The sequence below is a fragment of the Marivirga sp. genome, from assembly GCF_051117495.1.
Classification (GTDB): Bacteria; Bacteroidota; Bacteroidia; order Cytophagales; family Cyclobacteriaceae; genus Marivirga.
In genome coordinates this window covers 1-45,318 of record NZ_JBNPEF010000036.1, presented here as the reverse complement: position 1 = coordinate 45,318, position 45,318 = coordinate 1, and the positions used below count along the sequence as shown (strand labels likewise).

At 34.0% G+C, this 45,318-nt stretch carries 36 protein-coding genes; 25 read left to right on the top strand and 11 right to left on the bottom strand.

The genetic code is table 11. The features are described from left to right. Positions 1 to 164: 164 nt before the first annotated feature. The 7 genes from ACFE0M_RS17665 (at position 165) to ACFE0M_RS17635 (ending at position 12,588) form a co-directional block, all read left to right on the top strand. Complete coding sequence (locus ACFE0M_RS17665; protein ID WP_434547118.1) at positions 165 to 6,854, top strand: PKD-like domain-containing protein; 6,690 nt, start codon at positions 165 to 167, stop codon at positions 6,852 to 6,854. Positions 6,855 to 7,045: 191 nt separating this feature from the next. Beyond that, positions 7,046 to 8,332, top strand: coding sequence for a citrate synthase (locus ACFE0M_RS17660; protein ID WP_434547117.1), 1,287 nt, complete (start codon positions 7,046 to 7,048; stop codon positions 8,330 to 8,332). Between the two features lie 86 nt (positions 8,333 to 8,418). Beyond that, on the top strand, positions 8,419 to 8,679 hold the full coding sequence (locus ACFE0M_RS17655; RefSeq protein ID WP_434547116.1) for an acyl-CoA-binding protein: 261 nt from the start codon (positions 8,419 to 8,421) through the stop codon (positions 8,677 to 8,679). Positions 8,680 to 8,689: 10 nt separating this feature from the next. After that, entirely contained in the window at positions 8,690 to 9,883 is a 1,194-nt protein-coding gene (locus ACFE0M_RS17650; RefSeq protein WP_434547115.1) for an aspartate aminotransferase family protein, read from the top strand. Positions 9,884 to 9,923: 40 nt separating this feature from the next. Next, positions 9,924 to 10,595 (top strand): hypothetical protein, encoded by a 672-nt coding sequence (locus ACFE0M_RS17645; protein ID WP_434547114.1) that lies wholly within the window; start codon positions 9,924 to 9,926, stop codon positions 10,593 to 10,595. Beyond that, positions 10,588 to 11,160: a redoxin family protein gene (locus tag ACFE0M_RS17640; protein WP_434547113.1), complete on the top strand. Its 573-nt coding sequence runs from the start codon at positions 10,588 to 10,590 to the stop codon at positions 11,158 to 11,160. The genes ACFE0M_RS17645 and ACFE0M_RS17640 overlap by 8 nt, the downstream gene beginning before the upstream one ends. A 339-nt stretch (positions 11,161 to 11,499) precedes the next feature. Further along, positions 11,500 to 12,588, top strand: a complete 1,089-nt coding sequence (locus tag ACFE0M_RS17635) for an alkane 1-monooxygenase (protein WP_434547112.1) — start codon at positions 11,500 to 11,502, stop codon at positions 12,586 to 12,588. Between the two features lie 8 nt (positions 12,589 to 12,596). Here ACFE0M_RS17635 and ACFE0M_RS17630 read toward each other — a convergent pair whose 3' ends face one another. Then, positions 12,597 to 13,751 carry an MFS transporter gene (locus ACFE0M_RS17630; RefSeq protein ID WP_434547111.1) on the bottom strand — a complete coding sequence of 385 codons (1,155 nt, stop codon included), beginning with the start codon at positions 13,749 to 13,751 and terminating at the stop codon, positions 12,597 to 12,599. Positions 13,752 to 13,800: 49 nt separating this feature from the next. Further along, positions 13,801 to 14,016, bottom strand: a complete 216-nt coding sequence (locus ACFE0M_RS17625; RefSeq protein ID WP_303269655.1) for a PspC domain-containing protein — start codon at positions 14,014 to 14,016, stop codon at positions 13,801 to 13,803. Between the two features lie 154 nt (positions 14,017 to 14,170). Here ACFE0M_RS17625 and ACFE0M_RS17620 point away from each other — a divergent pair, with 154 nt between their 5' ends. The 5 genes from ACFE0M_RS17620 (at position 14,171) to ACFE0M_RS17600 (ending at position 19,504) form a co-directional block, all read left to right on the top strand. Next, positions 14,171 to 15,967 carry a hypothetical protein gene (locus ACFE0M_RS17620; RefSeq protein WP_434547110.1) on the top strand — a complete coding sequence of 599 codons (1,797 nt, stop codon included), beginning with the start codon at positions 14,171 to 14,173 and terminating at the stop codon, positions 15,965 to 15,967. A gap of 179 nt (positions 15,968 to 16,146) precedes the next feature. Beyond that, complete coding sequence (locus ACFE0M_RS17615) at positions 16,147 to 17,127, top strand: pyruvate dehydrogenase complex E1 component subunit beta (RefSeq protein WP_434547109.1); 981 nt, start codon at positions 16,147 to 16,149, stop codon at positions 17,125 to 17,127. A gap of 144 nt (positions 17,128 to 17,271) precedes the next feature. Continuing rightward, positions 17,272 to 17,847 carry an RNA polymerase sigma factor gene (locus tag ACFE0M_RS17610; RefSeq protein WP_434547108.1) on the top strand — a complete coding sequence of 192 codons (576 nt, stop codon included), beginning with the start codon at positions 17,272 to 17,274 and terminating at the stop codon, positions 17,845 to 17,847. 60 nt (positions 17,848 to 17,907) lie between these two features. Beyond that, positions 17,908 to 18,459 (top strand): hypothetical protein, encoded by a 552-nt coding sequence (locus ACFE0M_RS17605; RefSeq protein ID WP_434547107.1) that lies wholly within the window; start codon positions 17,908 to 17,910, stop codon positions 18,457 to 18,459. Positions 18,460 to 18,481: 22 nt separating this feature from the next. Then, on the top strand, positions 18,482 to 19,504 hold the full coding sequence (locus ACFE0M_RS17600; RefSeq protein ID WP_434547106.1) for a hypothetical protein: 1,023 nt from the start codon (positions 18,482 to 18,484) through the stop codon (positions 19,502 to 19,504). 55 nt (positions 19,505 to 19,559) lie between these two features. On the opposite strand, the gene ACFE0M_RS17595 is transcribed toward ACFE0M_RS17600, so the two are convergent. From ACFE0M_RS17595 to ACFE0M_RS17585, 3 genes are all read right to left on the bottom strand, one after another. Then, positions 19,560 to 19,958 carry a DUF1573 domain-containing protein gene (locus ACFE0M_RS17595; RefSeq protein ID WP_434547105.1) on the bottom strand — a complete coding sequence of 133 codons (399 nt, stop codon included), beginning with the start codon at positions 19,956 to 19,958 and terminating at the stop codon, positions 19,560 to 19,562. A 113-nt stretch (positions 19,959 to 20,071) separates the two neighbouring features. After that, complete coding sequence (locus ACFE0M_RS17590; protein ID WP_434547104.1) at positions 20,072 to 21,475, bottom strand: ATP-dependent DNA helicase; 1,404 nt, start codon at positions 21,473 to 21,475, stop codon at positions 20,072 to 20,074. After that, entirely contained in the window at positions 21,468 to 21,929 is a 462-nt protein-coding gene (locus ACFE0M_RS17585) for a PaaI family thioesterase (protein ID WP_434547103.1), read from the bottom strand. Before ACFE0M_RS17585 ends, ACFE0M_RS17590 begins: the two co-directional genes overlap by 8 nt. 40 nt (positions 21,930 to 21,969) lie before the next feature. On the opposite strand from ACFE0M_RS17585, the gene ACFE0M_RS17580 reads away from it, so the two are divergent. The 5 genes from ACFE0M_RS17580 (at position 21,970) to ACFE0M_RS17560 (ending at position 24,802) form a co-directional block, all read left to right on the top strand. Then, positions 21,970 to 22,476 (top strand): NUDIX domain-containing protein, encoded by a 507-nt coding sequence (locus ACFE0M_RS17580; RefSeq protein WP_434547102.1) that lies wholly within the window; start codon positions 21,970 to 21,972, stop codon positions 22,474 to 22,476. Positions 22,477 to 22,516: 40 nt separating this feature from the next. Continuing rightward, on the top strand, positions 22,517 to 23,089 hold the full coding sequence (locus ACFE0M_RS17575; RefSeq protein WP_434547101.1) for a hypothetical protein: 573 nt from the start codon (positions 22,517 to 22,519) through the stop codon (positions 23,087 to 23,089). A gap of 4 nt (positions 23,090 to 23,093) precedes the next feature. Further along, positions 23,094 to 23,981 (top strand): DUF3822 family protein, encoded by an 888-nt coding sequence (locus ACFE0M_RS17570; RefSeq protein WP_434547100.1) that lies wholly within the window; start codon positions 23,094 to 23,096, stop codon positions 23,979 to 23,981. Positions 23,982 to 23,984: 3 nt separating this feature from the next. Further along, the gene (coaD, locus tag ACFE0M_RS17565) at positions 23,985 to 24,446 is read left to right on the top strand and encodes a pantetheine-phosphate adenylyltransferase (RefSeq protein WP_434547099.1); all 462 of its coding nucleotides are present in this window, start codon (positions 23,985 to 23,987) and stop codon (positions 24,444 to 24,446) included. Positions 24,447 to 24,565: 119 nt separating this feature from the next. Further along, positions 24,566 to 24,802, top strand: a complete 237-nt coding sequence (locus ACFE0M_RS17560) for a hypothetical protein (protein ID WP_434547098.1) — start codon at positions 24,566 to 24,568, stop codon at positions 24,800 to 24,802. A gap of 81 nt (positions 24,803 to 24,883) precedes the next feature. Here the strand turns inward: ACFE0M_RS17560 and ACFE0M_RS17555 are convergent, their stop codons facing one another. Further along, positions 24,884 to 25,756, bottom strand: a complete 873-nt coding sequence (locus ACFE0M_RS17555) for a hydroxymethylglutaryl-CoA lyase (RefSeq protein ID WP_434547097.1) — start codon at positions 25,754 to 25,756, stop codon at positions 24,884 to 24,886. A gap of 140 nt (positions 25,757 to 25,896) precedes the next feature. Here ACFE0M_RS17555 and ACFE0M_RS17550 point away from each other — a divergent pair, with 140 nt between their 5' ends. Next, on the top strand, positions 25,897 to 27,381 hold the full coding sequence (locus tag ACFE0M_RS17550; protein ID WP_434547096.1) for a hypothetical protein: 1,485 nt from the start codon (positions 25,897 to 25,899) through the stop codon (positions 27,379 to 27,381). On the opposite strand, the gene ACFE0M_RS17545 is transcribed toward ACFE0M_RS17550, so the two are convergent. Both ACFE0M_RS17545 and ACFE0M_RS17540 read right to left on the bottom strand, forming a co-directional pair. Then, positions 27,371 to 28,456, bottom strand: a complete 1,086-nt coding sequence (locus ACFE0M_RS17545) for a DegT/DnrJ/EryC1/StrS family aminotransferase (RefSeq protein ID WP_434547095.1) — start codon at positions 28,454 to 28,456, stop codon at positions 27,371 to 27,373. The genes ACFE0M_RS17550 and ACFE0M_RS17545 overlap by 11 nt on opposite strands. 40 nt (positions 28,457 to 28,496) lie before the next feature. After that, positions 28,497 to 29,558 (bottom strand): alpha/beta hydrolase, encoded by a 1,062-nt coding sequence (locus ACFE0M_RS17540; protein ID WP_434547094.1) that lies wholly within the window; start codon positions 29,556 to 29,558, stop codon positions 28,497 to 28,499. Between the two features lie 173 nt (positions 29,559 to 29,731). Here ACFE0M_RS17540 and pfkA point away from each other — a divergent pair, with 173 nt between their 5' ends. From pfkA to ACFE0M_RS17510, 6 genes are all read left to right on the top strand, one after another. Next, positions 29,732 to 30,703, top strand: coding sequence for a 6-phosphofructokinase (gene pfkA, locus ACFE0M_RS17535; protein ID WP_434547093.1), 972 nt, complete (start codon positions 29,732 to 29,734; stop codon positions 30,701 to 30,703). 120 nt (positions 30,704 to 30,823) lie between these two features. Next, on the top strand, positions 30,824 to 31,813 hold the full coding sequence (locus ACFE0M_RS17530; RefSeq protein ID WP_434547092.1) for a GSCFA domain-containing protein: 990 nt from the start codon (positions 30,824 to 30,826) through the stop codon (positions 31,811 to 31,813). Continuing rightward, complete coding sequence (locus ACFE0M_RS17525; RefSeq protein ID WP_434547091.1) at positions 31,797 to 33,824, top strand: thioredoxin domain-containing protein; 2,028 nt, start codon at positions 31,797 to 31,799, stop codon at positions 33,822 to 33,824. The genes ACFE0M_RS17530 and ACFE0M_RS17525 overlap by 17 nt, the downstream gene beginning before the upstream one ends. After that, positions 33,821 to 36,343 (top strand): replication restart helicase PriA, encoded by a 2,523-nt coding sequence (gene priA / locus ACFE0M_RS17520; protein WP_434547090.1) that lies wholly within the window; start codon positions 33,821 to 33,823, stop codon positions 36,341 to 36,343. The genes ACFE0M_RS17525 and priA overlap by 4 nt, the downstream gene beginning before the upstream one ends. 307 nt (positions 36,344 to 36,650) lie before the next feature. After that, positions 36,651 to 37,973, top strand: a complete 1,323-nt coding sequence (locus ACFE0M_RS17515) for a sensor histidine kinase (protein WP_434547089.1) — start codon at positions 36,651 to 36,653, stop codon at positions 37,971 to 37,973. A gap of 88 nt (positions 37,974 to 38,061) precedes the next feature. Further along, complete coding sequence (locus tag ACFE0M_RS17510; protein ID WP_434547088.1) at positions 38,062 to 38,637, top strand: DUF3109 family protein; 576 nt, start codon at positions 38,062 to 38,064, stop codon at positions 38,635 to 38,637. Here ACFE0M_RS17510 and ACFE0M_RS17505 read toward each other — a convergent pair. From ACFE0M_RS17505 to ACFE0M_RS17495, 3 genes are all read right to left on the bottom strand, one after another. Further along, positions 38,634 to 40,877, bottom strand: a complete 2,244-nt coding sequence (locus tag ACFE0M_RS17505; protein WP_434547087.1) for a PAS domain-containing sensor histidine kinase — start codon at positions 40,875 to 40,877, stop codon at positions 38,634 to 38,636. The genes ACFE0M_RS17510 and ACFE0M_RS17505 overlap by 4 nt on opposite strands. 237 nt (positions 40,878 to 41,114) lie before the next feature. Next, positions 41,115 to 41,918 carry an exonuclease domain-containing protein gene (locus ACFE0M_RS17500; protein WP_434547086.1) on the bottom strand — a complete coding sequence of 268 codons (804 nt, stop codon included), beginning with the start codon at positions 41,916 to 41,918 and terminating at the stop codon, positions 41,115 to 41,117. 1 nt (position 41,919) lies between these two features. After that, complete coding sequence (locus tag ACFE0M_RS17495; protein WP_434547085.1) at positions 41,920 to 43,293, bottom strand: UDP-N-acetylmuramate--L-alanine ligase; 1,374 nt, start codon at positions 43,291 to 43,293, stop codon at positions 41,920 to 41,922. Between the two features lie 185 nt (positions 43,294 to 43,478). Between ACFE0M_RS17495 and dnaB the strand changes: the two genes are divergently transcribed. Next, the gene (dnaB, locus tag ACFE0M_RS17490; protein ID WP_434547084.1) at positions 43,479 to 45,041 is read left to right on the top strand and encodes a replicative DNA helicase; all 1,563 of its coding nucleotides are present in this window, start codon (positions 43,479 to 43,481) and stop codon (positions 45,039 to 45,041) included. The last annotated feature ends 277 nt before the right edge of the window (positions 45,042 to 45,318 follow it).

Below are 45,318 nucleotides of genomic sequence, written 5' to 3'. Positions count from 1 at the left end.
CTGTCGCTGCAGATGCCGGAAATACCGTCACCCTTACCCTTACTGTTACTGGTAATGGATCTTGTGCTACGGTAAACGATACTAAAGCCATCACCATCACGCCTGAACCAATTGCTGAGGCTGGAGCAGCTACTGCTGAAACTTGTGTCAATTCTGCTTTCCAGGTGACAGATGCGAGTACTACTAATGAAAATACTTTCTCCTGGGCTCATGATGGAAACGGTAGTTTAGATGATGTCAATATCATCAATCCTACTTATACGCCTGTCGCTGCAGATGCCGGAAATACCGTCACCCTTACCCTTACTGTTACTGGTAATGGATCTTGTGCTACGGTAAACGATACTAAAGCCATCACCATCACGCCTGAACCAATTGCTGAGGCTGGAGCTGATGGTGAGACTTGTTCTAACAATACTTATGACTTAGCTGGTTCTGCACCTACTGTATCAGAAAATAATAGTATCCAATGGACATCTACAGGGGATGGGGTTTTCTCTGACGCTTCTATTCTTGAACCGATCTATTCACCTGGTACTAATGATATTACAAATGGTACTGTGACATTAACTTTAACTGCGACCGGTAATAATTCATGTTCCAATGACTCGGATCAAATGATATTAAGCATTACTCCAGCACCAATAGCTGATGCTGGAACAGATGGAGAAATTTGTGAAAATACTTCTTTTACAGTTACTGATGCCATTGTAAGTAATGGTACTACAATAACATGGACACATGATGGTAGTGGAACACTTGCTGATGCTAACACAACGAGCCCTACTTATACTCCAGATCCAGCAGATGCTGGAACAAATGTAACCCTTACTCTTACTTTAGCCGGAGATGGTAGCTGCGCAGATGCAGTGGATACAATGATTTTATCGATATACGAATTACCAATAGCAAATATCACCACAACAGCAACAGAAGTTTGTGAAGCTGATCCATTTGTATTATCAGGAACAATAAGCGGTGGAGCCTCATCTGGTTTATGGCGAATTAAGGCTGGACAAGGTTTTACTGGATCAGAACCAGGTACACTAAGTTCTACTACTAATAATTCAGGAAATTGGGAAGCCACCTTCACTCCTGATGGTTCTGGAAACGTAATCTTTGAGTTTGTTGCAGAGGGTGATATAAACTGTACGAATGATATAAAAGAACATACCTTAAACATCAGAAGTATACCTTCAGCTTCTAATCAAGCATATACTCTGTGTGAGGATTCCCCAACAAGTGGAACTGCTAATGTAAACCTTACTGATTATAATACAGATGTAACCAGCGAATCTCAGTCAAATGTTGAAATTAATTGGTTTACCAATAGCACTTTGACCACCGCAGTCACAGATGAAACCTCTGAAAACGTTTCAAATGGCTCTATATACTATGCTCAGATTACTTTTACTTCTACCACTTGTTCTAATGTTGCAGAAGTAAATTTCACCGTAAACCCACTTCCTGTAGCAAATGCACTGGCTAAGGATTATTGCGAAGATAATGTAGGTGCTGGGGTTGCTACGGTTGATCTAACTGCTATTCATCCTGAAATTAATAGCCAAACAGGCAACTATTCTTTTGAATGGTTTACTTCATCGGATCTTAGTACAGGTAGTCAAATAAATAGCGGTGATTTATCCAGTTATACAGTCGGTGATGGCAATACATTGTATGTTAATGTCATTAATGATGATACTGGATGTGAAAATAACACCACTGTAGATTTCCAAATTCTACCTGAGCCCGATCTTGATACCCCAAATGACATCATTGTGTGTTCATTTGATAACATAAGTACAAATTTCCAAAGCAGTATTTCTGGAAGTTCATTCAGTTGGACAAATGATAATACTGCTACAGGAATACCTGCATCTGGATCTGGAAACATAAATGTAACTGCTATTGAAAACGAAACTGGTGCTGAATTGGTAAGTAATATTACTGTGACAGCGATTAGTAATGGATGTGTGAGTCAAGCAGAAAGTTTCATAGTAACAGTAAAACCAAAACCTGTAATAAATGATATAGTGAATATTGATATTTGTCCAGGGGATGAAATAGCTTCAATTGAATTAACTGATGACTCAGGTGGAAACAGCACAATTAGCTGGACTGCAACTAATGCTTCGGCAATAGGCTTACCTTCAGGATCTGGAACAGGCAATATTCCTGCATTTACTGCTAATACTAACAACACAACATCTACTATTTCATCTAACATAACTATAACAAGTAATTGGAATGGATGTATTAGTGATCAGGAGAATTTCCAGATTCGCTTAAAGCCTACACCTATAATGAATTCTGTGGCTAACACAGCATTATGTGCTGGGGATAATTACACTGTTGCATTTACCAACAGTCTTTCTTCAGGGACAACTTATATGTGGGTTAATGATAATACAGATATAGGATTACCATCATCAGGGTCAGGTAATATTAGCTTTACAGCACCATCAAATACAACTGGGAGTAGCATTATTGCTAATATTTCGGTAACACCTATAAATAATTCATGTCAAGGTCCAACAGAGGAGTTTACATTAACCTTAAATCCAACCCCAGTTTTCTCTACCTTAGCTGATGTAGAATTTTGTTCGGAAGAATCGACCTTCATTCCTTTAAGCACAGATTTGACTGCTGTTAATTATAGCTTAAATATTTCTGATAATTCATTATTTTCTAATGGGCCTGTTTTAAATGGTGACAATATAGAGTTTACAACAGAAATAAATACTAGTGGCGTTGATTTAACCAGCACTATTACAGTTACTGCCGAAAAGAATGGCTGTACAAGCAGTGAATCCTTTTTAGTCACATTGAAAAATAGACCGGTGGTTTCTGCTGAAGCTAATGAACCTTTGCTTTGCGCAGGAGAAATAGTTGGAAGCAGAACCTTCACTCATGATTCAGGCACAGGAAGTTTTAGTTGGGAAGTAACAAATCCAGTCTTGATCGGGGATGGTACAGCTTCTACAGGAAGTGGAAATTTCCCAGGCTTTGCATTAGCAGAAAATCTTACTGGACAAGAGATCGTTGGATATGTAAGATATTTCAGTGAAAGTAATAGTTGCTTAAGTGTAGCTGACTCATTCAAAATTACCTTAAAACCATCTCCTGTAATATTAAATACCGACACTGCTTTCTGTGAAGGTGATTTTGTAAATATTGAATTCTTAAGTAATGTAGATGATACTCAGGTATATGAGTGGAGTATTGATAACTTGACTATTGGTATCAATAATAGTTCTGGCACAACAGATCAATTTATAACGCCTGCAGGTTTTACTGCTGTTAATTCTTCAGACACTGAAGATAATGTGGCTAACATCACTGTTTTCTCTACAGTTAATGGTTGTTCAGGACCTATTCAAACTATAGAAGTAAGAGTCCTTCCTAATCCTTCTTTATCAAATACTGTTTTAGAGTTAAGTACTTGCTCAAATGAACCATTTTCATTTGTTCCGGAATCTAACATTTCATCCACAGATTTCGAGTGGAACCTTATATCTGGAGATACTTCTGTAGTTAAAGGTGCTGACTTAGCAGGAACCGGTGAAATAAATCTTGACTTAGTAAATACCTCAGGAATTGATCAAGACCTAATTTATGAAATAACACCTCTAAATGACAATTGTATTGGAACAACTGAGGAATTAACTATAACGGTAAGACCGGAAATCAAATTTGAGGATATTGAAAATGAATATTTTGTTTGTAGTGGACAAGATTTTGAATTACCTATTACATTAGCCAATGATTTACATTTAAATGATATTGAGTATGAATGGATGGTATCTGAAAATGAATCCGGAGCCAACGATAGTACAGCAACAATAGTTGGTGGTAACTTGACTAATTCAGTATCAGGTCAAAGAGATACAGTGATATATACTATTACTCCTAAGTTATTAGATGGCACTTGTTCCGGAAATACGGAAGTGATTTCTGTAATTATCAATCCAAATGCTATAGTTGAAATATTAGCTGTAGATGATATTTGTGAAGGAGATAATCTTACATTAGAAGCACAATTATTAAATGGTGCAGGAAGTGGTCAGTGGACTGGTGGGGATGGTATTTTTACCTCAAATACATCCCCTATCACGACTTATATTCCAGATGAAAGCGAATATGGTGAAAATGTCACACTAAGATTTACTGCAAATGATCCTGATGGCAGTGGTCCATGTACTAATTCATTTGATGAAGTTACCTTTACTATCAATCTTCTACCTAATGTGGCTATTACTGGAAATCCGTTTCCAAATGATTTATATTGTATTAGAAATGGGGTTCAAGAATTAAATGGAAGCCCGGCTGGAGGAATTTTCACAGGTAGAGGAGTTTTTGAAGAGAATGGAAAATATTTTTTCAACCCTGAAGTAGCTACGGTTGGCGGACCATATACTATTACCTATGAATTTACCAATAGTAACGGCTGTTCAAATTCTGCAGAAACTACTGTTCAAGTCACCAATGGACCAAATTCAAATTTTGATATAGATACAGATGATAGTGATGGTTTCTTTTGCTCTAACGCATTCTTAGAACTTGACCCTGATGTTGATGGTGGTAGCTTTAGTGGTGGTGGAATAGTAATTACAGGCGGTATAACTTATTTTGATGCAGCTTCGCCAGAAGTAGCTGGTTTGGATTCTGTAGAAATTACTTATACAATTTTTGAAGATGAAACAAGTTGTACAGCATTTACCACTAAAACAATTAAAAGGATACCAGCCCCTGAAATTGAAATAACTTATCAAAATGTATGCAATATAGATAATGCCGTTCAGATTTTAATTGATCCAGGATATGAACATCCCGAAGATTCATTAATTTCTTTCCAACTGGAATATGAAAACGCTCCAAATAGAATTTATCAAGTAGGGCAAGTCGAACAATTCAGCTCACCAGGAATAAAAACAATTACAGTCATTGGAACTACTGCATTAGGCTGTGTTTTTGAAACTACAACGGATATAAATGTAGGAAACATCCAAAAAGTAGATTTCTCAGTTAGTAATTTAAAAACAAGTAGCATTGGACAGGATCCTACCCAATTTACCAACGAAAGTATATTGGACGTAATAAATGGAGATCCAAGTTTAAATTCAATAATATCATTCAATTGGGACTTTGGAGTTAATGGTATAGATACCGACACTTCGACTTTGGAAAACCCGTCATTTAATTATGAAAATGCTGGATCTTATGATGTAAGACTAATTATTGAGTCTTCTTTAGGATGTTCTGACACAATCGTTAAAAAGATTGATATAGTCCCAGCTATTGACTCATACCCATATTTAGAAACATTTAATGAAGGCTCAGGTGGTTGGTATACTGAATCAGCTGATACTATACCTAGTTCATGGATTCATGATTTCCCTAACGGAGCCTTTGAAGGTAAAAACGACAACCCAGATCCAGGTGAAATTTGGAAAACTGCTGCTGATGGGGTCTCAGGCTATAAAAAGAACGAAAATTCATTCCTATACAGTCCAACATTTGACTTAACTGTTTTGGAAAAACCAATGTTATCATTTGAAATGTGGCTAGATATTGAATTTGAAAGTTTTGAGGGAGCAATTATAGAATATTCGACTGATGGTGAAAATTGGTTGGTATTTGGTGCGACTAATGATGAATTAAATTGGTATAATGCCAATACGACAGTTCGAATTGGAACCGAAGAATCCAACAGGTTAAATTATGCGTGGAACTATTCAGGTGAAGGTAGAAATTGGATTAGAGTTGCTCATGAAATCAATAATGAAATAATAAGTGACTTATCAAGTGTCTCCTTTAGAATTAATTTTAAGGGGGATAGGTTTGTTGGGGAACCAAGTGGAATGGCCATTGACAACTTCTATGTTGGTGAAAGACAAAAACTTGTATTATTGGAAAGCTTTACAAATTTAAATTCTTCTAATTACAGCAATAGTAGAACTAATGTTGAAAGTTTAATAAATTCAGAAGTAGGAAATGATTTACTACCGATTAATTTCCATATATCCATACCAAGCCCGGATTCAATCAACTTAAGGAATTCTGTTGAAATGGATGCGAGAGCTAGTATTTACGATATTGAGTCAAGCCCTCAATTAATTATTGATGGTGAGTTGTATAAAGGTAATATATTCGAATCACCTGACAATCTTAATAGTGAATTTCAACAAATAATTACCCGTAGATCACTACTTGAACCAAGTAATTTAATTGAAGTTTCAATTGATAATAATGCTGATACCAATACTATAAGATTCGATGCCACCATGATTCCTAATACTGATTCTAGCAAGAATTTGATTGCTTATTACTTTATTGTTGAAAAATCAACTAATAATCCTGAATTGAAAAATATTGTAAGAAAAATACTACCCAATATCAACGGAATAGACTTAAATGAAATATCCGAAACAACGACCAATACTTTTGAGTGGGAAGTAAATTCAATTTATTCAAATAACGATCTTGCAATTGTATCGATAGTTCAGGATAGGTTCTCAAGCAGAATTTTCGAAATTGATATAAATGAAATTGAGGAATTTAAAAAGCCTGAAACTATATTAAACATCGAGGAAGGTTTTGAATCAATTGGCATGGATTTATATCCAAACCCAAGCAGAGGAAATCTTAATATTAGGTTTAATAAAGCTATAAACTCGGAATTAGATATTTTCATTCTAGATTCAAATGGTAAAATCATAAAGACTACTAAAATCCCAAGTAACACAATTGAAACTGAACTGGATTTAAATGGATTAGCCTCCGGGGTATATCACATCATATCTAAAAATTCTAAAGGAGACCTAAATAGACAAAAAATAGTAATTCTTGATTAATACAATATAGTTGCTATTTTTAATCCTAAAATTTTCAAAACTATATTTATCGACTGGCGTTATTTCAAATGTGAGTGTATTTTATATCAAAATTTAATGATAATGTACACTCAGTTTTATTAAAGTATTTTTTTACTTAATTTCGTGAATTCTTAAACCATTGTTTCAACATTTAATATAATTAAATATACATGTCAGACCACGCAAAATTATCATACGCAGGAAAAGATTACGACTTACCGGTTATTCAAGGTACAGAAAAAGAGATAGCTGTTGATATTAGCAAACTAAGGGCAAGTAGTGGACTCATTACAATCGATCCAGGATTCAAAAATACGGGTTCCACAAAAAGTGCTATAACTTTTTTAAATGGTGAGGAAGGAATTTTAAGGTATAGAGGATATTCAATTGAAGAACTTGCTGAAAAATCATCATTTCTGGAGGTATCCTACTTACTGATTTACGGTGATTTACCTTCTAAAGCTCAATTAGAAAAATTTCAGAATCAAATTACTACCCACACTTTGGTTCATGAGGATATTAAAAAAATATTGGACGGATTTCCTTCAAATGCACATCCTATGGGTGTTTTATCTTCTCTAGTTTGTTCATTAACAGCTTTTTATCCTGAATCATTAGACCCAAACAGATCTGCAAAAGAAGTGGATTTGAGTATTATTAGAATATTATCTAAAATGCCAACATTTGCAGCTTGGGCATTTAAAAATCAAATTGGGCATCCGGTAAATTACCCTGATAATGAGTTAGATTATCAGTCAAATTTCCTTAAAATGATGTTTGCCCTACCAGCAGAAAAATATAAAGTAAATCCAGTAGTGGCTAAGGCACTGAACACTTTATTAATTCTACACGCTGATCACGAGCAAAACTGTTCTACTTCAACTGTTAGAGTTGTAGGTAGTTCGCAAGCAAGTTTGTATGCATCAATATCAGCTGGTATCAATGCACTTTGGGGTCCATTGCACGGTGGTGCTAATCAAGCAGTTTTAGAAATGCTAGAACAAATTGAAAAAGCAGGTGGAGATACTGCTAAATTTATTGCGAAGGCAAAAGATAAAAATGATCCTTTCCGTTTAATGGGATTTGGTCATAGGGTTTACAAAAACTTTGATCCAAGGGCTAAAATCATCAAAAAAGCAGCTGATGATGTTTTAGGGCAATTAGGTGTTGATGATCCATTATTAACTATTGCAAAAGAATTAGAACAAATTGCATTAAAAGATGAGTATTTTGTAGAGAAAAAACTTTATCCTAATGTTGATTTCTATTCTGGTATTATCTACAGAGCAATGGGAATCCCTACTGAAATGTTTACAGTAATGTTTGCATTAGGTCGTTTACCAGGTTGGATTGCTCAGTGGAAAGAAATGAGAGAAAATAATGAGCCAATCGGAAGACCAAGACAAGTTTACACTGGTGAAAACTTGAGATCTTATGTTGACTTGAATAAAAGATAAATATAAATCAAATTCAATAAATTTAAAGTCAATCTATGATTATAGGTTGACTTTTTTAATTTTACAGAAGTTTTAAAAACAAAAATATGAGTTTACAAGAAGATTTTAAAAATGCCGCTGAAAGGTCTAAAACAGACATCAAAGACAGACCTTCTAATGAGGATTTATTAAAGTTATATGCTTTATTTAAGCAAGGAGAAGAGGGAGATGTTAAAGGGGAAAGACCTGGAGGATTCGATTTTAAAGCCATCGCAAAATACAATGCCTGGGAAGAACTCAAAGGAAAGCCTTCTGAAGAGGCCATGAAAGAATATATTGACCTAGTAAACAAACTCGCAGACGCATAAATTTATAGAATTGCAACAAACTGAAAAAAATATATTCCTTAATAATATTGCACAAACTTCTCCTTTTCCGTTTCTGCTGGAAATAGATCGGGCTGAAGGTATTTATCTGCATGCTAAGGATGGAAAAAAATATATGGATTTAATTTCAGGTGTTGCGGTTAGTAATTTAGGACATCAACATCCTAAAGTTGTGAATGCGGTCAAAGTGCAATTGGAAAAGCACATGCACATCATGGTTTATGGTGAGTATGTTCAATCATCTGTTAATAAATTAGCCCAAATACTTACTGATAATCTACCTTCACATCTCAACTCTGTATATTTATGTAATAGCGGAGCGGAATCAATTGAGGGGGCATTAAAATTAGCTAAACGTATAACTGGAAGAACTGAAATGCTTGCATTTAAAGGGGCGTATCATGGAAGTACGCATGGAGCCTTAAGTATTTCTTCAAATGAAAAGAAAAAATATAGGTTTAGACCCCTCCTACCAGATGTTGGTTTTTTAAGATTAAACGTAATTGAAGATTTAGAATTAATATCTAATAAAACCGCTTGTGTTGTAATTGAAACTATTCAAGGTGATGCAGGTGTGCGAATTCCAAATAAGCAGTTTCTAGAAAAATTACGAGAAAAATGCAATGAGACAGGCACTATGCTCATAATGGATGAAATTCAATCCGGAATAGGTAGAACGGGTAAATTATTTGCATTTGAACATTTCAATGTTGAACCAGATATTTTATGTACGGCAAAAGCACTTGGAGGCGGATTACCTTTGGGGGCATTTATTGCGGACAAAAAACACATGGATTTGTTTACCAAACAGCCTATGTTAGGTCACATTAATACGTTTGGTGGAAACCCTATGAGTTGCGCTGCCGCAGTGGCCACCCTAGAAGTGATTTTAGAAGAAGAATTCTTAAATGAAGTAGAAAGAAAGGGTGAAAAATTTGAAAAATTAATCAATCATGCTGCCATAGTCGAAATCAGGAGAAAAGGAATGATGTTCGCCTTTGAATTTGAGACAGAGGAAATCGTAGGGAAAATTGTTGAAAATTGCTTAGAAAATGGTGTGATTTGTTTTTGGTTTCTATCATGTCCCAATAGTTTTAGAATTGCCCCTCCCCTGACTATAAATGATCAGGAAATTGAAATCGCATGCAAGGTCATTAATGAAGCCATTGAAAAAGCAGTCAATTAATCAAATAGCAAATTTGCTCTATTACCCATACTTATAAAAAATGGCAGACCATCATATCTTGAAAAGGATTAATATTGATCATTTATCTCAATTAATTGATGCCCTTCGAAATAAATATCCAAATTCAGCATATAATGCTTCAAAACATATAATTGAATTTTCAGGTGAAAAAATACTTACTTTACGTCTGCCACTTTGTATTTATTTTGATGAGCAAAAAATAATTCCCTGCAATTTTCTTGTCATCTTGATTCATTCTGGTGAAGCTGCCTTGGCCTTTTCTGAGGAAGATCAAATTACAGAGCATAAAATGGTGAAAGCCTATATGGTAAGGCAAAAGCAAGGAAAAAGTCAAATCAAACATCTAAAAACAAAAGGTAAATCCAAAGCTGGTTCCAGAGTTAGACTAGCAGGAACCGACCATTTTTTTGAGGAAATAAATGCAAAAATATCAGAATGGGATGAGTATTATTCCATAGATAAAATTGCCATTAGTTGCAATAAAACCCTCCAGCCGTATTTTTTCAATAGATCAGATGCCTCAATAAAAAAGGATGATATTAGGATAGTCAAAATACCAAAACATATACAGGAAGCGAACTTTGAAAATTTAACCCATATACACAACTATCTTATATCAACCGAGTTAAATTTTGATGATACAGAAAAGGATGCAATACAAGATTTAATTTTTAATATCACAAATGAGTAAAAAAATAAACTGGAAAAAAGAAGCCATTAGCTGGGCAATTATGATTGCCATTTTTGGGACGCTTTACTTTACAGGTTTGCATGCTCCTGTAATGGGAAAAATACAATCTTGGCTATTGGCAACACATCTTATCACACCTTCATTAGAAGATGTAGAAATAGAATCATTTGATTTTGATGGTGAATTAATTACGCCTAATGGTAAAAGAATTCAATATAGCAATCTTAAGAACAAGACCATATTTATTAATTATTGGGCTACATGGTGTCCTCCTTGTTTAGGCGAAATGCCCCATATAGAAAAGCTTTATCTTCAATTAAAGGATAATCCTGATATCGTCTTTTTAATGGTATCAAAAGACAACGACTTTAATAAAGCCATCAAATTCAAAGATAAAAAGGAATATGAATTACCCATTTATCGAGAATTGAAAAGCCCAGTTCAATTACAATCACAAACATTGCCTACAACATTCGTGATTAAGAATGGCAAAATTGCTTTTCGAAAAGAGGGCATGAGTAATTTTAATACCGAGGATTTTAAGAACTTCTTGATAGGGAATTAGATTGCAAGTATTATTCCTTGTTTTTAGAAAGAAAATCAAGAAAAAGCCTATACAATTCGTAATCATAAAATAGTTTAAGCCTAAACTTAATTAGCTCTCACTCCCCCTTTTGGGTGTTTTCACCCCAACTTAAGCATTGAACCTCCCATGAAATTTCACAGAATCTTGAAGGTGAAAACACCTTCAAGGTGGTGGTACAAGAAATGATGAGGATTAAATTATATATTTAGCTTAGTAGTTACTTTAAAAGTTCAGAATTAATTCAACTCCAAATTGGTTTATAGGGGTAAACACCTTATTTTAGGAAGATTATTTTATCAATCCGTAAATTTATTAATGATGAGTTGGCTAAAGAAAATCGGTTATTTTAGTGCATTTATAATTCCAGCTTTAACAATTCTTGGATTCTATCTGGGCGGTATAGCCAATATATCCACCTTAATTTTTGTTTATGCATTGATACCCGCTATTGATGTTGCAGTAGGTAGAGATTATAATAATATTCCTAAGCAAGCAGTAAAAGCTGTAGCCAATGATTATTATTATAGATTTATCACTTATTGCTGGACTTATTTTCAGTTAGCATTTCTGATCTGGGCAGTTTGGGTGGTATCTACAAGTCAACTAACAATCTTTGAATGGGTTACATTTACCATTGCGGTTTCATTATCTACAGGCGGAATAGGTATAACTGTTGCGCATGAGTTAGGCCATAAAAAATCAAAGATAGAGCAGTTTTACAGTAAAGTACTTTTAATGACTGTAAGCTATATGCACTTTTTTATTGAACACAATAAAGGACATCACGTCCGAGTATCAACGCCTGAAGATCCGGCAACAAGCAGGGAAAACGAAAGCTTTTATGCATTTTGGTGGCGTTCTGTAACGCAAGGCTATCTAAGTGCTTGGGAAATAGAAAACAAGAGATTAGAAAGAAAGAAAAAATCGAAATTTTCCATTCATAATCAAATGATTTGGTTTACGCTTCTGCCTTTTTTATTTGGATTTACTTTGACATTTAGTGTCAGTGTCATGATTGGAGAATTCACATGGATACCCTTAGCTTTCTATTTTGCTCAAAGCTTTTTGGCATTTTCCTTATTAGAAGCCGTTAATTACGTAGAACATTATGGATTAAGAAGAAAGAAACTGGATGATCAAAGATATGAAAGAGTAGCTCCGCATCATTCGTGGAATGCCAACCAAATGGTAAGTAACTTCTTTCTTTTCCAACTTCAAAGACATTCAGATCATCATTTTAACGCCATTAAAAGATACCAAGTATTAGATAACTACGAAACCGCCCCGCAACTGCCTGCAGGATATCCAACTATGATTTTACTAGCCCATTTTCCTCCATTATGGTTTAGAGTGATGAAACCAAAACTACAAAAATGGAATGATTTGAAATCGGCAAGATCCGCGTAAAAAAATAGTTAACTAGGATTACTTTTTATTTGAGTGGATAATATGATCACACATAAAGCCATTAAAGCAATAAACATAAATGAGGCTTGTAAATTCAACCAATCTGCCAAATATCCAATTAAAGGAGGCCCCATTAAAAAACCAAAAAAACCCATAGTAGAAACTGCTGCTAATGCTACACTTGAGCTCATAGATTTAGATTTTCCCGCAAGACTAAACACTAAAGGGATCACAGAGGAAACTCCTGCTCCAACTATGAAAAAGGCGATCAAAGAAACTATCTTTCCAGGAAAGAAAATCAAAATCAATAAACCTGTGAAATTTAACAAGCCACTAGAAAAAACGACTTTTTTTACCCCGAATTTACCAGTGAAGTAATCAGCCACAAACCTAACCCCTGCCATACTTATCATGAAAAACGTATAGGCTAACCCTAATATATCTTTTGGGGCATTTACCACTTTTTTGTAATAAACCCCGCTCCAATCAAACATAGTGCCTTCGCACATCATGGAACAAAAGGCAATTACCCCTAATAGCAATAATGATCTATCAGGAATAGCAAAAATCGGTTTGTCTTCACTTTCGTCTAAATCTGATTTAATTAAAAATTTAAAACTAATAATGGAAGCAACTATACTAGTACTAAAGATTATAGAATAGTGATATTGCAAAATAATCTCACTTCCTATCATAAATGCTCCGATAATAGCACCAAAAAATCCTGCTAAACTCCACATACCATGGAAACTAGCCATTATGTTTTTCTTATATTCTTTTTCCAAACTGACTGCTTGTGTATTAATGGCGATATTCACCATGTTCCCCATTAAACCGAAAAGAAATAATACCAATCCTAATAAATAGATATTTTCTGATATTGATATAGCGACCAAGGATAACAAATAAAGGACGATCGCTAATCTAGTGACTAAATAACTATTCCACTTTGCCACTAAAACACCCGCCAATGGTAGTGAAATAAAAGAGCCTATTGGTAGCATCAATAATAACGTACCCAATTCAGCTTCAGAAAGGGAAAATTTTTCTTGGATACTGGGGATTCTGGATGCCCAACTGGCAAACGCTAGACCATAACAAAAAAATATAGTGCTAATTGCCCATCTTGATTTTACCAATGGGCTTTGAATAATATGAGTCATTCAGGAAATGATTAACTTATAGAATACAGATTATTAGTAAATTTTTTTACTAATAATACCATTTTGACCTGCCTCTTCTCAACATTTTTCTCACATCACGTATAAATGCTAAGGCTAAATATATTAATATTGGGGAGCCAAATGTTAAAAAAGAGGAATAAATAAAAAATATTCGAATATGAGAAGTAGGAAGATCCATCATTTCACCCAGTCGGGTGCAAACGCCAAATGCCTGATTTTCGATGAATTGTTGAACTTTTTTCATAATATCCCTTAAATTTAAACAATTAAGACAAAAGCCTTGTTGATTATTCGATAAAATTAGAAATCTTTTCTTAAATTTACTAAATACATTGGAATAGTTCCAATATAAATATAATTTCGCATTAACTTCCAAACATAATCAAATAATGAATCAAATGAGACAATTATTTTACGCAGCTGTTCTTTTAGGAACAATGACTTTTTCAGGTTGTGCATTAAACAAGATGATGCAAGCCGCAGAAGAGCAAGCTATCGATGTAACTCCAAACCCTCTTGAGCTTCATGGCGAAGAGGTAGCATTTACGGTAGATTTTCAACTACCATCTAAAATGCTGAAAGATGGAATCACTTATACAGTTAATCCATACTATGTCTATGGCGATAAAGAAATTGCATTGGATGCAGTAGATTTTGTAAAAGCTGATTTCCCTAACAGTGATACAGAGCCTGTTAGATCTAGCCAAGAATTTACATTCAATTATGAAGAAGATATGAATGTAAAAGGTGAATTGGTAATGCAAGGAACTGCTACCATTGAAAAAAATGGTAAATCAGCTTCTACTGATAGAAAAACCTATGCAACAGGTATCATTACCACTTCTCAAATGGTTATGCCTTCATACCATGCTGCTTACGCTGATCATGGTTATAACAACAAAGAAGAGTTGGTACCTACTAATGTTAACTTCTATTTTGATCAAGGTAGATCAGTATTGAAAACTTCTGAGTTAAGAAGCGATAGAGGTAAAAAATTTAATGCTTTTATAGCTGATAAAAACGTGACAAGAACTGTTACTATCACAGGTACTCACTCACCAGAAGGTCCTGAGAGAATTAACAGCAATTTATCACAAGATAGAGCTGAAGCAATTGAAAATTACTATAAAAGACAAATGAATCGTTATGACTATAAAGGTATGGCGGATTCAATTGAATTCATTTTAAAGCCGGTAGTTGAAGATTGGTCTGATTTCAAAAAAGCTTTGGCTGAATATGACGGTATAACAGATGCTCAAAAAAGTGAATACACTGATATTGTAAACGGATCTGGAAGCTTCGAAGAAAAAGAAGATAGATTACAAAAATTATCTACTTATAAAAAAGTATTTAAAGATATCTATCCAGATTTAAGAGCAGCCAAAACTGAAGTGCTAACAGTAAAAGAGAAAAAATCTGATGCAGAAATTTCTGTTTTATCTAAGCAAGTAGCTGCTGAAACCGCTTCTGCCGACACATTATCTCTTGAAGAATTAATGTATGCAGCAAGTATGACTCCATCTTTAGAGGAAAAAGCAGCTATTTTAAAAGCTGCTACTAAGAAAAATGATGATAGCCCAGTTGCTCACAATAACTATGGTGCAGTACATTTAGAATTAGCGATGGATGCTGAAGGAAATGAAATGACTACTTTAGTTGAACAAGCTATTACTCAATTTGAAATTTCTAACAAAAAGTCAGAAAATGCTGAGGCATATGCTAACTTAGGTACAGCTTATGCAATGCAAGGTAATTACGAAAAAGCTTATGACGCAGTATCTAAGGCTAACGAAATGACCTTGGACAGCGAAAACGAAAGAGGTTTGATGGGAGTTAAAGGTGCTCTAGAAATCATGATGGGCGAGTATAGTGATGCATCTACTTCTTTGAAAAATACTGATGACTCTGAAGTTAACATGTTTAACAAAGGCTTAGCTTTAGTATTGCAAGGAAATTATGAAAATGCAGTAAGTACATTAGAAGAAGTTGCAGGAAAAACTTCGGGAAAAGGAGTTCATGCTAATGCTCACTACTTGGCTGCAGTTGCAAGTGCTAGATTAGGAAAAGAAGGAGATGTAATCAGTCATTTAAAAGATGCTGTTGCTGCTGATGCTGATTTAAAATCAAAAGCATTAAGCGATCTTGAATTTTCTAATTACGCGGCAAACGATACCTTTAGAAATGCTTTAAAATAAGATTTAAACTCATATATTGAAAAGCATCCGCAAACTAGCGGATGCTTTTTTTTTGCCATTTTTGAAACATTCAATCACCTTATTTTTTATAATCTAAAGAAAAGTTAATGAACTCTTAAGATTGAGTTGGTAATTGACAGTTGAATAACTATTTTTACCCTGTAAAATTTACAAGATAGATGAGAGAAATTCAGTTTAGAGAAGCACTTAATGAAGCTATGTCCGAGGAAATGAGACGTGATGAAGATGTTTTCATCATGGGCGAGGAGGTAGCTGAGTACAATGGTGCATATAAAGTAACACAAGGGATGTTGGACGAGTTTGGTCCTAAAAGAGTAATTGACACCCCTATTACTGAGTTGGGATTTTCCGGAATTGGGGTCGGGGCTGCAATGAACGGCACAAGACCCATAATAGAATTCATGACCTTCAATTTTTCATTAGTGGCAATTGATCAGGTCATTAACTCAGCAGCCAAAATGATGAACATGTCAGGTGGGCAATTCAATGTCCCAATAGTTTTTAGAGGGGCAACAGGAAATGCAGGTCAATTAGCATCTCAGCATTCACAGAACTTTGAAAATTGGTATGCGAACACTCCTGGTTTGAAAGTAGTTGTTCCTTCAAACCCTTATGATGCCAAAGGTTTATTAAAATCTGCAATACGTGACGATGACCCAGTAATTTTCATGGAATCGGAATTAATGTATGGTGACAAGGGTGAAGTTCCTGAATCCGAATATCTAGAGCCAATTGGTAAAGCAAAAATCACGAAAGAAGGAAGTGATGCTACATTGATTTCTTTTGGTAAAATGATGAAAGTAGCTCATGCTGCGGCCGAAGAAATGGAAAAAGAAGGTCACTCAATTGAAGTAATTGATTTAAGAACTGTAAGGCCTATAGATTATGCTACCATTTTCGAATCTGTAAAGAAAACAAATAGATGTGTAGTGGTGGAAGAAGCTTGGCCATTAGCATCCATCTCAGGAGATTTAGCTTTTAATATTCAAAAAACCGTGTTTGACTTTTTAGATGCACCTATTTTAAGAGTTAACAGTTTGGATGTTCCTGTTTCTTATGCCCCTACCCTTTTAGAAGCTGTTTTACCTAATAAAGAAAGAACAGTAAAAGCATTAAGAAAAGTGATGTATTTAGACTGATTATCATTAATTCATTATTTCAAAAGGCTAACCTTCAACAAGGTTAGCCTTTTTTGTTTTAAAGAAAATCAAAATAAAATATTTAACTTATTTTCAATATTCATGCAACTACTCTAAAAAAGCAGAGTCTTTGGTATAGATTAAATGAAATTGGAAACGAACAGTATATACATTCATCAAGATTTAATAATCAGCTGTAAAAACGGTGACCAAAAAGCATTCAAAGAATTATATATGCTTTATGCTAAGTCAATGTTTAATATAGCTTTCAGAATTTTAAAAAATCATGATGAAGCCGAAGACATTTTACAGGAAGCGTTTATAAAAGCTTACTATAAAATTGACCAATATGACTTCCAAGCCACCTTTGGCGCTTGGCTAAAGAAAATAGTGGTCAATCAAGCATTGGATTATTTGAGAAAAGAATCTAAATGGAATATAGATGAGTTAGCTGATAATGATATGACTGACGATTCTGAAATAGATTGGGAAGGAATTGAAATGAAAGTAGATATTGTAAAAAAAGCAATACTTAACCTTCCAACAGGATTTAGGACAGTGGCAAGTTTGTACCTAATAGAGGGATATGAACACAAAGAAATTGCATCAATACTGTCAATTTCAGAAAATACTTCTAAATCCCAGTTTCATAGAGCCAAGAAAAAAATAAAAGAATACATAAAAAAATCTGAAGCGGTCAATGACCAGACTATTATTTGAGTTGATAAATCTCAATAAAAAAATCGAGCAAAAATATAATTCGCAGCAAAATAAAAAATAATGAAAAAGAGAACAGACAAGCTGGAGCAATTTATTAAGGATCACAAAGAAGAATTTGATTCGGAATTCCAGCCTGAAAAGAGCTGGGACAAAATAGAGATTAAAATATCTAATAGTAATAGAAACAATTTTTCTATTTGGATGGTCGCAGCCTCTATCATGCTTTTGCTCAGTTTGGGATGGCTCGTTTATGACCGAATACAATTAACTGATAAAATCAATGCATTGGAAAATCTATCGGTAAATGATAAACCTTATGCGGAAATAGAATCTTACTACAAACAAAATATAACGGAAAAAACCGCATTGGTAAGCCAATTATCAAAAGAAAAAAACATCAATATTAATACAGACTTAAAATCACTGAATAAAAAATATGAGGATTTAAAAATGCAGATAAAAAAAAAAGGGGCTCACCCACAATTGGTGAACGCCATGATTCAAAATTTGCAAACTCAAATTAAAATCCTTGAACAACAACTGAACATCTTGCAAGATTTACAGGAATATAGTCAAAACGATAAACAAAAAAACAATGAAATATCTATTTAAAAGTTTAATAATAGTTCTAATAATGAACGCTACTATTTCATTTGCTCAAGATGCGAAATATGAAATAATGAATAAGTCTTTTACTCCTAATAGTAAGCAGACTGCCTTAGAAATTTCAAATAATTTTGGAAATTTAAATCTAGCAGTATGGGATAAAAACGAAATTGCTATTAAAATAACCTTAGAAGTGGAGGGGGACGATGAAAAAGAATCCAAGAATATATTGGACAAGATTGAACTTAAAACTAACCAAACTTCAAGTTTGATATCAATTAATACTAAATTAAAATCACATAGCAACGCCTCATTTAAGAAAAAGAGTTTTAAGATTAATTACGAAATCAATTTGCCGGATGGTCATCCATTATCATTAAATAATGAATTTGGTAATATTTTTATGACTGATTATTCAGGTAAAACAATGATCAATTTGGAATATGGGAATTTAACTGCTGGTAGTTTGGGCGAACTTAGGTTAACTCATGAATTTGGTAAAGGTGAAATTGAAAGTATAAAAAAAGGGGTATTTGAAATGGATTATGTGGATGCCTTTATATTATCAGAAGCTGATGAATTAGAACTAAATGCAGAATTTTCTCAAATTGAAATTGATAATATTAAAAAAATCAATTTTGATGTAGAATATGGTAAATTATTGATCGGGACTGTTTCAAATTACAATGGAAGTGCCGAATTCTCTAAAATTAGCATAGACAAGCTCTATGATAGTTTTAATTTGGATGCTGAATATGCAAGTGGTACAATTGAATTAAAGGAAGTAAGCAAAGACATTAAGTCTTTTCAGCTTAATACCGAATTTTCTAAATCAGAAATAAATATTGAAAAAGGAGCTAATTTACGATTTGATACCAAACACTCCTTTGGAAAGCTAAAAACTGAAGGCAATAGTATAAATTTCAGTAAGAAAATAAAAGATATGTCAGATGAAGAATATGAGGGTACTATTGGAAGTAATGTTAATCAAAATTCTACCTTACTTAAAGTCAAAACATCCTATGGCGGTTGCACCATAATAGCGGAATGAAAAAAGGCTGTTTCATTTGAATTGAAACAGCCTTTTTAAAATATTTTTAATTATTTCATGAGTCCTTTGGCAAAACATTAGTGGTTATTCGAACGCTTCTTTCTTCCCCAATATTAGAAACAATTCTTACCACTTTATTTTGTCTTCCCATTTTACCCCTACTATTAAATTTTACGGTAATCTCTCCTTTTGCACCTGGTGCTATGGCTTCTCCTTTTGGGAAGCTTGGTACTGTACAACCGCAAGTGGTCTTCACATTTGATATGATTAAGGGTTGCTTACCTGTATTTTCAAATTTAAAAATATGCTCTACCACATCTCCTTGAGTGATATCACCAAAATCATGATTGCTTTCTTCAAATGTGATTTCAGGTCCATTGGTGCTTTCTGTTGACTGAGCTACTGCTGAGCCCAGAACGAAGATTGTTGCGAAAAATAATATTGCCTTTTTCATAATTGAAATTTTTAATTTTTAATACGATTTATAAAGTTACGAAATTTCAATAAAAATGATACCAAAAAACAATATTAAGAATTTCTACTCCAATCAAATTCAGATTTGAAGACTTAGAAAAATTTTGAGTGGAAATTAACCAAATATAACTCATCAGTTGACCTGGTAATAGCTGTATAAAGCCATCGAATATATTCTTTATTCACCATTTCATCAGTTAAATAACCTTGATCTACAAAAACAGCGTTCCATTGCCCCCCTTGTGATTTATGACATGTAAGCGCATAAGCAAATTTTATTTGGAGCGCATTAAGATAAGGATCCTTTTTAATAGCCGCTTTCCTTTCCGCTTTAGAGTCTAAATCCATATAATCCTCTGCTACTTGCCTGTATAATTCTCTGTATTCATCATTATTTAAGGAAGGACCATTTGAATGGAGAGTATCTAAAATCACTTTTACTTGGAGGTTAGGGTGATTTTCATAATCCGTAAGTCTTATTTCCAAATCTGCAAATCGCAAACCATACAACTCTTCAAAATTAATGACTTTTACCACTTCCATAAAATCACCATTGGCTAAGAACCCCCCTGGCGTGTCTTCAGTTTGATAAACATAATTATTTTTCACAATCATCAAGAAATCACCGGCTTCCAGCTCGCCTTCCATAAAATGGATTTGTCTCCTGATATATTCATTGTATTGAACAGCCATTTTATTAGAACGGCATATAATGGCAGTATTTTCAATTCCATACTTATCATAGGCATATCGCAATCCATCTTCCAATCGCTCCCCTGTCATTCTGAAAATATCTTTATAGGAATTAGTGTTAAAATGAATATTAAAATCTTTTTTGGACAATTCACTTCTCAATACAGTCGCATTAAACAAGATGCCGGAATCTTGCGCTTGTCTCATTACCTCAGTTAAAACGGTTTCTATCACTTCCGCACGATAATTACTTTTTAAATATTGAGCATCCAGGCCGGCACTATTTAATTTTCCGACAGGTGGCAATTGGGCATCATCCCCTATAAACAATATTTTATTGCCTTCATTTTGAAAAACATAATTAATGATATCATCTAACAAACTACTATTTCCAAAACCTTTTTCATCTGAAAGCATACTGGCTTCATCAATAATAAAAAGTGTTTTTTCATGATAGTTTTTCTGTAGAGAAAAGTTAGGCTCTCCGCTACCGACCTCAGAAGTTTGACGATAAATTTTCTTATGGATTGTAAGCGCCAGCCTTTTGGAATAATTACTCATTACTTTGGCCGCCCTACCAGTTGGCGCCATCAAAACATATTTATAATTAAATAAGGGCAGGAATTTCACCAATGCACTGACAATAGTCGTTTTACCAGTTCCTGCATATCCCTTAAGTAATAAAATAGGCCTATCTCCATCCTTCAGATCAAAAAATGGATCTAAAGAGCTGAAGAATTGAGTCTGTCCAGGGGTAGGCTCAAATGGAAACTTTGACCTTATGATAGATGATGCCCTAGGCATTCATTTTGTGGTTGATGTCTTGTGGAGTAATAACTGCCATGGTAGTAGTAGCTTTTGCAATCAAGTTTCGCTTTTCCCCCTCAACAGCCCAAATTTCGGCTTCACAAAAATTTAATTTCCTTCCTCTCTTTACTACATAACCGATAGCATGTAATTTCTCACCCATGCCAGCTTTAAAATAAGAAACCTTGATTTCTGCTGTAACTACATGGCAATCCATAGGAACCGTAGTGTAGGCGGCAAATCCTGCAACTATGTCTGCTATTGTGGCGGTAACCCCACCATGAACCAAACCCTTTTGTTGTTTATGTATATTTTGAATATCAAGCCAACCTTCAGTTTTTCCTTCTTCAATTATTGACAAATCAAAGCCAATATGTTTCATGAATTCCTGACGCTCTAAAAATTTCTCTACTCTTAACTTAAAATCTTTTTTTACTGTATTTTCCTGCATTTTATGTAATTTCAAATAATTTACAAATATAAGCATATTGATGACTGCAAAAGCAAGGGAAAGTGTCAATCAAAAATTTGGAGGCAAAGTAAGAGTAAGAGTTGGAGGGATTTTAATAGAAGAAAATAAAATTTTACTCTTGAAACATGAGGGAGTTGGAAAAAAAGAATATTTGTGGTCACCTCCCGGAGGAGGATTAGATTTTGGAGATGATGCGAAAAAAAATTTGCAGAGAGAATTTTTGGAAGAAACGGGATTAAAAATTAGGGTAGGTGAATTATTATTTGTGAATGAATTTATAACAAAAAAAATTCATGCAATTGAATTATTTTTCGAGGTAGAAAAAACCGGAGGAATTCTTAAATTGGGAAATGATCCGGAAATGGGTAATCAACAAATTTTAACTGATTTAGCATTTTTTGATGAAAATAAATTAATAAACACAGAAAAGGACTACTTGCACAACATGTTTATTGGAATAAATAAACTCCAAGAAGTTTTAAATCTTAAAGGATATTTTAAATTTGTGAATAATTCCATAAAATAGCATTTTAAAACAATTTCTAAATAGAGAAAAAAATAGAAAGATGAGCAAAACAAAGATTTTATCAATAGTTTTCTTCGTGGCTGCGATAGTAATAGGCTACTTTTTTGTAGATAGCATTGCCTATGATATTCAACAAGAAAAAAAGATTAAACGAGAAGAAGCTCGGGTAATCAATAAATTAAAACAAATTCGATCAGGCATGATTGCTTATCAAAGGGTGAATGGTCAATATACCAGCGATTGGGATAAATTGATTAATTTTATTGATACGGGTGATTTTTATTTAACAGAAAGATCTGAAAGAATTATTCAACGAGACTACGGTGGAGATAGTGTTGTAATCAACATCGATACTTTAGGAACAATCCCTGTTTACGATTCCCTTTATGCGGATATCCCAAATTTCGATTTGCAAAAGTTGCCTTACAAACCAGGCTCAAAAACCAAATTTGAAATTTTTGCGGATAAAATTATCAAAGGATCTGTAAAAGTTGACGTTTTCGAAGTAAAAGATCCTGATCCAATTAATCCTAAGAGAAGGGAAGATGACAATGAAAAAGCATTGAGAGTGGGGTCTAAATCAGAAGTTACAACTGCAGGAAACTGGGAATAATATTTTGGATATCACAAAAGAAAAAGTTTTTAAAACCATTCGGAAGGTTAAAGATGATAAATTTTCCATTGAAAAAATTGAGCAGTATTGCTTGATTTTAGAAATTGGAGATAGAGACCTTCAAGTGTCTATAATAGATATTAAATCTAACAGGGTTTTAATACTTGAAGATTATAGTCTTAGTAAAACCGATGATGAACATCAAAAAGTGCAAGTTCTTAAAGCACTTTTTGATGAGCATCATTTACTAATGGTGGGTTTTTGGAAAGAAGTTATTCTTTGCTTTAAAACACCAAAATATTGCTTGGCGCCCCTCTCCTATTTTTCAAAGGATAATGCAAGAGCAATACTTAAAATGAATTGCGAAGTAGAACCGTCAGATTCCGTTGGCTATTACAAAGTAAATAGCAATGACTCGGTTAATATATTCACTTATCAGAAGGAAGTATTAAAGTTCATTCGATCAATTTATGTAAACAGTAAAATTAAAGTCACTCACCAAAGTGGCATGTTAGTAAATGCGGTATTATTTAACCCACCATTTGCTAATGAAAATGAATTATCTTTATACATTGATAGATTTTACCTGCATGCAGCCGTTTCCAATAATGGCAAATTGCTATATTTTAATTCTTTCAAAATTCAAAAATTTGATGAATATATAAGGTATATCAATCTTATATGTAATGAATTCAAAATCTTAAAAAAAGAAGGCAAAATCAACCTTTGGGGATATATAAAAAAGGATTCCTCTCATTTTCAAGAGTTAAAAAAGAATTTCCCGGCCCTTGCCATAGGGAATAGAACCAAAAAATTAAATTTCGGATTCAAATTTGATGAAATAGCTGAGCATCAATATTTTGATGTATTTGGAAACTATTTTAATCTATAATTTATGCCAAAAAGAATCGCAATCTTTCCAGGGTCATTTGACCCCTTTACCAAAGGTCATTTTGATATTGTTAATAGGGGATTGAAAATCTTTGATGAAATTATTATTGCAATTGGTTATAATTCAAAAAAACAAAATCGCTACTTCGATATTGATTTGATAGTAAACAAATTAGAAGAAACCTTTCATAAAGAACCAAGGGTTTCAGTGATTGTTTATAACAAATTAACTTCAAATTTAGCAAAAGATTTGGGTGCTGGATTTTTATTAAGAGGATTAAGAAACACTACCGACTTCGAGTATGAAAACAGTATTGCACAAGTCAATAAATATTTAAATGAAGGTTTGGAGTCCGTTTTCTTAATTACAGCTCCAGAATATGCAGCCATTAGTTCAACAATAATCAGAGAGGTGCATAAATTCCGCGGAAATGTGGATGAATTTTTACCTTATAAAATTGATTAAATCAGCTAAAATTGTCCTATCATAAAATATTTATTAATCTTTAAAATTTATTAACATTTATTTTATACAACTTATTTAAAAATACGTTAGATTTCGCCAGATAAAATAGAATTAAAAAAATGGCACTCAACGAAGCATCAGATTTCGCGGCATTTGACGAATATGATGACAAAGATTACGATGAACTCGAAGATGATTTTTTTGATGACGACTCAGACGACATCAAACTAAATGATGGTGACGAGGAAGAAGACACTTGGCGATTTAAAATCGATGACAACTTAGACGAAGAAGAGAATGATTTGGATGTTGATTTTGACGATGACGATCTAAGGAAAGATTTGGATGATTATTAACAAAGATGGGTGGTATTCGTTTACCACCCTTTTTTATTCTCTGGATTCCACGTTTTAGGAGTATGTTAATCTAAGGTTGTATCAACGAGTTGGAAACACTTCCAAAGCTATCCTTTGAGCTTCAGCAAATGCTTCTTGATCGATTCCCAATTCAATATTATTATTATTGAAATATGCCACCATATCTTCTGTCACCATATTTCCAACCAAGTCATCCTCCGCCATTGGGCAACCGCCAAAACCCTTTATAGCCCCATCAAATCTTCTACAGCCGGCTGAATATGCTGCTTCTACCTTTTCCCAAATGCTAGAAGGATGACTATGCAAATGAGCCCCAAACTCTATTTGAGGATATTGGGGAATTAATTGTTCAAAAATCCAAGTAATATTTTCAGGATTGGAAACGCCAATTGTATCGGATAGAGATATTATCTTAACATCAATTTTATTCAACTTCTCCACAAAATCCTGGACAAAAGAAGCATCATAAGGATCACCATAAGGATTACCAAAGCCCATGGATAAATACACTACCAATGTTTTACCATGCGCAACTGAAACAGCTTGGATTTCACTTAAGTCTTCCAAAGCAGTTGCAATTGAACGCTTTGTATTTCGTTGCTGAAAGGTCTCAGATAAAGAAAGTGGATATCCTAAATAAGAAATATGATCAAATTTAACCGCATCTGAAGCTCCCCGCAGATTTGCGATAATTGCTAACAGCTTAGAGGAAGAACTCTGCCAATCAATATTATCAAATACTTCGGCACTATCCCTCATTTGGGGTATAGCTTTAGGAGAAACAAAACTACCAGCATCAATAGTATCAAATCCAACTTTTAATAGTTGATTCAAATATTTGATTTTTTGCTCCGTAGGAATAAAATCATGCAGACCTTGCATGGCATCTCTTGGGCACTCTATCAGCTTTATATTTCGATCTTTCATTTCCATAAACCAAAACTAATCATAAAGACTTTCAGCTAAAAGAAATTTTTATGCTCATTGGATTTCCAATAAAGAGAAATCATAAGTATAATAGCGAATTATTAATTTCATCTTATTAAATTTCAGTTTCGTACTAAAAATTAAACGTGGGAGTAGTCATCAAACAAAGTGCTTATGCCTCTATTATCAACTACTTAGGAGTTACAATTGGTGCTGTCAATATGATATTTTTATTCCCTGAATTTTTAACGCAAGAAGAATTAGGTTTATTCAAGGCTATTTTTTCTATGGCAATCATTTTATCTCCCTTCGCACAAGTTGGTCTTGCCAGAAGTACCCTGAGATATTTCCCGCGCTTTAATAAAGGCCCTAAATCTTCCGGGAGGTTTTTTACATTCGTGATGATAATGGCCTTTTTCACCATTTCAATTTTTATAGGTTTATTTCAGTTGGTTGATCAATGGGTATTTGGATTTTTTGAAAAAAATGCCCCAGAACTTATACATCAATATAGGCTTATCATCATTTTAGCGGCCATTATGGTGTATATTTCCATTTTTGAAGCTTATTATAAAGCGCAACTTAATGTTGTGATCCCAACTTTTATGCGTGAGTTTTTTCTTAGGGTCACTAGTAGTGTACTGGCATTTTTTTACTTTTTGGATTACATTTCTTTTGAATGGTTTCTGCGGTTTTCAATTGCCACATACGCACTCAGTCTTTTACTATTATTCTGCATCATAATTCTCAAGGGTCAACTAAGATTCAATTTTTCAATTTTTCAATTGAAAAAATCTTTTGTAAAGGATATGACCAAATATATGATTTTCATTATGGCAAGTGCGGTAGGCTCAGTTATTGTTTTGCAAATTGACCAACTAATGGTTACAGGATATTTAGGACTGAAAGAAAATGGAATTTATGTAATAGCTTTTTTTATGGGAACCGTAATTGAAATTCCAAGAAGAAGCATTTCTCAAATGTCAGACGCATTAATTGCAAATGCATTTGAAAATGAGAGACTGGATGAAATCAAAAAAATTTACAAGCAAAGCAGTATCAATCAGCTTATTTTAGGAAGTTTTGTCTTTATTTTAGTGGTAATCAACTTAGATAACATTTATGCCATTATGCCAAAAGGTGATGATTATTCCAGCGGAAAATGGATAGTAGTTTTAATCGGTTTGAGCAAATTGATTAATATGGGCTTTGGTGTTAATTCCGAAATCATTGTATCTTCAAAATTTTACAAAACCAATATTTATTTTGTAATCATATTGGCAGTGTTAACAATAGCATTAAATGCTTATTTAATTCCTATTTATGGTTTAACAGGCGCTGCTATCGCTACGCTATCTTCAATATTCTTGTTCAATCTAATTAAATTGACTTACATCTATATGAAATTAGAGTTTCAGCCATTTTCAATTCATACGCTGAGTACTCTCTTACTATCAGGTTTTTGTCTTTTTATTGTGAGTATTGTTCCTCAATTTTCAAACCCGGTTTTAAACGGAGCTTACTTAACCCTAATTACTTGCATAATTTTTGGTTTGTTAATGCTATTTTTCAAGCCCTCCCAAGAAATTACTAAAATCATTCAACCCATAAGAGACAGGTTTAATCTTTAAAAAATAACTTTACGCTCTTGGTTACATAATTAATTTCTTCCTCTGTATGCATAGGATGAATAGGGAGTGATAATACTGTCTTTGAAGCCTTAAGTGCGTTTGAACATAGACTAGAATTATTAAATACCGCCATGTCGGAAAGTGCTTCTGGATAATGAATATCCGTTTCAATTTCTTTTTGCAATAAATATTTTCGGAGCTCATCCCTCCTATCCGTTCTGATAACAAACTGATGAAAAACATGACCTTTACTGTTCATTGGTAAAACCAAATCCAATGAATTTAATCCATTATAATACAACATCGCTAATTTTTTCCTTTTTGTATTATTCATATCCAAAAATGGCAATTGAGATGAAAGAACTGCAGCCTGTAATTCATCCATCCTACTATTTCTTCCCATTTGAACATGATTATTTCTGCCAGATTGACCATGATTTGCCCAGAGATTACATTTTTCTGCTATTTTTTGATTACTTGTAACAATAGCGCCAGCATCACCCAAGGCCCCTAAATTTTTGGTTGGATAAAAACTAAAAGCAGCAACATCACCAAAAGTACCCACTAATTTTCCATTTAAAGATGCGCCATGTGCTTGAGCACAATCTTCAATCAAGTGGATATTATTTTTCTTGCAAATAGAAGCAATCTTTTCTATTTCAGGATGAACCAATCCAAATAAATGAGGCAAAATAAGTGCTTTGGTTTTTGTAGAGATTCTTTCTTCCAGCTCTGAAATTTGTATGCCAAAATGATTTAAATCTATATCACAAAAAGCAATCTCTGCACCTAACAATTGAATAACAGAAGCATCCGAAAACCAACTGAATGCAGTAGTAATCACTTCATCACCTTTTTTGATTTCAAGGCTTCTCAAAATAATTTCCAAAGAATCGGTGCAATTTGCAGTAGGGATCACATAATCTTGCTTTAGATAAGTTGAAAAAGAATCTTTAAATCTATTCAAATATTTTCCATTCATGAAAACACCTTCTTCCAGAACCTCCTCAATGACGGATTTTACTTCATCGCGAAGAGGAGTTAAATTTAAAAATGAAACAGAATTAACGGGCATAAAATATCTTTAATGTTTCTATGGTTTACAGTTACGTGTACTATTCTTCGAATTTCAAGTAAGTATTAAAAAACGGTAACATATCCTTCATGACTCTCCCATCGTCCGTGAAAAGCTTATTAGAGTGATTTCCAATATATTCCTCGGCAAAGTGATTGATTCCAAGATTTTCAAGCTTTTTACTAAAAAGTAAACATGTAGTTGGAATATGGTCAAAACCATCGTTTCGACCCCAATCAAGTTTAATTGCATTAAGCTTTCTAAGATCTTCAATATGATGATCTACCATTCCCATTGCAGACTTTTTTTTCCATAATTCTAATACTTCATAATTGACGATTAAGCTATCATTCACATATTCATAAGGGAAATCTGCATAAAAAGGAGGTTTGTTTAAATTTGGAGAAAATGCCCTACCCATAGCCACTATTGCATTTGGGAGGAACTCATTCCAGTCAGTTATTAATTCTTCTCGAGTGGAAATCTCATTGATTCTTTTATAGGCTTCTCCCTGAATACCAAATTCCGAATTGGTAGGGTCTAAAGTTGCAGGTGATAAAGCATATACTGTTGAAAAAATATCAGAGAAAAGCATCGCTATTTTAATTGCTCCTTGACCTCCCATAGAATGACCTGCAATACCTCTAGAATCCCTATTTGATATTGTTCGATAATTATGATCTACAAAATTTACAAGATCCTCTCCAGTAAAATCAGCCCAGTTTCCAGTTAACTTTGAGTTTGTGTACCAACTACCTCTAAACAAAGTAAAATGATTCGGCATAACAACAATCACCGGTTCAATTATATCCTTTGCAATTGCTTTATCTAATAACTTATCAAACTGACTTTCAGCTATCATCAAACTATCACTCCATGTGAATCCATGTAAAAAATAAAGGACAGGATATCTCTGTTTACTTTCTGAATATTCCGGAGGTAGGTAGATAGTCACCCTTCTGTTTGGATTTTCACCAAATTCATTTTCTAAAACCTCTGAATATAAATATTCGGTTTTAACATTTCCCTCTGGATATTGTGCTTTGCTTATAGTAAGGGATAAGAAAAAACTAATGAAAAATAATAAATCGAGTTTTCTCATTTTATTCGTATTAATACCTTATTATAAATTTAAGCATTATAATTTGCAATAACAGCCTTGCTTTTCCAACTTTAAGCTTGGTATTGGAGTAAATGAGTCATAAAAATCATTAAATTGAAATTATATAATTTATACTTCAAAGATTGAAGTTTTAAAATAAAAATACGCCATAAATGAAAAAAGTAGCAATAATGACTTCCGGTGGTGATGCGCCTGGCATGAATGCCTGTGTACGTGCAGCTGTAAGAGGTGCAGTTTACCATGGAATTGATATATATGGGATTTATAGAGGTTATGATGGAATGATTGAAGGTGATATTGTAAAACTGAAATCTCATTCTGTTAGTAATATTATTCAAAAAGGCGGTACTATTCTGAAATCCGCCAGAAGTGAGGAATTTAAAACGAAAGAAGGTAGAAAAAAGGCCTTTGAGCATTTACAAAAACTTGGAATTGAAGGATTAATCACGATTGGTGGAGATGGAACCTTTACGGGTGCTAAAATATTCTATGAAGAATATGGAATCCCAACAGTTGGCGCTCCCGGAACTATAGATAATGACTTATATGGTACTGATTACACCATTGGATTTGATACTGCTGTCAATACCGCTCTAGGTGCAATAGATAAAATTAGAGATACTGCCGATTCCCACAATCGTCTATTTTTCATTGAAGTAATGGGGCGAGATTCTGGCTATATTGCCATTCGTTCAGGTATTGGTGGGGGAGCGGAACTTGTAATGGTACCCGAAACTTCTACTAGCATAAAAGAAGTGATCAGTACTTTACAAGAAGGTTGGGCACGCCATAAAACTTCTTCTATTGTGGTGGTGGCAGAAGGTGATGAAGAAGGAAATGCTATGGAAATTGCCGCAAAAGTTAAAAAGGCTATTAGCCAAAAGGACATTAAAGTTTCAATTCTGGGGCATATTCAGCGAGGTGGTTCACCTAGTGCCCAAGACAGGATTCTAGCCAGTCGATTAGGCCTAGGTGCCCTAGAAGGCTTAATGAAGGGCGAAAAGAATGTGATGGCTGGCATTATCAATGATAAATTGGTTTATACATCTTTTGAAGACAGCATCACTAAAAACAAGCCGCTCAATCAGGAATTAATTCACATGGTAAAAGTGTTGAGCGTTTAAAATAAAGCCTATTAGTCAATTAAATGAGAGATACTTATATCTATTTGATATTTAGTGCCACATAATAAATTTTTAAAAACCAATTATTAGATTTCGGAGAATAAATCTCAAATAGGGAAAATGGAATTAAAAACCACTTTAGAAATAAAACCAGTTGAAGAAAAAATCCATCCACACGATCGGATTACTTCCATTGGTAGTTGCTTTGCAGATCATATCGGCAGTCGATTTGAAGAAATGAAAATGGATATTTTGAGTAATCCTTATGGGATTATTTATAATCCGATTTCTCAAATGCGTCTTATCAAGTCTGCTTTGAAAGGAGAAGACCTAAACGAAGAGCATATCATTGAAAATCGAGATATCTATAACCATTTGGATGCACACTCCATTTTTGGCAAGAAAAATTTAATCGAATTAAAGGATGGAATAAGGGAAGCTTCTGGCAAATTGAAGGACTATTTAGAAACTTCAAAGGTTTTAATCCTTACATTCGGCACTGCTTGGGTTTATCGATATGAGAAGACCCAAGAAATAATAGCGAATTGCCATAAACTTCCATCCCAAAATTTTCAAAAAGAATTATTAGAACTTGAGGATATAATTGAGGAAGTGAGTGCTACTTTAAAAATTCTAAGAGAAATCAATCCCAACATCCGTATTATATTAACCGTGAGCCCTGTTCGCCATACTAAAGATGGAATACCAGAAAATATGTTGAGTAAATCAATTCTAAGGCTTGCAGTGCATAAAATCAAGAAATCCATTGAAAAGACTTATTATTTCCCTGCTTTTGAATTGATGATGGATGATTTGCGAGATTACAGATTCTATGCCGAAGATATGATTCATCCCAATAATATGGCCAGAAACTTTATTTGGCAGAGATTTAGGGAAACCTTCTTTTCTGAACCCCTTTTCGCTTATTGCGATAAATGGCAGGCTATTAAAAATGATTTGAACCATAGGGTAATGAATCCAGGTTCGGAAGAACACGTCCAATTCTTGGAAGCATTGCATAAAAAACTAACACGATTTTCTGTAATGGGCAATGTAGAAGAAGAAATGAAACATGTCGAAAAAGAATTAGAAGATGCCAAAAGCCAATAAACTTATTCGCGAGAGCAGTCCTTATTTGTTACAGCATGCCTACAACCCTGTTGAATGGCAGGCATGGGGAGAAGAAGCATTAAATCAAGCCAAAAAAGAAGATAAACCCATTTTATTAAGCATTGGATATGCCGCTTGCCATTGGTGTCATGTGATGGAACATGAATGCTTTGAAGATGAAGATGTAGCCAAGGTGATGAACGAAAATTATGTCTGCATCAAATTAGACCGTGAGGAAAGACCCGATATCGACCAAATTTACATGGATGCTGTCCAAAATATGGGTTTAAATGGGGGTTGGCCATTAAATATGTTTTTAATGCCAGACCAAAAACCATTCTATGGGGGTACTTATTTCCCTAAACATAAATGGTTAGAAATATTAGATAAAGTAGCTATGGCGTTCCAAAGTAGTCGTGTTCAATTGCAAGACTCTGCCATTAAATTTGCACAAGCTCTTAATGCCCCTGATGCTGAAAAATTAGGATTAGGAGCATTAAAATCAAATGATTTTGATAATAATGTACTTTCAGAAGCCTATCAGAAGTTAAGCAATTCTTTTGATTGGGACAATGGAGGTACCTTGGGAGCACCTAAATTTCCAATGCCTGTAATATGGAAGTTTTTGATGAAATATGCTTTCCATAATCAAAACCCAGAAGCACAAAAAGCTTTGGAGTTTACCTTAACTTCCATGGCTGATGGTGGAATTTACGACCAAATAGGCGGAGGATTTGCCCGTTATTCTGTAGATGCAGAATGGTTTGCCCCCCACTTTGAAAAGATGCTTTATGATAATGGACAACTCATAAGTCTGTATGCTGATGCCTATCGTTTTACTCAAAACTCATATTTCAAAGAAATATTTGAGGATAGCATAAAATTTAGTGTCCGCGAACTAATGGATTCCTACTGTAGATTTTATTCTGCCTTAGATGCAGACTCGGAGGGCGAGGAAGGCAAATTCTATACCTGGACTTATGATGAACTCATAAAACTATTAGGAAAGGAGTACGAGCCTGTGTTGAAATTCTATAATGCTACCAAAAAAGGCAACTGGGAAAATGGGCGAAATATTTTGTTTCGACACAGCACAATCGAGGATTTTTGCAAAGCGGAGAAATTAGATGAAAATCAATTCAAAGAGCAACTCAATTTTGTAAAAGATAAATTATTAGAAGCCAGAGAGGATAGAATCCGCCCTGCTTTGGATGATAAAATCCTGACGGGATGGAATGCGCTACAAATAAAAGGAATCTGCGATGCCTATAAAGCATATCAAGATGAAAAATATAAAGCCATAGCGCTAGATAACTTCATTTTCCTAAGTGAATTTGTTTGGGATGGAAATCACCTTTTCAGAAGTTTCAAGCATGATCAAGCAAAAATCAAAGGATATTTAGAAGATTATGCGCTGACTATCCAAGCTTGTTTGACATTATTTGAAATTACATCAAATCCGAAAACTTTAAACTTTGCCGAAAAATTGGCTCATTATACGCTTCAGAATTTTTATGATGAAAAGGAAAAGCTTTTTTATTATACCGACAGGACTAGCGAGGAATTAATAGCCAGAAAAAAGGAAATATTTGATAATGTAATTCCTTCATCCAATTCTGTAATGATTGAAAATTTGCATTGGTTGGGCATCTTAAAAGGAAATGCTGAATTCACCAAAATATCGGAGGAGATGCTTAAACAGATTCAACATTTGTTGGGCAGGGAACCGAAATTTTTGGCCAATTATGCATCAGCCTATACTTTGAAAGCATACAAAAGCTATGATGTGGTGATAGTCGGCAGTGATGCCAAAAAATTCCAAAAAGAGTTATGGTCTCATTATCTACCCAATGCTTTCATTATGGCAATTGAAGAAGAAAATAATGATGAACTGGTTTGGAAAGGAAAGGAAATCATCAATACTAAAACCAGCATTTATGTATGCGAAAATAATGCTTGCCAACGTCCAGTTTATACAGTTATGGATGCCTTAGCCCAAATGAGCAGATGAGTCAATTGAGCCTGAATACTATAGAGGAAGATAGTTTGCAAAAAACTTATTTCGTTCAGGTTTTATTACCTGTGCCCATCCCTAAAACTTTCACCTATCGTGTTCCTAGAAAATACGAAGAGCTGATTCAAGTAGGTATCCGGGCCATTGTTCCATTTGGACAAAAAAAAATCATCACGGGCGTAATAAGTGCTATTCACCATGAAGCACCAAAAGAATATGAGGCGAAATACATACTGGAAATTCTGGATGAATTCCCCATCCTCAGTCAACAACAATTCAAGCTTTTTGAATGGATGGCACAATATTATATGGCCACAGAGGGGGAAGTTTTGAATGTAGGATTGCCATCAGGTTTGAAATTAAGTAGTGAATCAAAAATCCAATTAAATCCAGCTTTCCAATTGGAGCAATCACCTTATATTTTCAGCCAAATTGAAGAAATAGTCATTAAGCTTTTGAAAAAAGAAGGGCTTCTCTCATATCAGCAGTTTGCAGAAATTACCAATGGAAAGCAAACCAGTCTGCTATTAAAAGAATTGCTCAAAAAACAAGTGATCATGCTTATTGAGCAGGTTCAAGAGCGATACAAGCCCAAAACCGAAAAGCGTTTAAGATTACAAAAAGAATGGCTTGATGAGGCTCGATTGAGTGAATTAATGCAAAACCTAGAGAAAAAGCCCAAGCAATTGGACGTGCTTTTGAAATATTTACAGGAGGTGCCAGTTTTTAAGGATGTACAAAAAAATGAGATAGGCATTGCCAAGAGTATATTTAAGGAAAACCAATTTTCTACCTCTTCGATCAATACGCTAGTTAAAAATAAAGTATTTGAAGATTTTGAGGTTATTACTTCCCGCTTGGACTACCTAAACAGGCAAGTAAATTTGGACCATGAAATTAATTTAAGCCCAGCTCAGGAGCAATGTAAAAATGATATCAATACGATTTTTACTGAAAAAGATGTGGCGCTTTTGCATGGCGTAACAGGTAGTGGGAAAACAGAAATTTACCTTTCTCTGATTCGTGAAGTAATTGACAGTGGTTCTCAGGCCTTATTTCTATTACCTGAAATTGCCATTACTACCCAAATGATTCAACGAGTTCGGAAAATATTTGGCGATCAAGTGGGGATATACCACTCCAAATTCTCTGATGCCGAAAGAGTGGAAGTTTGGCAAGGAGTTGCGGAAGGCACCATTAATTTTGTGATAGGCGTTCGCTCTTCTATTCTACTACCATTCAATAATCTTTCTTTGATAGTGGTAGATGAAGAACATGAAAGCAGTTATAAACAATATGACCCAGCACCACGCTACAATGCTCGTGATACGGCCGTGGTTTTAGCCAATATTCATCAGGCCAAATTGATATTAGGTTCGGCAACTCCATCCTATGAAAGCTACTATAACGCTAAAACCGGTAAATATGGCCTGACGGTTTTAAGCGAAAGATATGGAGAAGGGAAAATGCCTGAAATTGAAATCATCGATATGCGAAGACAAAAAGCTAAAAAATTGGTAAAAGATGATTTCAGCCACAGCTTTTTGGCCGCCTTAGAGGCCGAAATGAACAATGGAAACCAAGCCATTATTTTCCAAAACAGAAGAGGTTATGCACCCTACTTGCAATGCGAAACCTGCGGATGGATTTCTGAATGTGAGAATTGTTCTGTTAGTCTTACTTACCACATGCATCAGCATGAATTGAAATGTCATTATTGCGGATATCGCCAGAAAAGTCCGAGCGCTTGTTTGAATTGTGAATCCACTGCTTTGGTAATGAAAGGCTTTGGGACAGAAAAAATTGAAGATGATTTAAAGCTTCATTTCCCGGAAGTGAAAATCCAAAGAATGGACAGGGACACCACCCGAAAAAAATATTCCTATCAGCAGATTATAGAATCTTTCGAAAGCGGTGAAACTCAAATATTGATCGGTACCCAAATGGTGACCAAAGGATTGGATTTTGAAAATGTGAGCATAGTGGGCATAGTGGATGCCGATAGAATGATGTATTACCCTGATTTTAGGGCACATGAAAGAACTTTTCAGCTAATGTTGCAGGTAAGTGGAAGAGCTGGCAGAAGCCATAAAAAAGGAAAAGTATGGATTCAGAGTTTTCAGCAAGACCATCCCCTATTCAAATATTTATTGAATTATGATTATGAAGGATTTTATGAACTACAACTAAAGGAAAGGCATTCCTTCTTTTATCCGCCATACTGCAGATTGATCAAAATTGTGTTGAAAGGGGCACAAGCTGAATCAGTTAGAAATGGATCCAAATTATTATACGAGTCCTTGATTACAAAATTAGGCTTTCAAAGAGTATTGGCTCCACACGAACCCTTAATTTCCAAAATCAGAAATATTTATCACATGGAATTGTGGGTAAAAATGGAGAAGGGATATCCTTTAGAAAGCAGCAAAAAACAAATAAAAAATTCAGTTGACAAACTACAGGAAAACAGTCAATTCAGAAAATTAAGAGTAGTTTTTGATGTAGATCCCCAATAATAAGGCGTTGTATAAAATCCAAAGGTGAAAATATGAAAATAATTATTCCTACTTTTTCAAGTTTAATAAGGATAAAAGCCCCGCTTTCAGGTGTTTTCACCAGAAAGTTTCTGCGAGATAAAATTTACCTAGAAGGTAGTTGTTTAGGTAAAAACACCTGAACTGGGGAATTATATCATGACCAGTCAGTTTTTTTAGCTATATATGATAAAGTAAGGTTATTTAAATTGTTAAATAGAATTCAACTAGGATTTAATACAATTATGTTGAGATATTTTCACTAAATTCGATTCCTAATATTTTATTCGTGAGCAAGAAACTTTACCAATATAATCTATTATTCCTACGGTTTAAAAATCCTGAAACAGAAAAGAAATTCAATCTAAGCTGTTTCAAGGAGGATTTGAATTCTCTAAGATTCGTTATTGTTTTGGGAACCGCTCTAAGCATTATCTTTATTTTTGTAGATGTAATGCGCTATGAATTAGATATGATTTCAATAGCCTTTAGGGGTGGAATGGCGCTTATTCTAATAATATTGGGTGGTTTAACCTTCCTTTTTAAGAAAGAAAAATATCAGTTAACACAATATATGAGCATATTAATTGCCCTATTTGTATCTGCAGTTTTCTTTTTACATTATCATTTCAATAAGGATCCAGCTTTCGATATTTTTCTTTCCAATATATTGATGGTTTTGATATTCATTGTTTCCACCATTATGGGAATGCGCTTTCGCTATGCAATTTTGGTAAACAGCATCAATTTTGCGGCCTACATTTTATATATAGAAAACATAAACTATTCAGCTATTGCAGAAAGACAAATTTCACAGCTTTTTGTAATTTATATGGTTGGAATACTTGCCTCTTATATTTTGGACAGGCAAAAAATGACATCTTTTATCAATAAAAATGAATTGGATTTGGAGGTTCAAAAAGTTGATGAACTTAACAGTGTGAAAAATAAACTCTTTTCCATTATTTCACATGATTTAAGAGGGCCAATAGTATCCCTAAAAGGAATATTGGGATTATATAAAAAGGGAGCAGTGAGTGAAGATGAATTCAAACAACTTACCCATAATTTAGAAGAAGACTTGAATAATTCTTCAAATCTACTAGATAATCTTTTGGCTTGGTCAAAAAGTCAATTGCAGGGATTGGAAATTAAAAAGTCAAAAGTAAATCTAAAGGAGGAATTAATAAGCTTGAAGAATTTGTTTAGCTCACAATTAAAAGCTAAAGGGATTACACTCAAAATGGACTTGGTAAATCATGAAGAGATAGTAGCAGATAAAGAAACCATCCAAATTGTATTCAGAAACATTCTATCTAATGCAATAAAATTTACTCCTTTAGGAGGAGAAATTTCCATTGAATCAAAAAATACGAATAGAGGAATGATTGATTTATTTTTTATGGATTCTGGAATTGGAATGCCACCTGAAAAATTGAATCAATTATTTGAAATCAACAAAAACACCCTTATTGGAACTTCCTCAGCTAATGGTGCGGGAATTGGATTGATGTTGGTAAAAGAATTCATTGAACTTAATAATGGTGAAGTTTCAGTAGAAAGCACTATGGGTAAAGGAACTACTTTTAAAATTACCCTCCCAACAGATTAATTGGAACTATCTGAATCAAATCACAATTATCAGTAAATCATTTCAAATCTATTGAGAGAAATCCATCATTTAAAATTAATTTTGCAATATGATATTAGTAGGTAATGCAGTCATCACTGATGACATCAAGGATAAAAATTTTGTTTGTAATATTGAAAAATGCAAGGGAGCTTGCTGTGTAGAAGGTGACTTGGGTGCTCCGCTAACAGATGAGGAGTTACCCATCATGAAAGAGATTTATCCTAAAGTAAAACCTTATTTATCGGAAGAAGGCATCAAAGCCATAGAAGAACATGGCGAATATATTGAAGATTGGGAAGGCGATTACAGTACTACTACCATCAATGAAAAAGAATGCGCTTATGCTGTTTATGATGAGAAAGGCATTTTAAAATGCGGGATTGAACAAGCCCACAATGATGGTAAAATTGATTTTCTAAAGCCTATTTCCTGCCATCTTTATCCTGTGCGTATTACCAAATATGATGATTATGATGCATTAAATTATGACAGATGGGAAATTTGTGATCCAGCTTGTGATCTTGGTGAAAAATTAGGAGTTCCTCTTTACAAATTCTTGAAAGATGCGCTGATAAGAAATTATAGTAAAGATTGGTATGAAACATTGGTAAAGGAAATAGAAACTACTGATGTTAATAGCTAATTCTTTAAATTGGGAAGGGTAACTGTAAACTTGGTACCCTTATCCAATTTGGATTCCACATTAATTTCTCCTTTAATTTTTTGAATGGTTTCCTTCACTATATAAAGTCCAATTCCAGTACCTTTGCTGTTATTGGAAGCCCTAAAGAACATTTCAAAAATCTTCTCAAGATATTTTGATTCAATCCCCAATCCATTGTCGGAAATTTCTATTACGGCTTTTTCTTTATCAGCCTTTAAGCAAATCTCTACATAGGGATTATCAATAAAAGGATTGAAATAACGAATGGAATTAGAAATAAGATTATTGAAAATCACTTTCAATCTTCTTTTATCTGAAAAGAACTCATGATCCGAATAAATATTTATTTTTTTACTGATTTTATCAAAATTTTCTAAGTATTGATAATTATCCATAGTATCTTGAATAATCTCATTAAAATCAACGAATTCAGGCTTTACTTCTTGTCTGGCATTACGTGACAAATCCACAATATCTTTAATAAAATCATCCAGTTTATTGATGCTTTTATCAACTAAATCTAAATAATGTGCCAGCTTTTCTTTATCATTTTCATTCTTGGCCAAATTAATTAATCCTTTTACCGAGCTCAAAGGAGCTTTTAAATCATGAGAAGCGCTGTACACAAAACTATCCAGCTCTGTATTCAATTTTTTTAGTTCCCTATTTTGTTTTTTAAGCTTTTCCTGTGCACTTTTAATACCTGTCACATCTCTTATGGCTCCGTCAAAATACTTTGCGCCTTGGTCATCCTCGCTAACCATACTACTTAGTAAGCCTGTAAAAACCTCCCCATTTTTTTTCTGGAACTGCACTTCCATATTGGTTACTTCTTTTTTCCTGATGAGCATCTTACCCAAGCTTTCACGATCATCAGGATTAGCATACAGGCTATTTAATTTAGCATGATTATAAAGTTCATCCTTGGTTTTAAAACCAAACATTTTCACAAAAGCATCATTGATAAAAATCAAACCCTTTTCATGAGAACTTCTGTAAATGGCCTCTGATATATTTTTATTGACTGATGCAATTATTCTTTCATTATTTTTGATTCTTTCTTTGGCCTCAAAACTTTCTGTTATATCGTTAGTGAGACAAGCTACTCCCGAAATTTCCTTATTCAACACTACTGGAAATATTTTGGAATCAACCACCTTTACAATTTTATCTTGCTCTCTGTAAAAATCACGGTAATTCTCTTCCTTTCCATTTAAAGCAACATTAATTCGATGAATTGTTTTTTCATATTGTCCGGCCAATTCTTTTTGTTCTAACACATTCATTCCCACTTGTGGAGTTATGCCGTATTGAGTTATAAGATGATTATAGAATTTATTATTAAAAGCCATTAAATTGAAACGCGAATCTACCAACCAAATCATAGAATCAAGGCTATCGAATATTGACCTTAAGCTGGCCTCTTGATGTAAAATTTCCCCAACCTGAAATTGGAGTTTATTGTAAAAATCATGTTTTAAGTCGGTGTATTCCTGATTTAGCTCTTTAAAGTCCGAAATTACAGTATTTAATAACCCATATATTGGACTTAGAACATCATTTTTATCAAATTTTATTGTTTTGGTTCTTTCCTTTTCCCAGCTTATGGATGTGAGCAAATCAATTACTTTACTGACTTCAATACTGTTATGATCATTCGAATTTGAACCCTGTGCTTTTAAATCCTTAATCTCTGCAATTAATTCTTCCCTGCTCAGGGAATTTAAATAATCATCTGAACTCATTTCTGGTTTAATACCCTTAACGGCATAATCAATAGCCAAACTTGGCTTATTCACTTTTTCAACCCCCTCGATATGTTCAGGTTTATGTAATTCGTACATATCCATAATTACCTTGGCAATTCCTTGATATATAAAAAGTATTTTTATCCAATATTTCCGGAAGGATAAATCAAAAAAATGGATTTCCTTTCTGGCTGAGGAGGGGATATTATTTAACTGAGTAGCATCCATGATTAAAGTCAATTTGCCATTTTGCTTTATCTGGGCTGCCTTTTGAAGATTCTTAAAAAATAATTGAGATTTTTGACTGTCGGGTTCACCAACAGGAAGAACATATAAAATGCTGTTTTGGATTAATAAATAGTAACATTTATAATCTAGAAAACCTGTAATATTCAAACTATCCAAAATCTCATATTTAAGATTTTGGCTTTCTAATATTTCAACTATTTCATTTAAATATTGCGTATTCAATACAACCTAATTTTATAAGATTTTCCAATCCTTAAAAATATAGAAAAAATCATTGAAAAAATTTACTGAACGCTTTATTTATAGATAATGTATGGTATAGTTAAAACTCAATTAAAATAACCGGGTTTAATATTAAAAAAAGATTTTGTAAATGTTGCAATAAAGCTGAGCTAATAAAATAAAAAGCCCAAAATAAAATCTATAATTTGGGCTTTTAACCTAATTGTATAATTCAAATTATTTTTGAAATCCTCTAAGTTTGATCTCGGTTAATTTTCTTTTAGTGTCCATCGGGAAATCTCCTTTCATCATCCAATCATAATACCCTGATTCTTTTTTCAAAACATCTTCAACAGGATGACCTTTATGCTTACCAAAATTAAAAACTTCTACACCCGCATCGTTGAATACGAATCTACCTGCCAGATCAACCATATTATCATTGGTTATTTGATGTAAGGTTTCCACGTTGTTTTCAATAGTGCCGATCACCTTTCCCTTTAAGTCCTTTAAACTTTCACCTTCATATCTTTTGATTTGTGCATCCAGTACCTCAAGCGTTGCCATAGTATCCGCTTCTGCCGAGTGTGCATCTACCAAATCTTTATCGCAGTAAAATTTATAAGCTGCAGTCAAGGTTCGCTTTTCCATCATGTGGAAAATCTTTTGTGCATCCAATAATTTACGCTTTGAAATATCAAAATCTACTTCTGCTCTTAAAAATTCCTCTACCAATACTGGGACATCAAATTTCAGAATATTGAAACCTGCCAAATCGCAACCATGAAGAAAAGCGGACAACTCTTTGGCTACCGCTTTAAAGGTAGGTTTGTCTTTAACGTCTTTATCATAAATTCCATGAATCAGACTACTTTCTAAAGGAATTGGTCTTTCTGGGTTTACTTTATCAGTATTTTTAATGATTTCACCATCCGGCATTACTTTCACGAAGGAATATTCTACTATCCTGTCATTGACTACATTGGTTCCAGTGGTTTCCAGGTCAAAAATGACCATTGGGTTCTTGAGTTTTAAAAACATATTATTGAACTAAAGTTTGTGCGGTTTCCGATATATTAAGATCACCAAAATGACCTGAGCTTAAAAATGCAAAAGTTTTTACCTTTCCTTTTTGGCTGATTAAAGCTTCTTTTAAATCATTTTCGTTGTCAAAAAATTCAATATCAGTTTTATTAAAAGCTTTCTTAACATCATTTTCATTTAAAGCGCTTTCACCTTCAATTTTAAGGTTCTTTGGATTAATGTATATTAAAGCTGCATCAGCATTTTTTAAAGTGTCTTTATATTCTTGAATAAATTCCTTATCTAAACTACTGAAAGTATGTAATTCGTAAGCAATACATATTTTCTCTGGCGAATATTGATGATGCAGTGCATTTACCGTTGCTTTTAATTTTGACGGGGCATGAGCGTAATCTTTAAAGACTTTGATACCACCGTTTTCAGCCAATAACTCCAATCTATTTTTGGCACCTTTGAAGCTTGCTATTGCAGTATAAAATTTATCATCTGTAATCCCTAAAATATTGCATATTTCTTGCGCTGCTTTTATATTTTGCAAATTATGTTTGCCGAAAACATTGATTTTCACTTTACCGTGATCTTTTGTTTTCAAATAGGTTGTACCATTATTGATTTCAGCATCATGAGTGCCATATGGCAATTTGCGAACATCTTCCCGATCTTTTGCCCCCACAATATTGGCAAGGTTATCTTCCTCACAATAAATTAATGAACCGGCCTTGGGAGTTTTATCTGCAAACAGATCAAACTGTTTAGTATATTCCTCAAAAGTGGAAAATACATTTTTATGATCCCATTTAATTCCTGAAATTACTCCAATATGATGGTCGTATTTTAAGAATTTAGGCTGAGGATCCAATTTAGAAGCTAAGTACTCATCTCCTTCTATGATAATAATAGGTGCATCAGAAATCTGTACCGTTAAATCAAAGCCTTCCAGTTCTGCCCCTACCAAGTAATCAAAAGATTTCCCAGCAGACTTTAATACATGCATGATCATGGCCGTGATGGTGCTTTTACCATGACTGCCTCCAACCACTATTCGCTGTTTGTTAGCCGACAATTCACGAACAAATTCAGGAAAGGAGAAAATCGGCAAACCTAATTCCTGAGCCTTTTTTAGCTCCGGATTATCTTCTTTGGCATGCATTCCTAAAATGACCGCATCCAAATCTTGCTTTATCTGATTTACATCCCAGCCAATTGAAGGATTTAAACCAGCTGATTTAAATTTTCCGGCCGCTGGTTCGTAAATCTCGTCATCTGAACCCGAAACTTTAATGTTTCTTTTGTGAAGTGCCAAAGCGAGATTATGCATTACGCTTCCGCCTATTGCAATAAAATGTACTTGTTTTATATGATTTATATTCATTTGGTTAATATTAGATAATCCAAAAATAGAATAAAGTTTATGCCGTGGCAAATTATCTTGTGTTTTTAGATGTTGATAAGCTGTGGATAAGTTGTCGGAAACTTGGACGGTTTTTCCTAAATATAAAGAAAATAATAATATAGCTTTGTTAGCTTTTGAAATCTCAAAAATTAGTAGGGGAACATATGGAATCAAATAAATCATCCGCATTAAGATTAGGTCAAAAAAACAAAAAGCTTGATTTAAGCGAAAACATGGGGAAAATGCCCCCACAAGCGGTCGATTTAGAAGAGATTGTTTTAGGTGCCTTAATGCTAGAAAAAGATGCATTGACCAATGTTATTGACATTCTAAAGCCCGAAAGTTTCTATAGAGAAGCTCACGAAGAAATTTACAAGGCCATCGTTCAACTTTTCAACAATTCGGAACCTGTTGATTTAATGACGGTTACTAATCAGCTGAGAAAAAACGGAAAATTAGACCTGATTGGCGGAGCTTACTATATCACTTCCCTTACTTCAAGAGTAAACTCAGCTGCCAATATAGAATATCACGCCCGAATCATTGCTGAACAAGCCATCAAAAGGCAATTGATTAAAATTTCCAGGGAAATTCAGGAAGATGCTTACGAAGATACCACCGATGTGTTTGATCTATTGGACAAAACCGAGCAAGAATTATTTGATGTGACCAATTCCAACATCAAAAAGAACTACGCAGACATGTCCTCACTAATGAAGCAAGCATTTGTGGAATTGGAAGAAAGAAGAAATCATACCGATGGTTTAACGGGTGTGCCTACAGGATTCTCCGCGCTTGACCGTGTTACTTCAGGTTGGCAAAAATCGGATATGGTAATTATTGCGGCTAGGCCAGGTATGGGTAAAACTGCATTTATAGTTTCAGCCCTAAGAAATGCCGCAGTGGACTTTAAACAACCTGTGGCCATATTCTCATTGGAGATGTCATCCGTACAATTAGTAAATAGATTGATTTCTTCTGAAGCAGAATTGGATTCAGAAAAAATTAAAAAAGGTGATTTAAAAGATTACGAATGGCAACAGTTGGTGCATAAAACGGCTGCTTTGACTGAGGCTCCTATTTTTATTGATGATACCCCTGCCCTGTCCATTTTGGAACTGAGAGCTAAATGTAGAAGATTAAAGCAACAACATGATATTCAATTGGTCGTGATTGATTACCTCCAATTGATGTCAGGAGACACATCTAAATCAGGCGGAGGAGGCGGAAACCGTGAGCAAGAAATTGCTTCCATATCACGATCTTTAAAAAATATTGCTAAAGAATTAAATGTTCCGGTAATTGCACTTTCACAGTTAAGCCGTGCAGTGGAAACCCGTGGCGGAGATAAAAGGCCACAACTTTCGGATTTGAGGGAATCAGGTTCCATTGAGCAGGATGCCGATATGGTAATGTTCCTTTACCGTCCTGAATATTACGGCATTACAGAAGATGAAAACGGAATGCCTACTTCCAATGTGGGGGAAGTCATCATTGCAAAGCACAGAAACGGATCCTTGGAAACCGTTCCATTGAAATTTATCGGAAGATTTACCAAATTCTCCGACTTGGACTCACCCAGTGGCGGTGATGTACCGGGTTATGGTACTACTTTCACTTCACAAGCAGGAGTTCCTGCTGATTTTGATGCGCCAAGTGCAGTTACTTTACCTAGCAAAGCAACTGGAAAGGATGATCCTCAGGATTCGGATGAGGCTCCTTTTTAATGAAAACTTTTAGGTTTTCTATTAAGGCTAAATAGTTGGAGTGCCACTAACTGAAGATTCTACCTCAATAATTTTAAATTAGGCTAAGCCTCATTTTTTAATATAATCCTGAAAAATAACCTTGGTTATTTTTTTTATGTTCTTTTGTTACTTTTGTGGTGGTATTGAGCAACTGTTAAAAGGAAAAGCTAACATTACTCTTTACCACAAAAGATACTATGTTAAATTCCTAATTAGTTTTATACTTTTAATCCATTTATTAACTTTGAACTGACCA

Coding starts and splice junctions, on each gene's coding strand:
- ACFE0M_RS17660 (WP_434547117.1), top strand. CDS start 7,046: ATGTCAGACCACGCAAAATTATCATACGCAGGAAAAGATTACGACTTA.
- ACFE0M_RS17655 (WP_434547116.1), top strand. CDS start 8,419: ATGAGTTTACAAGAAGATTTTAAAAATGCCGCTGAAAGGTCTAAAACA.
- ACFE0M_RS17645 (WP_434547114.1), top strand. CDS start 9,924: ATGGCAGACCATCATATCTTGAAAAGGATTAATATTGATCATTTATCT.
- ACFE0M_RS17640 (WP_434547113.1), top strand. CDS start 10,588: ATGAGTAAAAAAATAAACTGGAAAAAAGAAGCCATTAGCTGGGCAATT.
- ACFE0M_RS17635 (WP_434547112.1), top strand. CDS start 11,500: ATGAGTTGGCTAAAGAAAATCGGTTATTTTAGTGCATTTATAATTCCA.
- ACFE0M_RS17630 (WP_434547111.1), bottom strand. CDS start 13,751: ATGACTCATATTATTCAAAGCCCATTGGTAAAATCAAGATGGGCAATT.
- ACFE0M_RS17625 (WP_303269655.1), bottom strand. CDS start 14,016: ATGAAAAAAGTTCAACAATTCATCGAAAATCAGGCATTTGGCGTTTGC.
- ACFE0M_RS17620 (WP_434547110.1), top strand. CDS start 14,171: ATGAGACAATTATTTTACGCAGCTGTTCTTTTAGGAACAATGACTTTT.
- ACFE0M_RS17615 (WP_434547109.1), top strand. CDS start 16,147: ATGAGAGAAATTCAGTTTAGAGAAGCACTTAATGAAGCTATGTCCGAG.
- ACFE0M_RS17610 (WP_434547108.1), top strand. CDS start 17,272: ATGAAATTGGAAACGAACAGTATATACATTCATCAAGATTTAATAATC.
- ACFE0M_RS17605 (WP_434547107.1), top strand. CDS start 17,908: ATGAAAAAGAGAACAGACAAGCTGGAGCAATTTATTAAGGATCACAAA.
- ACFE0M_RS17600 (WP_434547106.1), top strand. CDS start 18,482: ATGAACGCTACTATTTCATTTGCTCAAGATGCGAAATATGAAATAATG.
- ACFE0M_RS17595 (WP_434547105.1), bottom strand. CDS start 19,958: ATGAAAAAGGCAATATTATTTTTCGCAACAATCTTCGTTCTGGGCTCA.
- ACFE0M_RS17590 (WP_434547104.1), bottom strand. CDS start 21,475: ATGCCTAGGGCATCATCTATCATAAGGTCAAAGTTTCCATTTGAGCCT.
- ACFE0M_RS17585 (WP_434547103.1), bottom strand. CDS start 21,929: ATGCAGGAAAATACAGTAAAAAAAGATTTTAAGTTAAGAGTAGAGAAA.
- ACFE0M_RS17580 (WP_434547102.1), top strand. CDS start 21,970: ATGACTGCAAAAGCAAGGGAAAGTGTCAATCAAAAATTTGGAGGCAAA.
- ACFE0M_RS17575 (WP_434547101.1), top strand. CDS start 22,517: ATGAGCAAAACAAAGATTTTATCAATAGTTTTCTTCGTGGCTGCGATA.
- coaD (WP_434547099.1), top strand. CDS start 23,985: ATGCCAAAAAGAATCGCAATCTTTCCAGGGTCATTTGACCCCTTTACC.
- ACFE0M_RS17560 (WP_434547098.1), top strand. CDS start 24,566: ATGGCACTCAACGAAGCATCAGATTTCGCGGCATTTGACGAATATGAT.
- ACFE0M_RS17555 (WP_434547097.1), bottom strand. CDS start 25,756: ATGGAAATGAAAGATCGAAATATAAAGCTGATAGAGTGCCCAAGAGAT.
- ACFE0M_RS17545 (WP_434547095.1), bottom strand. CDS start 28,456: ATGCCCGTTAATTCTGTTTCATTTTTAAATTTAACTCCTCTTCGCGAT.
- ACFE0M_RS17540 (WP_434547094.1), bottom strand. CDS start 29,558: ATGAGAAAACTCGATTTATTATTTTTCATTAGTTTTTTCTTATCCCTT.
- pfkA (WP_434547093.1), top strand. CDS start 29,732: ATGAAAAAAGTAGCAATAATGACTTCCGGTGGTGATGCGCCTGGCATG.
- ACFE0M_RS17530 (WP_434547092.1), top strand. CDS start 30,824: ATGGAATTAAAAACCACTTTAGAAATAAAACCAGTTGAAGAAAAAATC.
- ACFE0M_RS17525 (WP_434547091.1), top strand. CDS start 31,797: ATGCCAAAAGCCAATAAACTTATTCGCGAGAGCAGTCCTTATTTGTTA.
- priA (WP_434547090.1), top strand. CDS start 33,821: ATGAGTCAATTGAGCCTGAATACTATAGAGGAAGATAGTTTGCAAAAA.
- ACFE0M_RS17510 (WP_434547088.1), top strand. CDS start 38,062: ATGATATTAGTAGGTAATGCAGTCATCACTGATGACATCAAGGATAAA.
- ACFE0M_RS17500 (WP_434547086.1), bottom strand. CDS start 41,918: ATGTTTTTAAAACTCAAGAACCCAATGGTCATTTTTGACCTGGAAACC.
- ACFE0M_RS17495 (WP_434547085.1), bottom strand. CDS start 43,293: ATGAATATAAATCATATAAAACAAGTACATTTTATTGCAATAGGCGGA.
- dnaB (WP_434547084.1), top strand. CDS start 43,479: ATGGAATCAAATAAATCATCCGCATTAAGATTAGGTCAAAAAAACAAA.